At 48.4% G+C, this 57,671-nt stretch carries 58 protein-coding genes (2 of these 58 only partly in view); 17 read left to right on the forward strand and 41 right to left on the reverse strand.

Features of this window, described 5'->3' with window-relative positions:
• From LG219_RS02835 to LG219_RS02890, 12 genes are all read right to left on the reverse strand, one after another.
• On the reverse strand, window positions 1-538 hold the 5' portion of the coding sequence (locus LG219_RS02835; protein ID WP_226763028.1) for an O-succinylhomoserine sulfhydrylase. The gene continues 635 nt to the left of window position 1, outside the view; the window shows 538 of its 1,173 coding nt (coding positions 1-538); it begins with the start codon at window positions 536-538; the stop codon falls past the left edge of the window.
• Window positions 539-628: 90 nt separating this feature from the next.
• The gene (gene purF, locus LG219_RS02840) at window positions 629-2,173 is read right to left on the reverse strand and encodes an amidophosphoribosyltransferase (protein WP_226763029.1); all 1,545 of its coding nucleotides are present in this window, start codon (window positions 2,171-2,173) and stop codon (window positions 629-631) included.
• A gap of 37 nt (window positions 2,174-2,210) precedes the next feature.
• Window positions 2,211-2,702, reverse strand: coding sequence for a CvpA family protein (locus tag LG219_RS02845; RefSeq protein ID WP_226763030.1), 492 nt, complete (start codon window positions 2,700-2,702; stop codon window positions 2,211-2,213).
• Complete coding sequence (locus LG219_RS02850; RefSeq protein WP_226763031.1) at window positions 2,699-3,499, reverse strand: SPOR domain-containing protein; 801 nt, start codon at window positions 3,497-3,499, stop codon at window positions 2,699-2,701. The genes LG219_RS02845 and LG219_RS02850 overlap by 4 nt, the downstream gene beginning before the upstream one ends.
• Window positions 3,499-4,785, reverse strand: a complete 1,287-nt coding sequence (folC, locus tag LG219_RS02855; protein ID WP_226763032.1) for a bifunctional tetrahydrofolate synthase/dihydrofolate synthase — start codon at window positions 4,783-4,785, stop codon at window positions 3,499-3,501. The genes LG219_RS02850 and folC overlap by 1 nt, the downstream gene beginning before the upstream one ends.
• Window positions 4,786-5,652, reverse strand: coding sequence for an acetyl-CoA carboxylase, carboxyltransferase subunit beta (gene accD, locus LG219_RS02860; RefSeq protein WP_226763033.1), 867 nt, complete (start codon window positions 5,650-5,652; stop codon window positions 4,786-4,788).
• Between the two features lie 21 nt (window positions 5,653-5,673).
• Window positions 5,674-6,477 (reverse strand): tryptophan synthase subunit alpha, encoded by an 804-nt coding sequence (gene trpA / locus LG219_RS02865; RefSeq protein WP_226763034.1) that lies wholly within the window; start codon window positions 6,475-6,477, stop codon window positions 5,674-5,676.
• Between the two features lie 61 nt (window positions 6,478-6,538).
• Window positions 6,539-7,744, reverse strand: coding sequence for a tryptophan synthase subunit beta (trpB, locus tag LG219_RS02870; RefSeq protein ID WP_226763035.1), 1,206 nt, complete (start codon window positions 7,742-7,744; stop codon window positions 6,539-6,541).
• A gap of 32 nt (window positions 7,745-7,776) precedes the next feature.
• Window positions 7,777-8,394: a phosphoribosylanthranilate isomerase gene (locus LG219_RS02875; RefSeq protein WP_226763036.1), complete on the reverse strand. Its 618-nt coding sequence runs from the start codon at window positions 8,392-8,394 to the stop codon at window positions 7,777-7,779.
• A gap of 19 nt (window positions 8,395-8,413) precedes the next feature.
• Window positions 8,414-9,250 (reverse strand): tRNA pseudouridine(38-40) synthase TruA, encoded by an 837-nt coding sequence (gene truA, locus LG219_RS02880; protein ID WP_226763037.1) that lies wholly within the window; start codon window positions 9,248-9,250, stop codon window positions 8,414-8,416.
• Window positions 9,196-9,789, reverse strand: a complete 594-nt coding sequence (locus tag LG219_RS02885; RefSeq protein ID WP_226763038.1) for a hypothetical protein — start codon at window positions 9,787-9,789, stop codon at window positions 9,196-9,198. The genes truA and LG219_RS02885 overlap by 55 nt, the downstream gene beginning before the upstream one ends.
• 59 nt (window positions 9,790-9,848) lie before the next feature.
• Window positions 9,849-12,719, reverse strand: a complete 2,871-nt coding sequence (locus tag LG219_RS02890) for a motility hub landmark protein FimV (protein WP_226763039.1) — start codon at window positions 12,717-12,719, stop codon at window positions 9,849-9,851.
• A gap of 1,130 nt (window positions 12,720-13,849) precedes the next feature.
• Between LG219_RS02890 and fdxA the strand changes: the two genes are divergently transcribed.
• The 5 genes from fdxA to rplI all read left to right on the forward strand — a co-directional run bounded on the left by fdxA (window position 13,850) and on the right by rplI (window position 15,683).
• The gene (gene fdxA / locus LG219_RS02895) at window positions 13,850-14,173 is read left to right on the forward strand and encodes a ferredoxin FdxA (protein WP_226763040.1); all 324 of its coding nucleotides are present in this window, start codon (window positions 13,850-13,852) and stop codon (window positions 14,171-14,173) included.
• Between the two features lie 118 nt (window positions 14,174-14,291).
• On the forward strand, window positions 14,292-14,657 hold the full coding sequence (gene rpsF, locus LG219_RS02900) for a 30S ribosomal protein S6 (RefSeq protein WP_173533902.1): 366 nt from the start codon (window positions 14,292-14,294) through the stop codon (window positions 14,655-14,657).
• A 10-nt stretch (window positions 14,658-14,667) separates the two neighbouring features.
• The gene (priB, locus tag LG219_RS02905; RefSeq protein ID WP_226763041.1) at window positions 14,668-14,973 is read left to right on the forward strand and encodes a primosomal replication protein N; all 306 of its coding nucleotides are present in this window, start codon (window positions 14,668-14,670) and stop codon (window positions 14,971-14,973) included.
• 9 nt (window positions 14,974-14,982) lie between these two features.
• Window positions 14,983-15,210 (forward strand): 30S ribosomal protein S18, encoded by a 228-nt coding sequence (gene rpsR, locus LG219_RS02910; RefSeq protein WP_027467578.1) that lies wholly within the window; start codon window positions 14,983-14,985, stop codon window positions 15,208-15,210.
• 20 nt (window positions 15,211-15,230) lie between these two features.
• On the forward strand, window positions 15,231-15,683 hold the full coding sequence (gene rplI, locus LG219_RS02915; protein ID WP_226763042.1) for a 50S ribosomal protein L9: 453 nt from the start codon (window positions 15,231-15,233) through the stop codon (window positions 15,681-15,683).
• Between the two features lie 51 nt (window positions 15,684-15,734).
• Here the strand turns inward: rplI and tcdA are convergent, their stop codons facing one another.
• Window positions 15,735-16,514, reverse strand: a complete 780-nt coding sequence (tcdA, locus tag LG219_RS02920) for a tRNA cyclic N6-threonylcarbamoyladenosine(37) synthase TcdA (RefSeq protein WP_250647135.1) — start codon at window positions 16,512-16,514, stop codon at window positions 15,735-15,737.
• Between the two features lie 106 nt (window positions 16,515-16,620).
• The gene (phaR, locus tag LG219_RS02925; RefSeq protein WP_226763043.1) at window positions 16,621-17,283 is read right to left on the reverse strand and encodes a polyhydroxyalkanoate synthesis repressor PhaR; all 663 of its coding nucleotides are present in this window, start codon (window positions 17,281-17,283) and stop codon (window positions 16,621-16,623) included.
• 199 nt (window positions 17,284-17,482) lie between these two features.
• Between phaR and LG219_RS02930 the strand changes: the two genes are divergently transcribed.
• Complete coding sequence (locus LG219_RS02930; protein ID WP_226763044.1) at window positions 17,483-18,052, forward strand: phasin family protein; 570 nt, start codon at window positions 17,483-17,485, stop codon at window positions 18,050-18,052.
• 79 nt (window positions 18,053-18,131) lie between these two features.
• Here LG219_RS02930 and pnp read toward each other — a convergent pair whose 3' ends face one another.
• From pnp to rimP, 7 genes are all read right to left on the reverse strand, one after another.
• On the reverse strand, window positions 18,132-20,285 hold the full coding sequence (gene pnp, locus LG219_RS02935) for a polyribonucleotide nucleotidyltransferase (RefSeq protein ID WP_226763045.1): 2,154 nt from the start codon (window positions 20,283-20,285) through the stop codon (window positions 18,132-18,134).
• Between the two features lie 219 nt (window positions 20,286-20,504).
• Window positions 20,505-20,774 carry a 30S ribosomal protein S15 gene (gene rpsO, locus LG219_RS02940; protein WP_173533895.1) on the reverse strand — a complete coding sequence of 90 codons (270 nt, stop codon included), beginning with the start codon at window positions 20,772-20,774 and terminating at the stop codon, window positions 20,505-20,507.
• Window positions 20,775-20,856: 82 nt separating this feature from the next.
• On the reverse strand, window positions 20,857-21,768 hold the full coding sequence (truB, locus tag LG219_RS02945; protein WP_226763046.1) for a tRNA pseudouridine(55) synthase TruB: 912 nt from the start codon (window positions 21,766-21,768) through the stop codon (window positions 20,857-20,859).
• Complete coding sequence (gene rbfA / locus LG219_RS02950; protein WP_226763047.1) at window positions 21,755-22,138, reverse strand: 30S ribosome-binding factor RbfA; 384 nt, start codon at window positions 22,136-22,138, stop codon at window positions 21,755-21,757. Before rbfA ends, truB begins: the two co-directional genes overlap by 14 nt.
• A 152-nt stretch (window positions 22,139-22,290) precedes the next feature.
• A complete protein-coding gene (gene infB, locus LG219_RS02955; protein ID WP_226763048.1) occupies window positions 22,291-25,032 on the reverse strand; it encodes a translation initiation factor IF-2 in 2,742 nt (913 codons plus the stop codon).
• A gap of 18 nt (window positions 25,033-25,050) precedes the next feature.
• On the reverse strand, window positions 25,051-26,523 hold the full coding sequence (gene nusA / locus LG219_RS02960; RefSeq protein WP_226763049.1) for a transcription termination factor NusA: 1,473 nt from the start codon (window positions 26,521-26,523) through the stop codon (window positions 25,051-25,053).
• Between the two features lie 64 nt (window positions 26,524-26,587).
• Window positions 26,588-27,022, reverse strand: coding sequence for a ribosome maturation factor RimP (rimP, locus tag LG219_RS02965; RefSeq protein WP_226763050.1), 435 nt, complete (start codon window positions 27,020-27,022; stop codon window positions 26,588-26,590).
• A gap of 196 nt (window positions 27,023-27,218) precedes the next feature.
• Here rimP and LG219_RS02970 point away from each other — a divergent pair, with 196 nt between their 5' ends.
• The 3 genes from LG219_RS02970 to LG219_RS02980 are packed head-to-tail and all read left to right on the forward strand — an operon-like array spanning window position 27,219 to window position 30,443.
• Window positions 27,219-28,877, forward strand: coding sequence for an AMP-binding protein (locus tag LG219_RS02970; RefSeq protein ID WP_226763051.1), 1,659 nt, complete (start codon window positions 27,219-27,221; stop codon window positions 28,875-28,877).
• A gap of 18 nt (window positions 28,878-28,895) precedes the next feature.
• Window positions 28,896-30,041, forward strand: coding sequence for a PilT/PilU family type 4a pilus ATPase (locus tag LG219_RS02975; protein WP_226763052.1), 1,146 nt, complete (start codon window positions 28,896-28,898; stop codon window positions 30,039-30,041).
• A gap of 54 nt (window positions 30,042-30,095) precedes the next feature.
• Window positions 30,096-30,443, forward strand: a complete 348-nt coding sequence (locus LG219_RS02980; protein WP_226763201.1) for an ArsC family reductase — start codon at window positions 30,096-30,098, stop codon at window positions 30,441-30,443.
• A gap of 57 nt (window positions 30,444-30,500) precedes the next feature.
• Here LG219_RS02980 and LG219_RS02985 read toward each other — a convergent pair whose 3' ends face one another.
• The 6 genes from LG219_RS02985 to LG219_RS03010 all read right to left on the reverse strand — a co-directional run bounded on the left by LG219_RS02985 (window position 30,501) and on the right by LG219_RS03010 (window position 38,404).
• Window positions 30,501-30,683, reverse strand: a complete 183-nt coding sequence (locus LG219_RS02985) for a hypothetical protein (protein ID WP_226763053.1) — start codon at window positions 30,681-30,683, stop codon at window positions 30,501-30,503.
• Window positions 30,680-31,855 (reverse strand): DUF3322 domain-containing protein, encoded by a 1,176-nt coding sequence (locus LG219_RS15500; protein WP_226763054.1) that lies wholly within the window; start codon window positions 31,853-31,855, stop codon window positions 30,680-30,682. The genes LG219_RS02985 and LG219_RS15500 overlap by 4 nt, the downstream gene beginning before the upstream one ends.
• A 97-nt stretch (window positions 31,856-31,952) precedes the next feature.
• Entirely contained in the window at window positions 31,953-35,321 is a 3,369-nt protein-coding gene (locus tag LG219_RS02995; RefSeq protein ID WP_226763055.1) for an ATP-binding protein, read from the reverse strand.
• Complete coding sequence (locus LG219_RS03000) at window positions 35,314-35,934, reverse strand: DUF4194 domain-containing protein (protein WP_226763056.1); 621 nt, start codon at window positions 35,932-35,934, stop codon at window positions 35,314-35,316. Before LG219_RS03000 ends, LG219_RS02995 begins: the two co-directional genes overlap by 8 nt.
• A gap of 29 nt (window positions 35,935-35,963) precedes the next feature.
• Window positions 35,964-37,412 (reverse strand): DUF3375 domain-containing protein, encoded by a 1,449-nt coding sequence (locus LG219_RS03005; RefSeq protein ID WP_226763057.1) that lies wholly within the window; start codon window positions 37,410-37,412, stop codon window positions 35,964-35,966.
• Window positions 37,413-37,621: 209 nt separating this feature from the next.
• On the reverse strand, window positions 37,622-38,404 hold the full coding sequence (locus tag LG219_RS03010) for an inositol monophosphatase family protein (protein WP_173533886.1): 783 nt from the start codon (window positions 38,402-38,404) through the stop codon (window positions 37,622-37,624).
• A gap of 98 nt (window positions 38,405-38,502) precedes the next feature.
• Here LG219_RS03010 and LG219_RS03015 point away from each other — a divergent pair, with 98 nt between their 5' ends.
• Window positions 38,503-39,258, forward strand: coding sequence for an RNA methyltransferase (locus LG219_RS03015; RefSeq protein WP_226763058.1), 756 nt, complete (start codon window positions 38,503-38,505; stop codon window positions 39,256-39,258).
• Between the two features lie 95 nt (window positions 39,259-39,353).
• On the opposite strand, the gene LG219_RS03020 is transcribed toward LG219_RS03015, so the two are convergent.
• Window positions 39,354-39,710, reverse strand: coding sequence for a carboxymuconolactone decarboxylase family protein (locus LG219_RS03020; protein WP_226763059.1), 357 nt, complete (start codon window positions 39,708-39,710; stop codon window positions 39,354-39,356).
• 53 nt (window positions 39,711-39,763) lie between these two features.
• Window positions 39,764-40,339: a dCTP deaminase gene (gene dcd, locus LG219_RS03025; RefSeq protein ID WP_173533884.1), complete on the reverse strand. Its 576-nt coding sequence runs from the start codon at window positions 40,337-40,339 to the stop codon at window positions 39,764-39,766.
• Between the two features lie 235 nt (window positions 40,340-40,574).
• On the opposite strand from dcd, the gene LG219_RS03030 reads away from it, so the two are divergent.
• The gene (locus tag LG219_RS03030; RefSeq protein ID WP_226763060.1) at window positions 40,575-41,036 is read left to right on the forward strand and encodes a peroxiredoxin; all 462 of its coding nucleotides are present in this window, start codon (window positions 40,575-40,577) and stop codon (window positions 41,034-41,036) included.
• A gap of 103 nt (window positions 41,037-41,139) precedes the next feature.
• Entirely contained in the window at window positions 41,140-42,549 is a 1,410-nt protein-coding gene (locus tag LG219_RS03035; RefSeq protein ID WP_226763061.1) for a PhoH family protein, read from the forward strand.
• Between the two features lie 79 nt (window positions 42,550-42,628).
• Here LG219_RS03035 and leuB read toward each other — a convergent pair whose 3' ends face one another.
• The 5 genes from leuB to leuC form a co-directional block, all read right to left on the reverse strand.
• Window positions 42,629-43,693, reverse strand: coding sequence for a 3-isopropylmalate dehydrogenase (gene leuB, locus LG219_RS03040; protein WP_226763062.1), 1,065 nt, complete (start codon window positions 43,691-43,693; stop codon window positions 42,629-42,631).
• A gap of 82 nt (window positions 43,694-43,775) precedes the next feature.
• Window positions 43,776-44,507 carry a glucosamine-6-phosphate deaminase gene (gene nagB / locus LG219_RS03045; RefSeq protein WP_226763063.1) on the reverse strand — a complete coding sequence of 244 codons (732 nt, stop codon included), beginning with the start codon at window positions 44,505-44,507 and terminating at the stop codon, window positions 43,776-43,778.
• A gap of 251 nt (window positions 44,508-44,758) precedes the next feature.
• Window positions 44,759-45,397: a 3-isopropylmalate dehydratase small subunit gene (gene leuD / locus LG219_RS03050; protein ID WP_226763064.1), complete on the reverse strand. Its 639-nt coding sequence runs from the start codon at window positions 45,395-45,397 to the stop codon at window positions 44,759-44,761.
• Window positions 45,394-45,519 carry an entericidin A/B family lipoprotein gene (locus tag LG219_RS03055; RefSeq protein WP_226763065.1) on the reverse strand — a complete coding sequence of 42 codons (126 nt, stop codon included), beginning with the start codon at window positions 45,517-45,519 and terminating at the stop codon, window positions 45,394-45,396. The genes leuD and LG219_RS03055 overlap by 4 nt, the downstream gene beginning before the upstream one ends.
• A gap of 6 nt (window positions 45,520-45,525) precedes the next feature.
• Complete coding sequence (gene leuC, locus LG219_RS03060; protein ID WP_226763066.1) at window positions 45,526-46,941, reverse strand: 3-isopropylmalate dehydratase large subunit; 1,416 nt, start codon at window positions 46,939-46,941, stop codon at window positions 45,526-45,528.
• A 609-nt stretch (window positions 46,942-47,550) separates the two neighbouring features.
• Between leuC and LG219_RS03065 the strand changes: the two genes are divergently transcribed.
• Window positions 47,551-47,841: a helix-turn-helix domain-containing protein gene (locus LG219_RS03065; RefSeq protein WP_226763067.1), complete on the forward strand. Its 291-nt coding sequence runs from the start codon at window positions 47,551-47,553 to the stop codon at window positions 47,839-47,841.
• Here LG219_RS03065 and LG219_RS03070 read toward each other — a convergent pair.
• Entirely contained in the window at window positions 47,838-48,707 is an 870-nt protein-coding gene (locus LG219_RS03070; RefSeq protein ID WP_226763068.1) for a radical SAM protein, read from the reverse strand. The genes LG219_RS03065 and LG219_RS03070 overlap by 4 nt on opposite strands.
• A complete protein-coding gene (locus LG219_RS03075) occupies window positions 48,697-49,152 on the reverse strand; it encodes a universal stress protein (RefSeq protein WP_226763069.1) in 456 nt (151 codons plus the stop codon). Before LG219_RS03075 ends, LG219_RS03070 begins: the two co-directional genes overlap by 11 nt.
• A 108-nt stretch (window positions 49,153-49,260) precedes the next feature.
• Between LG219_RS03075 and LG219_RS03080 the strand changes: the two genes are divergently transcribed.
• From LG219_RS03080 to LG219_RS03090, 3 genes are all read left to right on the forward strand, one after another.
• Window positions 49,261-49,695, forward strand: coding sequence for an acyl-CoA thioesterase (locus LG219_RS03080; protein ID WP_226763070.1), 435 nt, complete (start codon window positions 49,261-49,263; stop codon window positions 49,693-49,695).
• 2 nt (window positions 49,696-49,697) lie between these two features.
• Window positions 49,698-50,111: a tellurite resistance TerB family protein gene (locus tag LG219_RS03085; RefSeq protein WP_226763071.1), complete on the forward strand. Its 414-nt coding sequence runs from the start codon at window positions 49,698-49,700 to the stop codon at window positions 50,109-50,111.
• A 191-nt stretch (window positions 50,112-50,302) separates the two neighbouring features.
• On the forward strand, window positions 50,303-50,791 hold the full coding sequence (locus LG219_RS03090) for a DNA-deoxyinosine glycosylase (protein ID WP_226763072.1): 489 nt from the start codon (window positions 50,303-50,305) through the stop codon (window positions 50,789-50,791).
• On the opposite strand, the gene LG219_RS03095 is transcribed toward LG219_RS03090, so the two are convergent.
• Complete coding sequence (locus LG219_RS03095; protein WP_226763073.1) at window positions 50,788-52,473, reverse strand: ABC1 kinase family protein; 1,686 nt, start codon at window positions 52,471-52,473, stop codon at window positions 50,788-50,790. The genes LG219_RS03090 and LG219_RS03095 overlap by 4 nt on opposite strands.
• A 93-nt stretch (window positions 52,474-52,566) precedes the next feature.
• On the opposite strand from LG219_RS03095, the gene LG219_RS03100 reads away from it, so the two are divergent.
• Window positions 52,567-53,520: an NlpC/P60 family protein gene (locus tag LG219_RS03100; RefSeq protein WP_226763074.1), complete on the forward strand. Its 954-nt coding sequence runs from the start codon at window positions 52,567-52,569 to the stop codon at window positions 53,518-53,520.
• 57 nt (window positions 53,521-53,577) lie between these two features.
• On the opposite strand, the gene astE is transcribed toward LG219_RS03100, so the two are convergent.
• The 4 genes from astE to astA form a co-directional block, all read right to left on the reverse strand.
• The gene (gene astE / locus LG219_RS03105; RefSeq protein WP_226763075.1) at window positions 53,578-54,582 is read right to left on the reverse strand and encodes a succinylglutamate desuccinylase; all 1,005 of its coding nucleotides are present in this window, start codon (window positions 54,580-54,582) and stop codon (window positions 53,578-53,580) included.
• A gap of 72 nt (window positions 54,583-54,654) precedes the next feature.
• A complete protein-coding gene (gene astB, locus LG219_RS03110; protein WP_226763076.1) occupies window positions 54,655-56,010 on the reverse strand; it encodes an N-succinylarginine dihydrolase in 1,356 nt (451 codons plus the stop codon).
• Window positions 56,007-57,464 (reverse strand): succinylglutamate-semialdehyde dehydrogenase, encoded by a 1,458-nt coding sequence (gene astD, locus LG219_RS03115; RefSeq protein ID WP_226763077.1) that lies wholly within the window; start codon window positions 57,462-57,464, stop codon window positions 56,007-56,009. The genes astB and astD overlap by 4 nt, the downstream gene beginning before the upstream one ends.
• Window positions 57,465-57,474: 10 nt before the next feature.
• Window positions 57,475-57,671: the 3' end of an arginine N-succinyltransferase gene (gene astA, locus LG219_RS03120; protein WP_226763078.1), read on the reverse strand. Its footprint extends 826 nt past the window's final position; the window shows 197 of its 1,023 coding nt (coding positions 827-1,023); its start codon lies beyond the right edge, outside the window; the stop codon is at window positions 57,475-57,477.

The raw sequence follows: 57,671 nt of genomic DNA on the forward strand, positions 1-57,671 counted from the left end.
GCGCGCCATGCCGATGCGCAATTTCGGCAATCGCCGCAATATCAGCAATCTCAGTCAGTGGATTATTGGGGGTTTCTAAAAAGAACAACTTGGTATTGGTTTGCGCGGCAGCTTCCCACGCGCTTAAATCCGTTTGCGCGGCATAGCTCACCGTCACGCCGAATTTAGCCAAATAAGTATTGAATAATTGAATGGTTGCGCCAAATAAGCCGCTAGACGCCACGATATGATCGCCCGACTTCAGATGGGCCATGCACAAAGCCAAAATCGCACTCATTCCAGAAGCCGTAGCCACCGCACGCTCACCACACTCCAAGGCGGCCAAACGCTGCTCAAAGGCCGCCACTGTCGGATTAGTGAAACGCGAATAAATATACCCCGGCATTTGACCAGTAAACTTCAGCGCAGCTTCTTCGGCTGAGCCCACCACAAAACTAGAAGTCAGATATAAAGCATCGGAATGCTCACCAAACTCAGAGCGCATCGTTCCGGCGCGAACGGCTAATGTTTCGGGGTGAAGATCATTTAAATTCAGCATGATGATTGACTTAATCCAATAAAACGAGCCAATAAAAACGACCCAATAAAAACGGGAGCCATCGCTCCCGTTTTTATTGGGTGCGTGCAATTAAATTAAATTTTGCTCTGCAACACCAATATTCATATCCAAAATACGGCTATCGGCATCACCATCAGCCGCCTTGGTCGACAATGGCGAAATTCGTTTTGCCTCTAATTCATCCAAATAGGCATCGGTAATATCGCCAGTAATGTATTTACCATCAAAGCAGGAGGTTTCAAAGTCGGTAATTTTGCCGCCACTGGCATCGGTACAGGCTTGAATCAACGCATCCAGTTCTTGGTAAATCACCACATCCGCACCGATTTCTTGGGCAATTTGCACGGCATCACGATCAGTCGCAATCAACTCAGCACGCGTTGGCATATCAATGCCATACACATGTGGAAACTTAACCGGTGGCGCAGCCGAAGCCAAATAGACTTTATTCGCGCCGACATCACGCACCATTTGCACGATTTCTTTTGACGTCGTTCCACGCACAATCGAATCATCCACCAGCAAAACATTCTTGCCGCGGAACTCAACCGCAATTGGGTTCAGCTTTTGGCGCACTGATTTTTTGCGACTCGCCTGCCCCGGCATAATAAAAGTACGGCCGATATAGCGGTTTTTCATGAAGCCTTCACGATACGGCAAGCCCAAAGCATCCGCTAGTTGCAACGCTGCATCACGGCTGGTGTCCGGAATCGGGATCACCACATCAATATCCAGAGCGGGGACTAGCTTACGTACTTTGTCGGCCAGTTGTTCGCCCATTTTCAAGCGAGACTCATGCACCGAAATGCCATCAATCACCGAGTCCGGCCGGGCAAAGTAAACATGCTCAAAAATGCACGGCACCAATACCGGATTAGGATGACATTGGCGGCTAGACAATTGGCCATCAAAAGTCACATAAATCGCTTCGCCCGGCGCAACGTCACGCATAAACTTAAAGCCCAGCACATCCAGCGCCACCGACTCACTGGCCACAATGTACTCCATGCCTTCTGGCGTTTCGTGGCAACCTAAAGACAGCGGACGAATACCATGTGGATCACGAAATGCCACCATGCCAAAGCCGGCGATAATCGCGACTACCGCATACGCACCTTTGACTCGCTTATGCACCGCAGTAATCGCATCAAATACAGTATCAGCATCCAGTTGCGGCCCAGACACACGGCGCGACAATTCATGTGCAAACACATTGCACAGCGCTTCCGAATCCGAATTGGTATTAATGTGCCGCAGATCAGTGCGGTACATATCTTCTTTTAGCTGCTTATCGTTGGTCAGATTACCGTTATGCGCCAATACAATCCCAAAAGGACTGTTGACGTAAAACGGCTGTGCTTCGGCCAAGCTCGAAGCCGAACCCGCAGTTGGATAGCGAACGTGGCCGATGCCGACATTCCCCATTAAAGAACGCATATTGCGCGTGCGAAACACGTCGCGAACCAGGCCTTGGCCTTTATGCATATGAAGCACTTGCTGTTCAGCAGTGACAATACCGGCAGCATCTTGCCCACGGTGCTGCAGAACCAGCAGCCCGTCGTACAACATTTGATTTACCGGAGTTTTAGCGACCACACCTACAATGCCACACATTGGTCAAGATTCCTTGCGTCTACAACACATTAAAAAATCATTCGAAATTAATTCGACTAGCAAAAGCAAGCGGCAGCCATGGTTTTACCACGAAGGCACTTTGCTCAAATAAGGGACTAAACATTGCATTTCGCCACATCGGCTCTTTGGGCAAACTGGTCAAGCCGGCCAGCATCACCAAAGTCAGCATCAATAAAAACCCACGCATCACCCCAAAACCCGCACCCAAAACCCGATCAATCGGCTTAAATCCGGTGGCTTTTACAAATTGGTTCAGAGTGATTCGTACGATGGCAGAAAACAACCACGTCACAAAAAACAGCGCAATAAAGGCCGCCAAATAACGTATTGCATCAGTTGGAATACTTTCTGGCATCCAGAGCGCGACCATCGTTGCGTAATGCATCGCAATCCAAAAAGCGAAAATCCAAGCCAACAAAGCCAATAATTCTTGCGTTAAGCCACGCATCACAGACAGCAAAATAGACAGCCCGACGATGGTCAAAGCAATATAGTCAAACGCGGTCATGGCGCGGCCTTAGCCACCAAAGAGCCCGATACACCCATATCACGCATGATTTTCAACCATGCTTTGGCTTTCGCCTCATCCTCAGTCGGGCCCACTCGAACACGAGTTAGCGCGCCCTTACTGGTATTAATTTGCTCGCTGCTGACACGAACACCCGCCGATTTCAGTTTCGCCACCATTTGCGCGGCTTTATCAGCATCGGCATAAGCGCCAACCTGAATAAAATAGGTCTTTTTATCTAGTTTTTTTTCTGTCGGCAGCGAATGACTGGTTTTCCCCGACAAGATGGCCGCAGGATCAGCCTCAATGGCCGCAGCAACTTCTGGTTTTTTCTCTGGCAACGGCTTTTTAACCACCGGTTTGGGCGTTGCTTTAATCACGACGGGTGACGGTGGCGTCGTCAGCACCGGCGATACACTGGGTGCCGGTGTGGCTACGGGGGTTGCGTTTGGTGTTGGTGTCGGTACCGCCGCATCAACTGCGACTTGATGATTGACTAATTTGCCAGGTAAAGTCACCGCAGCCACTTGCGAGGCGTCCAATTGCGGCAAGGCAGCCTCAGTAACCACCGCTGAAGCAGGTAGCGCATTGAGCGGTGCGGTTTGCACAATCGACGAGAGCGCCGGCGCACTGGAGATGATTTCAACCGGATGATTGTCGATTAAATTTTTTGGTGGCTCACCATCTAACACCGTCCACAAAAAAATCAAGGCAAACACCACCAAGGCGATCGCCCCGACCAAACGCCGACGAGCGCGTTTTCTCAGTTGCTGCAGTTCATCACTCACATTTGCCATTACTTTGCTTGCCCACGCGCCACCATGACCTCAGCCACGGTAAAGAAAGATCCAAAGACCAAGATTCTATCAGCTTCAAGCGCACTCTTGCAGGCCGATTGATAGGCATCAGCGACAGCATCATACGTTTGAATTTGTGCTTGCGGATCAATTTGTAAAATAATCTTAGCCAAAGTGCCTGCTGGCGTAGCGCGTGATAAATCAGGCGCGGCCAAATACCAACAATCAACCCGATCAGCCAAAATACGCACCACGCCAACCATGTCTTTATCTTGCATCATGCCCAGCACGGCATGCGTTTTAGGGTGAAAACTCATACTATCTAAGCATGATTTTAACACTAAGGCGGCATGGGGGTTATGCGCTACATCCAGCACCACCGTTGGCCTACCGGGCAATACCTGAAAACGTGCTGGCCATTCAACTTCAAGCAAACCGCGCTTAATATCGCCCAACGTCACGGGCAATTGCGTGTGACACTCGTCCAAGACCGCCAACGCCAAACACGCATTATTTAATTGATATTGCCCCCGCAGCGCCGGTAAAGGCAAAGCATGGCGACGCAGCCCATTACGATGCCACCACGACCATTGCTGCCCTTCAATTTGCATTTGATAGCCAAAGTCGCGACCAATTAATCCGAGATCGGCGCCGATTTCTGCTGCGACATCCAGCAATGTCTGCGGCGGCTGAGGATCTGCGCATAACGCAGGCAAGCCTGAACGGTAGATGCCCGCCTTTTCCAACGCGATTTTTTCACGGGTGTCTCCCAAATAACTTTGATGATCAATGCCAACACTCACCACGGCAGCAACGGTTGGCTCAAAAATATTAACCGCGTCTAGCCGACCGCCCAATCCTACTTCCATAATCGCCACATCAACGTCTTGCGCAATAAATTGATGCATCGCAGCCAAGGTGCCGAATTCAAAGTAAGAGAGACTCGTACTACCGCGCGCAGATTCAATGGCACGAAAACTTGCCACAATCTCATCATCAGCGACCGGTTGACCATTAATCGCAATCCGCTCGTTGTAATGCAAGAGATGCGGTGAGGTATAAGTCCCCACCTTGTACCCAGCAATCACCAGTATCTGCGTCAACATCGCGCAGACTGAGCCCTTGCCATTGGTACCCCCTATGGTTAACACCGGAAACCGTGGCTGCAAGCGCATTTGATCTCGCACTTGTGTCACACGGCCCAGCCCCATATCAATGGCCACAGGATGCAAGGATTCCAAATAGCTTAACCATGTCGGTAAGTCATCTGCATTAAAAACTGCCATTTAATTCGCCGCAGGTTGACGGTTAAGTAAGGTAATCACATCCGCCAAGCGTTGACGCAATTCGCGGCGATCAACAATCATGTCAATCGCGCCTTTTTCTAGCAAAAATTCAGAGCGCTGAAAGCCTTCTGGCAAAGTCTCACGTACCGTTTGCTCGATCACACGCGGACCAGCAAAACCAATCAAAGCACCAGGTTCCGCCATAACTACATCGCCCAAAAAGGCAAACGAGGCGGAAACACCACCCATGGTTGGATCGGTCAACAAAGAAATAAACGGCAGTTTTTTATCGGCTAATTTGGTCAAAATGGCGCTGGTTTTCGCCATTTGCATCAATGAGCTCAAACCTTCTTGCATTCGAGCGCCGCCGGATGCGGATACGCAGATAAAAGGCATGTCATTTTCAATCGCCGCTTTCACACCACGAACAAAACGCTCCCCCACCACCGAGCCCATTGAGCCACCAATAAACTTAAATTCAAACGCAGCGACCACCACCGGCACGGTCAAAATGGACCCCTGCATGACGACCATCGCATCATCTTCACCAGTTGCAGCTTGCGCGGCGATCAAGCGATCCGGATAGCGTTTGCCATCTTTAAATTTTAAGATATCAACCGGTTTTACTTCTGCACCAATTTCAAACCGCCCCTCCGTATCGAGCAACTGATTCAGTCGCGCACGGGCAGGCACTGCATTATGAAAACCGCATTTAGGACAGACTTCTAAATTATTGGCTAGATCAGTGCGATATAACACGGCATTACACGCATTACATTTACTCCACAAACCCTCAGGCACCGCCGATTTGCTCGCTGTGGTGCGGCTTTGAATTTTCGGCGGTAATAATTTTTGCAACCAACTCATTGAAACACTCCTTAAACCTACTTAGCGACGCGCGCCATCCATTGCAATACGTACTTCAGACAAAAACGCACGCAAACGCTCAGCCAAACCCGCTTCGCCTAATTCAACTTCTTGAACCAACCGTGAACCAATCACCACCGCATCTGCAATCTGTGCCACAGCTTGCGCAGTGAGGGCGTCACGAATACCAAAACCCACCCCAATAGGGATAGAGATAAATTGTTTTAATACCGCCAGCTTCGCGGCGACATCCGCTACATCTAAGTTGGCCGAGCCGGTCACGCCTTTGAGCGAGACATAATACACATAACCGCTGGCCAATTCGGCCACCGCTTTCATCCGCGACGCTGGCGTGGTGGGTGCCAGCAAGAAAATCGGATCCAGCCCCCGCGCTTTAAATATTTTGGCCGACTCTAATGCCTCTTCAGGCGGCATATCTACGGTTAAAACACCGTCAACCCCAGCCTCAACGGCCGCTTGCGCAAACACATCATACCCCATGGCTTCAACCGGATTGGCATAGCCCATCAGCACGACAGGCGTTGTGGTATTGTCTTGGCGAAAATCGGCGACCAACTCAAGCACGCGCCGTAAAGACACTTTATGCAAGAGTGCACGCTCTGAGGCGCGCTGAATGACAGGACCATCGGCCATCGGGTCAGAAAAAGGCACACCCAGTTCAATCACATCGGCGCCGCCATCGACTAAGGCGTGCATTAATTCAACGGTCACCTCTGGGCGTGGGTCGCCAGCGGTAATAAATGGAATCAGCGCAGATCGATTCTGCGCCGCCAATTGTTGCATTACACTTTGAATACGAGACATAGGTATCTTTACCGCTTCATTGATTGACAATAGCTGGCGAGATATACCCCGCCAAACAAATTTACAGTTGAATGCCGCTCATTTTAGCAATCGTCGGAATATCTTTATCGCCACGCCCCGAGAGATTCACTAAAAGCACCTCATCTTTGCGCATGGTTTTGGCCATTTTCGCAGCTTGCGCCAAGGCATGACTCGACTCTAAAGCAGGGATAATCCCCTCGTAACGGCACAAATCATGAAACGCCGCCAATGCTTCATCATCATTAATCGCAACATATTCGGCGCGACCGATATCTTTTAAATGACTATGCTCAGGCCCAACGCCTGGATAATCCAAACCCGCAGAAATCGAATGCGTTTCACTAATCTGGCCATCGACATCTTGCATTAGATATGAGCGCTGCCCATGCAACACGCCATTTTTTGCATTCGATGTCAGTGGTGCAGCATGCCGTCCCGTTTCCACACCATCGCCGCCCGCTTCAACACCAATTAAGCGTACATTCGGCACATCAATGTAGGGATAAAAAATACCAATCGCATTCGAGCCTCCGCCCACACAAGCCAAAACTGCGTCAGGCTGACGGCCAATCATTTCTTGCATTTGTACTTTGCATTCTTCGCCGATCACCACTTGAAAATCACGCACCAATTGCGGATAAGGATGCGGGCCCGCAGCCGTGCCAATGATGTAATACGTCGAATCGACATTAGTCACCCAATCGCGCATCGCTTCATTCATTGCGTCTTTTAAGGTTTTGGTTCCCGATGTAACAGGCACTACCGTCGCACCCAGCAATTTCATTCGATATACGTTCGGCGCTTGGCGAACCACGTCTTCTGCGCCCATATACACCACGCATTCCATGCCATAACGTGCCGCCACCGTTGCCGATGCGACGCCATGTTGGCCGGCACCCGTTTCAGCAATCACGCGTTTTTTACCCATGCGTTTGGCCAACAAAGCCTGACCAATGGTGTTATTGACCTTGTGCGCACCGGTATGGTTTAAATCTTCGCGTTTTAAGTAAATTTGTGCGCCACCTAATGCACTCGACCAGCGTTTCGCATGATAAACCGGGCTCGGCCGGCCCACGTAGTGCTTTAGCACATAGCGATATTCATCCATAAAAGCCGGGTCTTTGATGGCTTTTTCAAACTCAATACGCAGCTCATCTAAAGCTGGCATCAAGGTTTCAGCGACATAAATGCCACCATGAGGACCAAAGTGACCACGGACATCGGGCTGCTGATAAATTTCGCTCATGACTCTCTCACATAAACTTTAAAGCAGATTAATTAAATAACGGCGCGAACAAATGACTCAACCAAAACTAAATCTTTAATACCCTTACACTGCTCCACACCACTAGACACATCCACCGCCCAAGGCTGCACGCAGGCAATCGCAGCAGCGACATTCTCTGGGTGCAAACCGCCTGACAAGATCAATGGCAACGGCCACTCATTCGGTAAGGCTTGCCAATCAAAACTTTCACCAGTGCCACCAGGAACGCCATCCACCCAAGCATCAAGTAAAATGCCCCGACACAAAGGAGAAACAAAACTCGCCGCGTATTCTAACAAATTTATGCCCGGTTTTACCCTCAGTGCTTTGATAAATGGACGACCAAACTGCGAACAAAAAGCCAGATCTTCATCGCCATGAAATTGCAGCAAGTCTAGCGGTACTTTTTCTAACACCGCGCTGACATTCTCTACCGACGCATTCACAAACAGCCCAACAGAAGCAACAAAGACGGGCAATGCCGCAACGATTTCAGCCGCCAGCGCGACCGAAACATGCCGCGGGCTTGGCGGATAAAATACCAAACCGATGGCGTCAGCCCCCAATAGCGCCACCTGACGTGCCGTAGCTGCATCGCGCAATCCGCAAATTTTTATTCGAGTTCGCATCAGAAACCCTTATAGCTAATTAAATTAATCCGTAGCGATACTCTGGCAAAGAGATCAATTCGAACTCAGGAGGATAGCTCACACCCGTTAAATAAAGACCGTCTGGCATAAACGTGGGGGGCGCGGAAGTTCTATTTTTTTGCGCCAATAACCAGCCCATCCACTCCGCTGAAGCCTTACCTTTACCAACGTGCAATAACGCACCCATGATATTGCGGACCATGTGATGCAAAAATGCGGTCGCAGAAAAATCAACGCATAGCATGTTGCCATGCTCGGTAATTTGAATTTTTTGCAATTGCTTGATTGGAGAGAGCGCCTGACATTCGGCAGCACGAAAACTACTAAAATCATGTTCGCCTAACAACAACTGCGCGGCAACACGCATCTGGGCGACATCAAGGTCGTAATGCACCCAACCGACCCGTCCAGCTTGCAAACTCGGGCGTATGGGGTGACGCAACAAGAGATAGCGGTAATGGCGTGCGGTCGCGACAAATCGAGCATGAAAATGCTGCGGCACTTCTTGCGCCCAAAGCACCGAAATCCCTGCGGGTAAAAAACTATTTACGCCTCGCACCCATGCGGTAATCGGGCGCGGTGCGTCACTGTCAAAATGGGCGATTTGCCGAGTAGCATGGACGCCAGCATCGGTACGTCCTGCCGCATGCATCCGAACTGGATGCCCAGCCATCCTACCAATTGCGCGTTCCATCTCGCCTTGGATTGTGTCCATCTGAGGCTGCACCTGCCAACCACTAAAATCACGACCATCGTATTCAATCGCTAAGGCAAATCGTTTCAACGCCAAAACCCACCCATCCCCAAAAAAATAGAATATACAATCAGCGCACATTGTCCAAACAGCAGACTCAATTGCAGTCGATTGATCGGAATATACGACAACACTAAGGCGTGATCTACCGGAGGTTGCGGCTGCAAAATCAGCGCCAATAAAGCCTTGAATCCCAATTTGGACTCCAGTAAGGACTCAGCCACCTGCAATGTTAAAGCAAAACGAACCGCAAATCGCGCTCGTACATTAGAAAAGTACTGCAAAGGAGATAAAAACAGGTAAAAAGAGGAGAAAACCTCGTTACTAGTCAGTCTTTTAAGTAGAATTTGCAAGCTAGCGGCAACAACTAGCAACCTCCCAACTTGATCAAACCCCAACCTTAAGCCAACATCCGTAGGCGATAACACCCCCAACCAAATATAGCGCCCAGGTGTACTCCAGCCATAGATCAGCACGGTAGCGAGTAAGAGCCACTTTAATTTTGACAAACTCCGTAGCAATCGTTGCCGAGCATACTGCGCAGCAACGAGCACGACGACTAAGGCCAAAGCCCAAAGATAATGGCGCTCAAGCCATGGCAGCAACAAGAGCAACCACAACCAAAGCGCCAAAAAATTCACCGGATGTAAATTCAGAATTAATTCCAGAGGCTAACCGTTTACAAATCAGCCAGAAGCGACTGCGCTAAGCCCTGCTGCTGCACATTTCCTTCTTGCAATGCCTCTTGCAGGATTTCTCGAGCGCCCTCAACATCCCCCATATCAATATACGCGCGAGCTAAGTCAATTTTTGTTTGTACTGGATCATCCGCAGAGAAGTCCATTTCACTTGAGGTCGCCGCCTCATCCAAGCTCAGACTAATATCATCCAAAGCGATATCTTCAGACCGGTTCAAATTAAGTTGCTCGTCAGCAGATGCCGTTTCTAACTCTGAACCGACCGGCACTGCCAAATCAAAATTGAAATCCAAACTCATATCATTGGCCGACTCAGCCGCCCCCACTTCTGAAATATGTTCAGAAAGCGGCTCAGGAAGATCTAACTCAGGCAGACTTTCCTCAGGCAAAGCCAAATCAAAAGTTGATGTCGGCGAGCTTAAATCAGCATCCAAATCCAAAGCGTTCGCCAAGGCGTCAAAATTTGATAAATCGAACTCGGCATCGGTATCCGCACCTACCTCTGCATCAAGTGAACCACCAAAATCAAATTCAGCCAATTCATCAAGATCAGACAGCGCCGCCGCCATTGAAGCGTCATCTACAGGCAAACCCATCGGCAAATCCAGCACCATCATTTCGCCCGCCAGCGGCAACTCGCCCTCACCCACAGTTGATGCAATCGATATCGCTTCCGCTTCCGCTTCCGCTTCCGCTTCCGCCTCATCCATACCCGCATCAGTCTTTAGAGGCGCTAACGTTGCGCTGGCAGCAAGATCAAAAGACAAGTCCTCAGCAAAATCAACATCCGCCCCTGGCAAGCTGTCAGTAGACTCAGACGCCAAACTAGGCTCATCAACAGGCAAATCGAGATCTGGCCCCTGCGATTGAGAAAAATCAGCTTCGGCTAAGTCAACTGACGGCGACTCTAAATCCAATTCAAAATCTAAGTCGTGGTTGACCGCTTCGGTCGTCGCGGCGACCGCCGCCCCCCCCATAACAATGGCAGCGACAGCCCGAGTATCAATCACTTCACTTTGCTGATACAACGGATTTTCTGGATCGATTTCGTGCCCTGTTTGCGCTACTCGTTCCCAATGCTCACCTTTGCCACCCAGCATGGCGAACAACGCAGAGGCATGCTCTTCGTAAGAGATTAAGTCTTTTCTAGCAGCATAAATATCCAGCAATTTCATCCGAATTTCATGCCGAGATGGGTCTTTATTTAACGCGTCTTTTAAAATCTCTTCTGCCTGCGCGTCTCGCCCATACGCCATATACACTTCAGCCTCGGCAATCGGATCAACTTCATCAGTGTCAATCGTCCCCAAGCCTTGCCGACTAAAATCAGTTAGGAACGAGTTTTCAGTGGATTGGGTGCTAATCACACCGCCGCCGGTACTTCCCAACACCGTATTGGCCTTTAAGTCTCCGCCGGTAATGATGCTATCTTCAAACACATTAGGACGCTGACGTCGTCGTACCATCCACAGTCCACCAACACCCAACAAAACGGCTAAAGCGCCTCCGCCCAATGCCAGCGGATTTTCAAACAAACTCCCAATAAAGCCGGTTTCCTCAGGTACATCGGCCACAACTTCAACGCGTTTTTTGGTTTTTACCGCTGGCGCGCTAGCAACACGACTCGCCACAACCGCACTCGCCACCGTCGGCAGTGCGGCGACCTCAACTTGCGAAGAGACTGAAGCCACTGGAGCCGCAGCAACGGCCTCTGCGCTAGCAGTTACACCGCTGGCTTTTGCCTTCATCGCAACCAAACGTTCCATATCATTGACGTTTTTTTGCAATTCTGCGACGCGCTGATTCGCTTCATTCAGCGCTTTTTGTCGTGCTGCGACTTCCTCCTCTAAAGCCTGCAGCTTAGCCAAATCGCCTGATTTTTTCGCTAAATCCACCGCTTTAGATAACTTCAAAACATCTTTATTTTTATCAACAGCACCTGCGCCTTGATCTTCAAGCTGCGTCGCAATTTTACCGCCAGCAGATTGAGCCACTAAATCTCGCGCAGAAGATTTTGCGGCAAGATCACCCAGCTTACTCCGGTACTCATTCCAATTTTCAGCCTGCACTTTGACTTCTTTGCTGGCCTGTTGAGCGCTGAGTGCTTGCATTTCTGCGACTGGCGGCAATCGTAAAATTTTGCCTCGTTTGAGCCGATTCATATTGCCATCAAAAGCATCTGGATTGTTACGGTACAAACCAACCAGCACCTGATCCAAACTCACGCCACTGGGCTGTACGGCCCTCGCCACGCCCGATAGCGTATCGCCACCTTTGGTTTTATACGACGCTTCAGCATCACGCGCTTCGGCCGAAGACTCGGTCGATCGCACCCTCTCATTTAAAGACGCAGACTGGACTTGATTCGGTTTCGACGATTTGATCACACCCGAACTACGCACGCCAGGCAAAGCACTCGCCGCAAACTTAGTCGATGCCGTCGGCGAATAACCAGCCGGATCAATCAAAGCGGTGTACTCTCGCTGAATACGACCGGACGCCCAATTAAGTTCCAACAAAAAATCAAGGTACGGCTCAGAAATTGCCTGCGATGACTTCACTGCAACATAGTGCTGACCATTACCTCGCTTCTCAATATTAAAACGCAAGCCCAAAGCCCCTGATGGGTAAGTAATTTGCGCATTCGAAAAAGCCTCCGGCGAAGCCAAGCTCACCACGAGTGAATCGGCCTCTCCGGGTAACACAGAAACCAAATCGATCTCTCCACGAAAAGGCTGCCCCAAGCCGGATAAAACATTCAGTCGACCCAAACCCGCTGCGTTAGCAAACCAAGGTAAAGCAGCCATCGTCACGGCCAATACGCATGTTTTAAATCGTGGCGTTTTAAGCACAAGCAATCTCCCAATCGCGATCATACTAAATTTTACTTCATTCTTATCTTGATTATATTCAACCAATAACAAACACGAATCAAGCACAAAACTTTCAAATTAAGACAGCGTAATTCAATAGCTATCGTATTACTGCAAATTATTTACAAAAACTTTCTCGATAATACTAACAATTCAATCTAGAGCAGAATTTTATATTCATTTTTTTGTTCGAGCGTAACAGACACGCTACGTTTTTTTGGTATTTTCGCCCAATTCCAAGTAAAAATAGCCCAAAATCATAAAGGGTTTAAATCCTGCATTGCAATTTGATGAGCGGCAGCCACCCAACAAAACCAAGACATCACCATAATTTGTAAAGTCTCTTTTGCTGTTTACAGGTCCTGCACTTTATTTTGCTGACGCAGCGCTTTAACACAAATTATCCCCGCAGATAGAGTAATATCGACAGAGTGAACGCTCAACCAAGCAACCCCAGCTGCATTGCATTAGACGGATTTAAATTCAGCAGTTCGAACCACGCATCACGTGCATTACCGCCAAATTCGCATTAATCGGCGGCAGCGATGGGCCGATTACGTCCAGCAATCGGCCGCACAGAACAAAAATCGCGAATATCCACACCTAAATATTGCGTTGCCACCCTTGCAGCTCAGCCAGCAACAAGTTTATGTCAGGCTTATTGTCATACACCAAGAGTCTGATACGCTCCTTTTTGCACATCAAGCCAATACAATACTCAGTTAAAAAAGACCTTCAATACCACGCACTTTCTTAGCAACACAATACTGGGTATATGCCACCAGATCTTATTTAATAAGAGCTTTCTAGCTATACCATGCATTATATAACCTAAATGATGCAAAATTAGATGCTCGCCATTTAAAGCGCAAACTCCAGACACAGACCAACCTTATCGGGTCTCAGCAATAAATTCGGCCTACACCCACCCCACCTAGAACAGTCCGCCGCCCACATGCCGAAAGCATGTCAGGTGCAAACTGCCGCGCATCTGGCGCAATAGCGAACTCCGAACAATCGCTTTGACAAAAGCCCATGACTCAGCAACCAAGACAACAGTCTGCTAACATAGTGTCATTTTTTACAATCGACACAAAAAAGGACAAGCGATGACTTACGTTGTGACCGATGCCTGTGTGAAATGCAAATACACAGATTGCGTTGATGTTTGCCCAGTAGACTGCTTTCGTGAAGGCCCAAACTTTCTCGTCATTGATCCAGATGAATGTATCGATTGCACGCTTTGCGTTGCAGAATGCCCTGTCGAGGCGATTTATGCAGAAGACGACGTGCCGGCACAGATGCATGACTTCATCGCACTCAATGCAGAACTCGCAAAAACGTGGCCAGCCATCATTGAGAAAAAAGAACCACTAGATGATCATGCAGCATGGGCCAACGTCAGTGGGAAAATCGACAAAATTGAACGTTAATAGCAATTAGCGCCACGTAAAACTTGCCTTTTCAAAAAAAAAAGCCTATTATCTATGGTTCTACAACCTTGCCTAACCGTGGTCGCTAGCGGTAGGCTGTAACCCGTAAGGAGACTTCATGCGACATTATGAAATCGTATTTATCGTACACCCTGATCAAAGCGAACAAGTTCCAGCAATGATCGAGCGCTACAAAGCCTTGATTACTGCAGGTGCAGGCTCAATTCACCGTCTTGAAGACTGGGGCCGTCGTCAATTGGCTTACCCAATCCAAAAGATTCACAAAGCTCATTATGTAATGATGAATATCGAGTGCAGCCAAGCAACTTTGGATGAAATCGAACACGCATTCAAATTCAATGATGCAGTTTTACGTCACTTGACACTAAAAACTGATGTTGCCGCAACCGAAGCTTCACCAATGATGAAAGAAGAAAAATCTAAATCATTGTCACAAGCTGCCGGCGAAGGCCTAGCCGCTTAATTCGGCTAAATTGAACTTACGAAACCGAGTACTAATCGAAGGTTTTTTGGTTAGCGATTCATGTTTACGTAGCACACCTGCAGGTATTCCTGTGATTGAGGGGCGAATACTCCATCAATCATTACAAATACAGCTTGGCAGTGCACGTAATATTGAATGTGAAATTCCTTTTTTAGCTCTGGGTGAGATCGCGCAAGCAATTGCCAAACTAGCCCCAGAACAAAAGCTAAAATGCAAGGGGTTTCTCGCAGCTAAAAGCCAACGCTTTCGTCATGCTCTGGTTTTGCATATTGATGCATTTGAACTTTTGAATTGAGGAAATCTCATGTCTCGCAATCTTTTCAAGCGGAAGAAATTCTGCCGCTTCTCTGCCGAAGGCATTTTGCACGTTGATTATAAAGACGTTGCCTTGCTTAAAGACTTTATCTCTGAAAACGGCAAGATCATTCCTGCACGTATCACGGGCACTAAAGCCAAATACCAACGTCAATTGTCGACCGCCATCAAATTGGCTCGCTTTTTGGCTTTGTTGCCGTACACTGACCAACACTAATCGAGCAAGGAGAACTTAACATGCAAATTATCCTACTCGAAAAAGTAGCAAACCTAGGTACATTGGGCGACGTGGTTAAAGTGAAAGACGGTTACGCACGTAACTTCTTGATCCCACAAGGCAAAGCAAAACGCGCAAATGCAGCTAACTTAGCCGAATTTGAAGCCCGTCGTGCTGAGCTAGAAGCAAAACAAGCAGAAATCTTGACTCAAGCACAAGCTCGTGCAGCTCAGCTAGAAGGCGCAAGCTTCACTATCGGCCAAAAAGCCGGTGTTGATGGTCGCTTATTCGGTTCAGTAACGACTCAAGATATCGCCGATGCAATCACTGCAACGGGCATCGAAATCAAGAAATTTGAAGTGCGTTTACCAGAAGGCCCATTCAAGGCCATCGGTGAATACGAAGTGGCACTTGCATTACACCACGACGTTATCAGCACAGTTAAATTAGTTGTTGTTGGTGAAGCTGCTTAATTAACCTCAACAATACGATACTAAAAAGCCATGGTTAACCATGGCTTTTTTTTATTTGGCCAAACCTTTCAACACCCTAGAAACAGCCACCAAACCAAAGGTCGCAGTTACGGTCATTACCGCACCAAAGCCGCCCTCACAATCCAAACGAACACCCTCACCCGCCTGAGGCTTAATAGCACACACCGAACCATCGGCTTGCGGATACACCAATTGCTCCGTTGAATACACACACTCAATTCCGAATTTTTTTCCCTGTTTCGGAAACTGATAATCACGACGCAATAAACTCCGGACCTTGGACGCCAATGGATCTTGCAGTGTCCGGCTTAAATCATCCACTTTAACTTGAGTTGGATCAATTTGACCACCCGCCCCACCAACAGTAATCAGCTTGACTTTATTTCGCCGACACCATGCAATTAAAGCCGCCTTAGTTTTAACACTATCAATACAATCAACAACATACTCAAACTTCCCCGCCAAATACTCCGTAAAATTCTCTGGCGAAATAAAATCCTCAATCTGGACAATTTCCATTTCTGGATTAATTGCCAACATTCGCTCAGCCAGAACGGCAACCTTCATTCGCCCAAACTCACCACTTAAAGCGGGCAACTGCCGATTAGTATTGGAAATACAAACATCATCCAAATCAATCAAAGTAACCTGCCCAACACCCGAACGCGCCAAGGCTTCCGCCGCCCAAGAACCAACCCCCCCAACACCAATCACACAGACTCGAGCAGAATTAAACCTCATCAACCCATTAGCACCATACAAACGCGCAATACCAGCAAATCGCCGAAGATACAATTCCGACATGGCCATAATACATTTCCTCAAAACAAAGCAGCCCCACACGGGGCTGCATTTAAACGTCAATGATTTTTACCTTAAACTTTTCTATACAATGGGCATTTACACCCAAGCAATCTCATGACTTCGGCACTGATTTACGACGAACAACTGCCTTTTTAATTGCCTCAGCCGCCGTCACCGCAGGCTCCACTACCTCAGGCGGAGCCGTTGGCTGCAAATCATCCACATCTGCACGCTGAGGACCGCCAGGCATACCAAAACCTGTAAAAAGATTTTTTGCACGATCTTGTAATTGCTGCTGCATATCAACAAACATCGTTGTACTACTTTCCAAATAATTTCCCATCATATTTTGTATCGCAGGGCCTTGGAACTTCATAAATTCCCCCCACAGATTATGATTACTAAACAACGGATTATCCGCCAATGTCGTTGATTTGGCTTGCTCTTGTAATCGTCCCTGCATTTCAGCAAATAGCTGCATGTTTTTTTCTAGGTAATTCCCCATCAAGCCCTGCATTGCATGACCATAAAAACGGATGATTTGCGTCAGAACATCATAAGAAAACATAGGCATACCACCCGCCTCTTCCTCCAAAATAATTTGAAGCAAAACACTACGCGTTAAATCCTCATTCGTCTTCGCGTCAGCAATGGAAATATCCGTCCCATCTAGCACCAACTGTTTAACATCCGCTAGCGTGATATAGCTACTGGTATGGGTATCGTACAAACGACGATTTGGATACTTCTTAATGACACGCTTTTCGACACTCATTGACTCAATCCTCGATAAATTGAACTACTCACCACATCAACAGAGAATAGCCCTGTGCAGAGACTCGCGCAACATGCTGCACCGCACAAAATTATATTGACAACAATAAAAAGCTCTTCCAAAATGAATACGTATTGTGCACTGCAGCAATTGCCAGATTGCGTCTGGTTTAGACCGTCACCACTCAGGAGAATTTAGCATGACAACAGCACAGCAACAACTAAACGACTTTGCGACCGAACAACTGGAAACAGTATTGCGTTTCGCACGCATTTCAATTGACACCGCCGATCGCCTTGTCCAGCTACAAATTGAAACCGCAAAAAACAGCCTTGAAGAAAGTGCGCGTAATGTAAAACAATTTAGCACATTTAAAGATGCTCAAACCGCATTTTCTAGCCAACAAAAACTATCCGAAACGGCGATCGAACAATCACTCGCTTACGGCAAAAATTTATATGAAATTGCGTCTCAAGCCCAAACCGAATTCAGCAAATTAATTGATGAGCGCAGCGTGTTTTTCAATAAAAATGTTGTATCCGGCCTAGATCGCTTTGTTAAGTCAGCACCTGCAGGTACCGATGTTGCCGTAGCTGCTGTTAAATCAACAGTACAAGCCACTGCTGCCGCAGTAGACAGCATGACTAAAGCCGCCAAACAAGTGGCCGACTTCGCCGACGCATCAGTAAAAGCGGCATCAACAGCCACGGCGGATGCGGTCAAAACCGCAGGCAAAAAAACCAATAATGCCGGCTCTACAACCCAATAGGCCATACAAATAGCAAACAAACAAACGGGCACTTTAAAGTGCCCGTTTTTATTTATTGATACAACTTACACGCCGAACTTTACTCTGGCGTTGATTGGGTCACGACTTCCACCACAGCAGGCGCCGCAGCAACAGCCTCATCATTTAGAACGGCTTTAATCGACAAACGAATACGGCCTTTTTCATCTTGCTCGATGACTTTAACACGAACGATCTCGCCTTCTTTTAGGTAGTCGCCCACGTTATTGATACGCTCATTCGCGATTTGGCTAATGTGCACCAAGCCATCTTTACCTGGCATGATTGAAACGATAGCACCGACGTTTTTATCCAAGATCTTAACCACTGGACCTTCGTAGATACGACCAATCTCAACTTCAGCAGTGATTTCTTCGATGCGACGACGCGCTTCAGCGGCGCCTTCTGCCGAAACAGAAGCAATCGTGATCGTACCATCTTCAGTAATGTCGATTTGCGTGCCAGTTTCTTCAGTCAAAGCACGAATCACTGAACCACCCTTACCAATCACATCACGGATTTTTTCTGGGTTGATTTTCATCGTGTAAAGACGTGGTGCGTGCTCGCTGACTTCTTCACGTGCACCATCGAGTGCGCCTTTCATGATGCCGATAATGTGAACACGACCCTCTTTAGCTTGGTCGAGCGCAACACGCATGATTTCTTTGGTGATACCAGTAATCTTGATGTCCATTTGCAGTGCAGTGATACCATTTTCAGTACCCGCAACTTTAAAGTCCATATCGCCGAGATGATCTTCGTCGCCCAAAATATCCGATAGAACCGCAAAGGCATTACCTTCTTTAATCAAACCCATTGCGATACCCGCAACATGGTTTTTCATCGGCACACCCGCATCCATCAAAGCCAACGAACCACCGCAAACCGAAGCCATTGAAGACGAACCGTTTGATTCAGTAATTTCAGAGACCACACGCATCGAGTACGCAAAATCTTCTTTCGCAGGCAGCATCGCAATCAAAGCACGCTTAGCTAAGCGACCGTGACCAATTTCACGACGTTTTGGCACACCAACGCGGCCAGTTTCGCCAGTCGAGTACGGAGGGAAGTTGTAATGCAGCATGAAGCTGTCAGTGTAGCCACCATGCAATGCATCGATTTTTTGCTCGTCAAGCTTGGTACCCAAAGTAGCCGCAACAATCGCTTGAGTTTCACCACGAGTAAACAATACCGAGCCATGCGCGCGTGGCAATACACCCGTGCGGATCGAGATTGGGCGCACAGTGCGCGTATCACGACCATCGATACGAGGCTCACCGGCCAAAATTTGACCGCGAACAATCTCGCCTTCCAAACCTTTAAAGATACCCTTGATTTCATTGGCCGCCAAAGTGCCCGTTTCTTCAGTAATCAACGCATCTTTAACTAAAGCCCAAGTTTCATTGATTTTTTGCGTACGAGCTTGTTTTTGACGTAGTTTGAAGCCTTGTGCCAAGCCTTCAGCAGCGATAGCACGTACTTGCGCGATCAAAGCTTCGTTAGCAACAGGGGCAGTCCAGTCAAACAACTCTGGATTCACTTCATCCGCCAATTCATTGATCGCGTTGATTGCCACTTGCATTTGCTCGTGACCGAACACAACCGCGCCCAACATAATACTTTCAGACAATTCGCTAGCTTCAGACTCAACCATCAATACAGCCTGGCTAGTGCCCGCTACGACCAAGTCCATTTGGCTGTCTTTCATTTCAGACATCGCAGGACACAAGACGTACTCACCGTTGATGTAACCCACGCGCGCAGCGCCAATTGGACCATCAAAAGGCACGCCAGATAAAGTCAAGGCAGCAGAAGCGCCGATCATTGCGGCAATATCAGAATCAACTTCAGGGTTAATCGACATCACCGTCGCAATAATTTGGATGTCGTTAAAGAAACCTTCTGGAAACAGGGGACGAATCGGACGATCAATCAAACGGCTCGTCAGTACTTCTTTCTCAGATGGCTTACCTTCGCGTTTGAAGAAACCACCAGGGATTTTACCGGCTGCATACGTGCGCTCTTGGTAATCCACGGTCAGCGGGAAAAAATCTTGGCCCGGTTTAACCGAGCGAGCTGCAACGACAGTCACCAATACCGAAGTACCATCGATATCAACCATCACAGCGCCGGTCGCTTGGCGTGCAATTTCACCCGTTTCGATGGTGACGGTATTTTTGCCAAAAGCAAAAGATTTACTGATTTTATTGAACACTCGTTGTCCTTTTCACAATGTTTGCCAACGATCTTGGCGAGAGAAACTTCCGCTGCGATGGGATCGACGGCTACTTTTAGCCTGCACATCGCCGATTCCGGCACAACCTTAACTCTACTCTGCAGCCGGAATCGCTATTGGGCAGAATAAAGCTTTAACACTTAAAGCGCATAAAGAAAAAAGTCGCAATCGGTTGACTGCGACTTTTGTCGTTAGGTCTTACTTACGTAGACCCAATGCAGCGATCAAGCTGCGATAGCTATCGTTGTTAGTGCGTTTGAGGTAATCCAACAAACGACGACGACGAGAAACCATAGCCAAAAGACCACGACGCGAGTGATGATCTTTCTTGTGTGTTTTAAAATGTTCAGTCAAATCATTGATACGAGCAGTCAACAAAGCAACTTGAACTTCAGAAGAACCAGTATCGCCTTCCGCATGTTGGAATTTTTTTACTAATTCAGCTTTTTGAGCAACAGAAACAGACATTCAACTTCTCCAAAAAACCATCTAACGATGATTAGACAAGCATAGATTGAGTCATACAACCCATTCCAGCTCCATTAACCCCCTACCCCACATGGGTAGAAAGCAGTCGTTTGGGTCGCAGCACGCCATCAGCGCCCACTTCACCCAAACCGATAAACACAGGATTATCCGACTTTTCGCTAAATCCGTAAAGTCTTAACTCACCCTGCGGTGGATTGATTAAATCTAAAATCGCCATCCCATTGCGCATTAATCCAGTTTGCTGCGCATTAAGCACCACACAAGGCAACTCGATAATTAATTGTTCAGCAGGCAGCAGCGCCGTCTCACGCTGCAGCATATCCATCGCAATATATTCATCCAAGGTAATAGCATCTTCTAACTTAAAACCACCCGTCAAAGTTCGCCGCAATCCCGACAGATAAGCACCACAACCCAGAGCATTACCGATATCTTCGGCCAACACACGGATATAGGTTCCTTTTGAGCACAGCACATCGACAACCAAAACGGGTGCCTCATAGGAAACTACCGTAATTTCATAAATCGTAATTGGCCGAGATTTTCGCTCTAGCACAACCCCCTCTCGGGCATATTCATACAGCGCCTTGCCCGCTACTTTGAGCGCCGAATACATCGGAGGGATTTGCTCTATCGGGCCTGTGAACTGAGTCAAAACCGGTAAAATATTCGCCAAATCAGCAGGTGCCTCACCCGTCTCGCTAATTTCACCTTCACCATCGAGCGTTGTTGACATCTGGCCAAAGCGTATCGTCGCCCGATAACCCTTATCAGCATCGAGCATACGCTGAGCAAATTTAGTGGCTTCTCCAAAACACAGCGGCAACAAGCCGGTGGCAAAAGGATCTAGGACACCGGTATGCCCACCTTTTTCTGCCTGCAATAGCCAACGACATTTCAGCAAAGCGCCATTACTCGAAAACCCAAACGGCTTGTCCAGCAATAAAACACCATCAATTTTACGCTTGGCCATCTTCTTCTGGCGCTTTCGGCAATGCATTTGCCTGATCAATTTTTTGCGTTAAATTCATTCCGTACTCAATAGATTCATCATATTCAAAATGCAATTCAGGCATTTTGTACAAAGAAAATCCGCGCGCGATTTGCGCACGTAAAAAGCCCTTAGTTCCTTCAAGCAAACGAGCGATCTCTGGGCGGTGGCTCGCATCACCCAAAAAAGTGTAAAAGACTTTGGCATGCGAATAATCACGTGAAACCTCAACATCGGTCACGGTAATCAACGAAGCCAACGGATGATCTAACTCAGCACGAATCACCGTTGCCAAATCACGTTGAATTTGCTGAGCAACACGGTCAGCACGAGTAAATTGTTTATTAGCCATAGTCTCTGTGAGGAGGACGGTGCGAGGAGTGAGGTGAACGACCTCTCAGCACCTAGTTAATTTAAAGCAAAAAAGCGCAAGCACCACTTTGGGCTTGCGCTATTGTGTCGGAGTGAGAACACCTCACACCTCACTCCGAACACCTCATATCATTACAGCGTACGAGCGATCTCTACCACTTCGAAGACTTCTAATTGGTCGCCCAATTGGATATCGTTGAAGTTTTTCAGTTGCAAACCACACTCGAAACCTGCTTTCACTTCTTTTGCTTCATCTTTAAAGCGTTTTAGGTTTTCCAGTTCGCCTTGATGGATAACCAAGTTGTTACGCAAGACACGAACACCCGCCGTACGCTTAACCACACCTTCCATCACCAAGCAACCTGCAATCGTACCCACTTTGGATACAGCAAAGACCTGACGAATTTCAACCAAACCAATGATCGACTCACGGCGCTCTGGCGCCAACATGCCCGACAAGGCCGCCTTCACATCATCCACGGCATCATAAATGATGTTGTAGTAACGTAAATCAACACCTTCAGCCTCAGCCAATTTACGCGCAGCTGCATCAGCACGGGTATTAAAGCCGATAATAACAGCCTTAGAAGCTAGCGCCAGATTCACATCCGACTCAGAAATCCCACCCACAGCGCTGTGCAAGATTTGTACCCGCACTTCGCTAGTAGATAGTTTCTGCAAGCTTTGTGACAAGGCCTCTGAAGACCCCTGCACGTCGGCCTTAATGATGATTGGCAAGTTTTGCACATTGCCTTCAGCCATCTGAGCAAACATATTTTCGAGCTTAGACGCTTGTTGACGAGCAAATTTCACATCACGGTACTTGCCTTGGCGGAACATGGCAATTTCGCGAGCTTTTTTCTCATCAGCCAAGACCATGGCATCAACACCTGCAGATGGCACCTCCGACAAACCGAGAATTTCTACCGGCATTGAAGGACCAGCCTCATTAATCGGCTTACCATTTTCATCGAGCATGGCACGAATACGACCATAAACTTGACCCGCTAATACCGTATCGCCTTTACGCAAAGTACCCGACTGAACCAACATCGATGCCACCGGACCACGACCTTTGTCTAGGCGAGCTTCGATGATAATCCCTTTAGCAGGACCATCCACCGGCGCCGTCAACTCCAGCACTTCAGCTTGCAACAGAATCGCATCTAGTAACTCATCAATCCCTAAGCCTTTTTTGGCAGAGACATGGATAAATTGAGTATCACCACCCCAATCTTCCGGCACGACTTCTTGCGCTACCATTTCTTGGCGAATACGTTCAAAGTTGGCTTCTGGCTTATCAATTTTATTGACGGCGACGACGATAGGTACACCGGCGGCTTTTGCATGATGAATCGCTTCAATCGTTTGCGGCATCACGCCGTCATCGGCAGCAACCACCAACACGACGATATCCGTCAATTGAGCACCACGGGCACGCATTGAAGTAAATGCTTCGTGACCCGGAGTATCAAGGAAGGTAATCATTCCCTTGCCCGTTTCAACGTGATACGCACCAATATGCTGAGTAATACCACCGGCCTCACCAGACGCCACTTTGGCGCGGCGAATATAATCAAGCAACGAGGTTTTACCATGATCAACGTGACCCATGACCGTTACAACTGGCGCACGCGGCGTTGATACATGATCCGTTTTAGCCTCTTCATCCAAATAAATATCTGGATCATCCAGCTTCGCAGCAACAGGGGTATGGCCCATTTCTTCAACAATAATCATTGCTGTTTCTTGGTCTAGCACCTGGTTAATGGTGACCATCATGCCCATTTTCATCAAGGCCTTAACCACTTCAACACCCTTAACCGCCATTTTGTGCGCTAAGTCGGCCACTGAAATCGTCTCGGGCACATCCACTTCACGCGCTACTGGCTCAGTCGGTGCCACAAACGCATGGGCATTATCCGCCTGCTGTTGTGCGTGATTCTTCTTGCCGCCTTTTTTAGACTTCCAATCATTCCCAGCATCGCCACCACGCGTTTTGATGCCTTTTTTCTGACGACCATCATTCCAGCCGCCTTTTTCATCTTTCTTTGGTGCTGCGCCTGCCGGTTTTTTATCTGCAGGTTTTGCTGCCACAGCCGCTGCCGGCGCGGCTTTTTCTGGCGCATGAATCGGCGTTTCTTTCGGACGACGGAAATCAACACGTGCGCCAACACGTGGCGCTTCATGACCTGGTTTGATGTGCGGTTTCACCGCTGGCTTGGCCGCTTCAGCAGCTTTAGCTGGCACTTTTTCCGTGTGCTTGGCTGACTGCTGTACTTGTGGTTTAACCGCAGGCGCAGGTGCCGCAGCCGGTGTCACCGCTACCTCAGCCACGGGTGCAACAGGAGCCACCATTTCGGCAGGCTTTTGATTGCGATTTTGCTTGGCTTGCATTTCGGCCGCTTGGCGAGCATACAACTCATTTTGGCGGCTCGCTTCCGCTTCACGACGTTGGCGCTGAGCCTCATCAATCACCGATACTGGCGCAGCAACAGGAGCCGCGACTTTAGGTGCAACCGGTGCTGGTGCCGCCACTGGAGCAGGCACTACAACTGGCGCTGGCACTTCAGGCGCTGCAGATGTTTCAACAACGCGCTTTTTACGCACTTCAACTTGAATCGTTTTTGACTTGCCAGTGGCGTCAGTTTTACGAATTTCAGTTGTTTCTTTGCGGGCCAATGTCACTTTAGGCTTATCACCTGCTTGACCATGTTTTTGCTTCAAATGACCTAGCAATAACTGCTTATCATCCGAGCTCAAAACGTCATCGGCATTGTTTTTGTTCACGCCAGCTGCTTTCAATTGTTCGATAAGCTCTTGTGTTGGCATTTTTAATTCGGCAGCAAACTGGCTGACTTTGGGTTCACTCATTGATTACTCTCCCGCGCCTTAGGCGAACAAATGTTCGCGCGCTTTCATGATCAGTTGTTTAGCGGTTTCTGCGTCGATACCAGTCATTTCGGTTAATTCATCGACCGCCAAATCTGCTAGATCGTCACGGGTATGTATATCGTTCTCGGCCAATACTGTAGCCAATTCCGAGGTCATACCCTCCAGCGTCTTCAGGTCTTCGGACTGATGCTCAAGCTTTTCCTCGCGCGCAATAGCTTGAGTTAACAAGGCATCACGAGCACGAGAGCGCAGTTCGTTTACGGTTTCTTCATCAAACGCTTCGATTTCCAGCATTTCATTCAGTGGCACATAGGCCACCTCTTCCAATGTATTGAAGCCTTCTTGTACCAAGACATCCGCTACATCTTCATCAATATCCAACGCTTGAATAAACAAAGCGCGAATCTTAGTGAATTCTTCTTCGTGTTTTTGCTCTGCTTCGTCAACGGTCATGATATTGAGCTTCCAACCGGTCAACTCTGCCGCCAACTTCACATTTTGACCACCACGACCAATGGCCATCGCCAAATTATCTTCATCAACCACGACATCCATACTGTGGGTGTCTTCGTCCAAAATAATTGAGCTGACTTCAGCAGGTGACAAGGCATTAATCGCAAACTGGGCCGCATCCGCTGACCATAAAACAATATCAACACGCTCACCGGCCAATTCATTACTGACCGCATTAACCCGCGTACCACGCACACCGATACAAGTACCTTGTGGATCAACCCGCTGATCATTCGATTTAACGGCAATCTTGGCGCGCATCCCAGGATCACGTGCTACACCTTTGAGCTCGATCAAATTATTTTCAATCTCAGGCACTTCAAGTTCAAACAATTTTGCCATAAATTCTGGCGCAATCCGCGACAAGACCAATTGCGGGCCACGGCCATTGCGATCAATACGCAATAAAAACGCTTTAACACGATCACCAACGCGCAAATTTTCTTTTGGAATCATCTGATCGCGCGGCAAAATAGCTTCAAGCTTACCGAGCTCAAGAATGGCATTGCCACGCTCAATGCGTTTAATGCTACCTGAAACGATATGTTCACGACGCTGCAAAAAATCATTCAAATTTTGTTCGCGCTCTGCGTCGCGAATTTTTTGCAAAATTACTTGTTTAGCCGCTTGAGCACCAATACGACCAAACTCAATCGGATCTAACTCAACTTCCCATACATCACCCACCGACAAATCGGCACTGTAATCTGGGGCATCAGTAATCGCGATTTGACGCGATGGTTCTTCGTGGTCGTTATCTTCAACCACATCCCATACGCGAAAACTACGGTACGCACCGGTGTGACGGTCAATCGAAACGCGAATCTCGACTTCTTCTTCGTAACGTTTTTTTGTTGCAGAAGCGAGCGCTAATTCAAGCGCACCAAACACAACTTCTTTTTCCACGTTTTTTTCGTGCGCAAGTGCTTCGACCAGCACTAGAATTTCACGATTCATAAATTAGTCCTCCGGCATAGAACAAAAGCCAAATTAACAGTATTTGCCAAATGGGTGGCGCAATTTAAAACTGAGGTTCGATCCGAACGCGATCAATCGACGTCAAGGGGAGTTTTAATTCCTCGCCCGCCACATCAATCACCACCTGATCTTCCACCAAACCTAATAACTTGCCGATTAGATTTCGGCGACGATCAGGCAAAGGCAACCGTAGTTTTACCTTGACCATCTCTCCGGCAAATCGCTCAAAATCCGCCGGTTTTTTTATGAGGCGATCCAATCCCGGTGAAGACACCTCGAGGCGCTCATGGGGGATATTTTCAACCATAAACAAACGCAACAAGTGATTGCTCACTGCCACGCAGTCATCAATGGTTACGCCGCCGTCTTTGTCGATAAAAATACGCAACAGGCCTTTTTCGCCCATTTCAAAATCGACTAATTCGTACCCTAAACCCGGCAAGGTATTGTCCAACACAGATTGCAGATTGGCCGCCATACTCTTCTTCTCAAAACTACAAACAAAAAATGGGCTGCAATTCCTGCGCGCCCATTTGAAAGCACTCCCGTCGTTTTTTACGGGATTTTCCTGATTCTAACAGAAAAGATAAGCTGGCGAAATACTCCTCACACAAAGATGCACTTGTCTCACCGGTGCCTTTGCCCATAGAGTAAGGCCATAACGGAGACAAACAATGACAAAGCCTTGGCTAGCCAGCTATCAAGCCGGTGTTCCACACAGCGTAAACTTGAATGAATTTGCGGCAATTCCCGATGTAATGCAGCAAAGTGTACTCAAATATCGGGATCGTCCCGCCTTTATTAACATGGGAAAATCGATCACCTATGGCGAGTTAGAGCAACTTACCGTCCACTTTGCAACGTATCTACAACAAACATTGAAACTACCATTTGGCGCTCGTATCGCCGTCATGATGCCTAATTTACTGCAATATCCAGTCGCAATTTTTGGCATTTTACGCGCAGGATATGTCGTTGTTAACGTCAACCCACTCTATACACCGCGTGAATTACAACACCAATTGAATGATTCCGGTGCTGAAACTATTTTAATTTTGGCCAATTTTGCCCACACCCTTGAAAAAATCATTGGCAATACGGCGATCAAAACAACCATCGTGACTGAATTGGGCGACCTCTTGGGCTTCCCAAAAGGATTCATCGTCAACAACGTTGTCCGCTACGTAAAAAAAATGGTTCCCAGCTATACCCTGCCTGGGCATACCACTTTCAATAAAGCCATCAAACAAGGTCAGAGCAATACCCTACAAACCGTTCCACTGAGCCATGATGACATCGCTTTTTTGCAATACACTGGCGGCACCACCGGCGTAGCCAAAGGCGCTATGCTGACCCATGGCAATATCGTGGCCAATATGCAGCAAGCTCACGCATGGATTAGCCCTGTTGTCACCGAAGGGCAAGAAATGATTGTCACGGCACTCCCGCTGTACCATATTTTCTCACTGACCGCCAACTGCATGGTATTTAGTAAAATTGGCGCCACTAATCTACTGATTACCAACCCACGCGACATTCCTGATTTCATCAAAACACTGGCGCAATATCCAGTCACCTGCATTACTGGCGTCAATACGCTATTTAATGCCTTACTTAACAATCCAGATTTTGCCAAACTTAACTTTAGCAACTGGAAACTCGCCCTCGGTGGCGGTATGGCAGTGCAACACGCCGTTGCAGACAAATGGCAAAAAACCACCAAAGTCCCCTTGATTGAGGCCTACGGCCTAACGGAAACCTCACCAGCGGCCATGATGAACCCCATGAACACCATGGAATTTAATGGCATGATTGGCCTACCCATCCCAATGACGGACGCCGTTATTCGTGACGATGCCGGCCTAGAGGTCCCTGTGGGCGAGCGTGGCGAGCTATTTATCCGTGGCCCTCAAGTCATGAAAGGTTATTGGCAACGCCCTGAGGACACCGCCGACATCTTGGGCGCGGACGGCTTTTTGGCCACCGGCGATATCGCCGTCATGAAACCCAGTGGGTTTTTCCAGATCGTCGACCGCAAAAAAGACATGATTTTGGTTTCGGGCTTTAACGTTTACCCCAATGAAGTCGAAGACGTCGTTGCCAACCACCCCGGCGTACTCGAAGTCGCCTGCATTGGCGTTGCAGACGAAAAAACCGGCGAAGCCATCAAGCTGGTCATTGTCAAAAAAGACCCTGATTTGACGCGGGAAGAAATCATTGCGTTTTGCCGTGGACAGCTGACTAATTACAAAGTGCCGCGAATTATTGCATTTACCGATAGCTTACCTAAATCAAATGTAGGTAAAATTTTACGCCGCGAACTGCGCGATTAATCAACCAAGGGTTTCAAGATGAATTTATTGCCGTTTTTTAAGCTAATGGCTGAACGTAGCGCATCCGATCTGTTTTTAGCTGCCGATTCGGCGATTGTGATTAAGATTCAAGGGCTCTGCCACCCGGTGAACAATCAGGTGCTGAGCGCCGAACACGTCAAGCAACTGGCTTATCAACTGATGGGCGAGGCCCGAGTCGCGATTTTTGAGCGTGAACTCGAGATGAATTTTGCCTACCCAGTCACTGGCGTAGGCAATTTTCGGGTTAATGTATTTAAAAGCCGTGGCACCGTCGCCCTTGTTGCCCGCTTTATTAAACCCAAAGCCGATACGCTCGAAGAGCTATTTATGCCGGAGGTACTTAAATCGCTCATCATGGAAAAGCGCGGCATTATTTTAGTCGTGGGCGCAACGGGATCAGGCAAATCGTCCACCGTTTCGGCCATGCTGGAATATCGCAACGAACATCACAGCGGGCACATCCTCACCATGGAAGACCCGATCGAATTCATCTACAGCCATAAAAAATCACTGGTTAATCAACGCGAGGTGGGGACCGATACCCACAGTTATGACGATGCACTGCGCAACGCCATGCGTGAAGCACCCAATGTATTAATGATCGGTGAAATCCGCGATCAAGCGACGATGACTTACGCCATGCAATACGCGCAAGCCGGTCATTTATGCATTTCTACATTGCATGCCAACAATAGCTATCACTCTTTAAGCCGGATCGTTAATTTCTACCCACAAGAAGCACGAGAGTCGTTGCTCTACGATTTATCCACCTCATTGCGGGCGATTGTTTCGCAGCGTTTGGTGCGCTGCAAAGACAGCGGCAAACTCAAACCGGCCGTCGAAGTCATGCTCAACACCAATCGAATTGCCGAACTGATTAAAAACGGCGAACTCTCTGAAATCAAAGAAGCGATGGAACAATCTTTATCCGAAGGATCGCAAACCTTTGAGCAATCGCTGTATCGCATGTATCGCAATCATGAAATCGAGCTAGACGAAGCACTACGCAACGCCGATTCGGCCAGTAACCTCTCATGGATGGTCAATAACGCGCAATCCGTACAAGAACAAGAAGCCAGCAAAAAAGCACCCAGCAACCCTGCAGACGAGCCGGATTTGAGCTTTGATATTTCATTACACTAAGCGCAGCACTTCAACAACAAGGTCGCTGCGGCGGCCTTTTTCTATGGAAAAAAAATCATGAAACTGTACGGCATTCCAAACTGCGACACGGTAAAAAAAGCCCGGGTTTGGCTCACTGAAAATAATTTTGACTACGAATGGTATGACTTTAAAAAAAACGTTTTAAACCCAGCACTGATTGAATCTTGGATCGCCAATTGTGGCTGGGAAGTGCTAGTCAATCGCCAAGGCACCACTTGGCGCAAACTGGATGAGGCCAGCAAAGCGAGCCTAGTCGACGCCGCCAGCGCCACCGCCCTAATGCTCGCCAATCCATCGCTCATCAAGCGACCGGTGCTCGATTACAAGGGAAAAATTAGCGTTGGTTTTAAACCAGAAACCTACAGTGCGCTACTTCTATAATAGGTATATCAACACAAGGCATAACCAATATACCGTAGATCTATATACCCATAATAACTACTTGGACTCGACTTCGATTTTATTTAACTGATCGACGGCCTGCTGCTCAATCACACTGGCCACAGCGTGCGCTTTTTGCAAAGCCTCACGCTGTGGCTCGGCGATCGTCACGTTGGGCGCAGGCTGACTAGGGCTACAACCGACCAACAAAACCACACCCCATCCGATGATTTTTTTCATGTTTCTTCCTTCAAAGTAAAACCATCACCCAGCTCGGCCAATGCCGCCAGCAAATCCGCATAGGCGATTTTTTCTTGTTCCAAGCGCACATTGGCCCCGAGTGTCTCATCACGCAATAAATTAAACACCTTCGTTTCTGCAGCGTCTAAACGCGGCAAGTCATGCCGCACCGGCACCGGCTCATGCCCCCACAGCGCTTGATACCTAAACAAGGTCGGCTCATTCATCAGCAATGAGCGCACACTGGGAAAACGAAGCCGTAACTGATCTAAAATCGCAAAGCCATGACTGTCAATATCGCCCCAATAATACAGCGCCTTCTGCTGCAGCCAACGCGCATCAGCCAACATCTCAAAACCATAACCCGCGCCCAAAATCACCGCACTGCGTGCCAACGCCGGAAAAGCCAAAAAATTAATTTCATTTTCCGTAATAAACACATAATCCACATCCAACTCGAGTGCGGCAAACGCCGCCGCAGTAAGCATTACATCTTGCTCAAACAGCGTGCCACTGGGTACACGGTAACGCACGCGCAACGGTTTATCTAAAAAACCATACCGCTGACAAAAACCCGCCACGCCATGCGCCGAATCATCAATCACCGCCGGCGACAACTGCAAATCAAACAGCTCAGCCAATACAGCACGATGCGCTTCAATCAACTTGCTATGAACCCCCGGCAAATCCATCTGCCGCAGATAAATCTGCGGCCGTGGATGCAAATCCAGCCAAGCCACAATCGAGAGTAACTGCGGCCAATCTGCGACCAACGCCAGCGCCTTCAATGGTCGTTTATGCAACCACGGCCGCAATGTTAATGGTGTGATCGCCAATATACTTTGAAACCGCCCAGCATCCGGTGCCTTACCAATCAGCGCCAAAGCATCCGCCTGCGAATCAATCCAAACCGCCACGGGCACTTGATTACTACCGATCACCCGATGCTGCACATCGCGCATTTCGACTCGGATCTTTCTTACTGCATGCCAATGGGCAATCCAATCTTGCACCGCAGCAAATGCCGTCGATAGTTCGCTACTACTGGGCGATTTAAGGGCAATACGCAAGGGAAACAGCGACTCGCGACTGACGATGGCCGCCAAAATAGCACCTTTATCCCACATTTTTTGCAGCTGATTTTTAATCTCGCGCTCACCAGTCCACGCCACAAACGCACCTCAATCAATGACAAATTCATTATCGACAAGCAACGAACTGCACCGCAAATACCACCAGACTGCATTCGCGCTCATGCGCAAACCGGCGCTAGACTTCAGTTTTTTGCCGCACTTTTTCGGCGTGATACGCCGAAATACTCAAATTTCTCAATTTGGACGATTTACCGTCGTCGTTATGCACAAAACCAACGCTAGCGACAAATGGCTCGATGATATGAATTTTTTGTAGCGGCGTGACAATCAACAACTGTAAGTTCAGCTGCTTAAATAAGCTCAGACCATACTGCGCCGACTCATCCGAGCCGCGACCAAACGCCTCGTCAATCACCACAAAGCGGAACGAGCGCGAACGAACGGCACCCCATTCCAGTCCAAATTGATACGCCAAACTCGCCGCCAAAATCGTATACGCCAGCTTTTCTTTCTGCCCACCGGATTTACCGCCAGAATCAGAATAATGCTCATGCTCGCTATCATCTTCGCGCCAACGCTCGCTCGCAGAAAACACAAACCAATTTCGCACATCACTGACTTTGCTCATCCAGCGTTTATCGAGCTCGACCACCCCTTCTCGGCCACGAAAACGGTCGATAATTTGCTTCACTTTATTAAATTGTTGCTCCGAATACTGCACATCATTGGACCCAGTCAGCGCACCCTCGGTACAGGCTCGCAACTCGGCCTGAAAATCACGCACATCGGCATCGGGCGTCAGCGCCGCTTCGAGCACAATATAACGGCCTTCGTTGTAATTAATTTGCGTTAACGATTGATTGATAAAACTGATTTTTTCTTTAATCGTTTCGCGCTCACGCGCCAATTGCGACTGGAAATTGGCCACTTCACGGATGGTGTTTTCATTGAGCAAACTCTTAAACCTTGCCTCAAAACGCGGCAAATCGTCAGCATTTAATTGGGCCAACATCTGCCGATACTCATCCGCTGCCGCGACATTGGCATCCACCTCATCGGTGTCCAGCGGAAATTCGGTTTTATACGCGCTCATCATCTTGATGATTTTGTCTGACAATCGACGACCTTTAGCGTCCTCAGTATCAATTTTAGCCTGCAAGCACTGGCGTAAATCTTGTTCGCGCTGATCGCAAGACTCGACCGACAAAACATGCTCTGGCAGGGTATTGATGCGTAGGGCTTCTAAATCAACGAATAGTGACTGATACCCTACGTAATTATCGGAATCAAAAATCAGCTGCAGATCCGCCAACATCCGCTGCGCGCTGCTGATTTTTTCTTCCACGCTGCCTAATTCTTTATTTTTTAAGCTCAAGCGGGTTTCAGTATCGCCAATCTCAACCTGTAGGGTTTTCACGCGCTCGCTCAGTAAGCGGATCACATCCGAAGCCCCTTCCAACGCGCTTAATTGCTCACTCAGGATGGCAATTTGGCTCGCCAACTCTCGCCAATCGAGTAAAGTAAAATCGCGATATTCTGCCAGCTTTGACAGCGCATCCAGTTGTGTTTTGAGTGTTTTTTGCTCGCTCTGTAGCGCACTTATTTTGCGCCCCAAGTCAATCATTCGGGCTTCACGTGTCGCTTGCTGGCCGGCTAAAGCGGTGATTTTGGCCGCATTACGCCAGCCCAACACAAAACGGCTGGCATCATCCAGCCGAAAACGGTCATCTTTTTCATGCCGCTCGCCCGATGATTTGATTTGCCCGGCACGGGTCATGGCCCGCGTCTCGCGCTTAAATTGCGCTTGCGTCGCACAGCAGGCCACGTCAAAACGTTGTGCAACTTCGCGCTCTAACCAATCGTACAATGCCGAGTCAGGCTTAAGCGCCAATTTTTTGACCAAAGAATCAGCATGCAGCACGGGCATTTCACGCCGTGCGGATGGCCGCGCACGAAAATACACCAAACGCCCACGCAGCGATGTGCGCTCAACCCACGCCGCGACTTGGCTGTAGTAAATCTCCGGCACCAATAAAGACAGGCCAAAACTACGTAACATCCGCTCGATCGCGCCCTCCCAATCTTTGTCTTCTTCGCGAACTTGTATCAATTCACCTGCAAAGGGTATCTCGCTCTCCGCAATACCCAGAGCCGTGCACAGCGACATACGTAAAGAAATTTGTTGCGAATCAATATTGCTGCGCCGCACTTTTAAGCTATCGATTTCATCACATAATTTTTGATGTTCTTTCTTTTGCTCAGCCAACTTAAAGCCGGTTTCAATCAAATCATTTTGCACTAAATCTTCACGCTGTTGCGCCACAGCAGCCAAGGCCAACCAGGCCTGTTGCTGTGCCAAAAACGCAGCCGCAGTTTCAACCCGTGTGCCGTTAACGCACTGCGCCAACTCGACATACCGCTGTTCGCGATTAAAACGCGCCGTTTTTTCTGCGTCTTTAAGCCGAATTTCATCGCTCAAACTGGCGATTCGATCACCACCGCGATCGGCAATATTGCGCTGCAAGGCACGCTCGTCGCTGTATTGCGACTCTTTTTGTGCGCTCAACTTTTGGATTTGCTGCTGCGCGCGCTGCAGCTCCAACTGCAAAGCAGCACTGCGCTTTGTCAACAAATCGGCTTTCAGCTGCGCAAAATACGCTTTCAGCGCCTCGCGATAACCCCGTGTTTGCTCAACATCGGCGACAATTTCAGCGTATCGGTCACAATCGGCCACCATGGGCTTTAGACGCTCAACTTGCCGCTTCGCTTTGCAAACCGATGCATGCGCCCGGCTTAAATCCTCAAAGTGATGAATCAAGGCACTAATTCGTGGCGCAACATCAAACGGCTCGAGCATATGGTTACGAACAAAATCAGTCAGATTACCGACCGATTTCATGGATACGGTTTGATGAAACAACGCCAGCGCCTGCTCGTTTTCAATGCCAAAACGCCGCCGAAACGCACTACAGTACGGCGGGAATGTGTCAAACAACTCGCCCCCCGTTTGCCGCAAGCGTTTGCGCAACTGATTAATATCATGACCAAAGCCAGAAAAATCACGCGTTATTGTCAAGTCCTGATCGGCAACCAGAAAAAAACGCGCAGGTTGTTGCGCGTCTTTCAGCCAAAACACTTGTGCTAAGGTGACGGTTTGATCATAACCGGCATTATAAAAAACGCCTAAAACCACCGAATACGCACTCGCATCGCGCAGCGCCACCGCTTTGGCGACTCCCGTACCTTCATTACGCTCGGACTTATAATGTCCGAGCACATACGAGCGCAAAGAACGCTCCTTACTATCGGCCCCCGCCGCTTTATTGTAAGCAATACGCTGCGCAGGAACCAATAAGGTGGTGAGCGCGTCGACCAAGGTAGATTTACCCGAGCCAATATCGCCGGTCAGCAGCGCATTGTGTCCACCCAGCTGCAGCTGCCAAACCTGATCGGTAAATGTCCCCCAGTTGTAGACTTCTAAGCGCTGCAAACGAAAACCCGATAGGGCATCGTCGCCAATAAAATCTAAATTCGCCTCATTCATCGGCATGCCCTTCTAATTGCTGACGATAAACCGCCAAGCGCGCATCAAATTCAGCTAGCCATTGCGCATCGATAAAGGCTTTCAAGATTCGCCGTACTTCATACATTTGCGCTTGATCTGGCTGGGCGCGCGGCAAAATGCGAACAAAGTCCAATTCGGCAATGCGCTTTAAATGCGTTTCAACTTGATCAATCAATTTGGTGTCGTGACTGCCGACAGGTAAAAACACACGAATCAGCTCGACAATCTGATCCCGGGATAATATCAGCCGTGTTTCCCCGCCGCCCGCATCCGATTCGGCGAGTTTTTTGCGTAGCAGTGCCAACAGCAGACTCACCGGAAACGACAACGGCCGCCGAGCGATCAAGCGCGCCAGTTTGGCATCATCGTCATCCTCAGCGACGCGTGAACGTAAAAACGCATACCCTTCGGCCTCATCGAGCACCAGCTCTAAGCCCAATACCGCAATATAATCACGTACCGCAGCGACCATACGCTGCAAATCAGCCCACAGTAGCGCATCTTGCTCTTGATACAACACCCCTTTGAGCAACACGATCAGCAGCTTAGATAATTGATTGTTGCCACCATCCATCACGATCTGTTCTTGCATTTTTCCTTACGCCTTAAAAATAACCACCGTTAACGCACAAAAATCACGCTCGGCAGTCGCACTTGTTTGCCGCTGCCATCCAAAGCACGCCACACTAATACATCGTAAGTTGATTCATCGATGAGGCTTTTGGGATCATCTGCGGCCAATTGCAAATACGAGACCAATTCTGCCAAACCTTGTTCTAATGGATAGCTGGTGAGCAAGGCATGCAAAGTAATTTGTGACGTTGTTTGCAAAGCCAGGCGCACATTACGGCTTAAACGCGCTTTGTCGATCACAAATTGACCAAATAGCGCGCCGGCGTCGATGTCTTCTGCGCCCGCCAACAATTGCACCGGATTCAACCGCATTTTCAACGCAGGACGATATAAAGGTCGCTCCATCGCCAGTGTGATACTGGCGGCGGTTTCGGCCACCAACATCACCTCGCCAATCGGCGGAGCATCGCGCACCGCTAAAGCGTGACGCTCAATACTTTGTAAGATGTCCATAATTCGCCGGTTCTCTAAATAGGCTTGGTCATCCAAAAATCGGCGTAATTGCTGCGAAAGTTGCGCAACGGTGCGCTGGGTATATTCCCCTGCTTCGAGCCAATCATAATGAATGCGCCGCGTTCGCACATCGGGCTTGAGCGGATGGATAGACGGCAATTGCAGCACTTTATCCAGCATTTGCGTCAATTCATCTTGCCGCGATTGCGACATCATTAAATCCCAGAACGCGCGAAAACTTTTACCTTGATCAGAGTCGGCAATCAGATCGCGCTCGCCCATAATTTCTTCGAGCAGCGCGCCCTTACTACCATCCCACAATGCAATTCGCTCGCGCACGCGACGATCAAGGTCACGAAAGTTATGCTCAACCTCACGAAAATCAGCTAATAATTCACGCGCCAAGTGGGAAAACTGCTGGAAACGATCGCGAATTGACGTGTCGTCAAGTAATGGAATATCACCGCGCTGAATCCGGACGATTTCTCGATCCAGCGCCGCACGCTGTTTATATAACTCAGCCAGCCGTGCTTTAGGATCTGTTTCGGCGCCGTCGCAGATTTGTTTCAGCAAATCAAACAAGGTCAACAACCGTGACTCTGTGCCGACAAAAGTACGCGCAGTCAGCCCCACTAACCAAGCAATCACTTTTTCGGTGGCTGGCATTAAATCAAAATGCGGCTCGTCCGAGCCTGCTGGATAAAACTTACGTAACCACCCCGCATCATTGGCCGCCCAATCATTTAAATAAGCTTGCGCTGACTTAGGGTAAGCATCACGTCCCAAAACTTCACGCAGGGCATACAGTTCATCGTCGAGCATCTCGAGCAAATCTGGCTGCGAAATCGAGCGCACATTGGGCAATACAAACGCACGCTGCAAAAAGCTAACCATCAAGGGCGCGTTCACTGCCACCAAAAGACGCCACGCAGGGTGCGAGCGGCGTAAAGACTCCAATGTGGCATGATCAAGTTTCAAGGACATTCACTCAGTTTAGTTAAACGAGGGTATTTTAATCTAATCAGCGAATGATATGGGCTATACGCAAATACCCATAGCAAAACGGGCCCTCCTAAGAGAACCCGTTTTCGATTTGGCAATCGCCTAAATACCTGTGCCAGTGTGTTATCCCCACAACCGGTCGCCATCGATATAACCAGGCGAGTCGGAGAGCCATAAACACTGGATCTAATTTATTTTAAATGACCACGAATCAACGATAACATTTGGCCAAATACGCGGGGCGTACCGCACAATACGTCTCCAGAAACGAGGAATTTTTCTTCGCCATTGAGATCGGTCACCAAGCCACCGGCTTCTTGCACCAGCAAAGTACCCGCAGCGATATCAACGAGTTTCAAATCAAACTCAAAGAAACCATCAAAACGGCCGCAAGCTACGTAAGCCAAGTCAAGCGCAGCAGCGCCCGGACGGCGCACGCCAGCGGCTTTTTGTGCCATATCGCGGAAAATATTCAGGTAGTTTTCTAAATTATTGAATTTGGTATACGGAAAGCCAGTGCCAACCAATGCATCTGACAATTCACGTACTTTAGAAACGCGGATACGGCGATCATTCAAGAATGCGCCAACGCCACGAGTCGCCGTGAACAAATCGTTACGATTTGGGTCGTAAACCACGGCTTGCGTGATCACGCCTTTGTGCTCAAGCGCAATAGAAATGGCGTATTGTGGGAAGCCATGCAAGAAATTTGTAGTACCATCAAGCGGATCGATAATCCAAACGTATTCAGAGTTACCGCGACTACCCGACTCCTCTGCTAAAATCGCGTGATTGGGATACGCCTCTAAAATAGTATCAATAATGGCTTGTTCTGCTGCACGATCAACCTCAGAAACAAAATCATTATGACCTTTTTTTTCTGGGGTAATTAAGTCTAAATTATTCGACGCACGTTGAATAACGGTGGCGGCGCGACGCGCAGCGCGCACCGCAGTGTTCAGCATTGGATGCATGACTTCTCACTATTAAAAAAGATCAGATATATTAAGGACGCATTCTACCCGTCTCGCGCAAAAGTATAAACCCGATTATGAATAAAGAATCAAATCAAATGAATGAAACTGCTTGCTTATCCAACATCCGTGTTGTTTTATCGCACACCAGCCACCCCGGAAATATTGGTTCAACGGCCCGCGCCATGAAAACCATGGGCTTAACCCAACTCTATTTAATTAACCCCAAAGAGTTCCCATCTGAAGTGGCCGATGCGCTTGCCTCGAGTGCGCGCGACATTTTGGCCAATGCCAAAGTGGTCACGTCGATGACCGAAGCGCTGGAAGGTACAACCTTACAAGTGGCAATGACCGCCCGCCGTCGCGAGCTATCGCAACCACTACAAACCCCGCGCCAACTCACCCCTGAACTCGTCCAAGCGGCCAGAACTGGCGCTTCTGTGGCACTGGTCTTTGGCGCAGAAACCAGTGGACTAACCATTGCCGAGCTCGAACAATGCAACCGCCGCGTGACGATTCCAACTAACCCTGATTATTCCAGTTTGAATCTATCGCAAGCGGTGCAAATCTTGGCGTATGAATTGCGCACAGCCTGTTTTGATGAAGGCTACGACGACATTCGCTACCTAGAAGAGAATCGAGAGCGCGCCCCACATCAAGCGGTTGAGCTGTTTTTTGAGCATTTCGAAGAAGTATTACTCACGATAGGTTTCTTGAAACCCAATGCGCCAAAACGGCTGATGCCGCGCTTACGTCGTTTATTTGTACGCGCCCAAATGGAGCGTGAAGAACTCGACATCATGCGCGGCATTTTGCGGGCGGCGAGTGAATTTAAAACGAGCACCAAAGATTAATCTTTGTCGTGTTATCAATGCATAAAAAAACACGATCCATCTCAATGGATCGTGTTTTTTTACATCGAGTGCACGAGGGTATTGCTCTGCATACTTTATATTGCGGAATTTTGACCGCCATACTCTTCAAAAGCAAGTAAAGCTTCAGCCCCTGTCATCACACTAGGGCCACCGCCCATATAAATCGCCACTTGCAGCATTTCCATAAATTCAGCGCGCGTTACACCGAGCTTGACGCACGCTTGGGCATGAAAACCCAAGCAACCTTGGCAACGCGCCGCAATGGCAATACTCATCGCCATTAACTCTTTGTGCTTTTTACTTAAGGCGCCCTCAGTATGCGTCGCCTTCGCTGTCTGCATAAAACCCTGTTGCGTTTCGGGGATTTCTTTAGCAAATTCACGGAGTTTTCCGCTGATGTCTTGCACCAACTGTTTATAGCTATGACTCATCGATGACGCCTTGATTCAAGATAAAAATTCGCCTTAAGCTCGCCCGACACAAATCAGGTGCGTGGCAACGTCACGCCAACCTGCCCTTGATACTTCCCTTGGCGATCACCGTAGCTGGTTTCGCACACATCATCGGCATCGGCTTCAAAGAACAACACTTGCGCCACACCTTCATTAGCGTAAATCTTGGCTGGCAATGGCGTGGTGTTAGAAAATTCTAACGTCACATAGCCTTCCCATTCCGGCTCAAATGGCGTCACATTCACAATAATGCCGCAGCGTGCATAGGTCGATTTACCCAAGCAAATGGTCAGTGCATTGCGTGGAATACGGAAATATTCCACCGTCCGCGCCAGCGCAAATGAGTTTGGCGGAATAATGCAATAGCCCTTGCCTGACACATCAACAAAGCTACCTTCGTCAAAATTCTTTGGATCAACAATCGTTGAGTTGATGTTGGTAAACACTTTAAACTCATCCGCACAGCGAATATCGTAGCCATAGCTTGAAGTGCCGTACGATACGATGCGCTCGCCATTCACTTCTTTCACCTGACCTGGAACAAACGGCTCGATCATGCCGTGTTCTTGTGCCATTTTGCGTATCCATTTATCCGACTTAATGCTCATAGTGTGTACTCATTGTAATTGGTGCAGGTTTGTCACAGCCCTGTCATTCAGATGTGACCATTATTAGCCGTATTGTAACGTTATTCAGCGGCACCGCTAAGGGCTTGTACTCAGCAATGCGACTTAATTGCGCCACTTCGGCATTTTTTGTATTTTGCACTCACAAACCTTGCTCAAATACCTGAGATTGCCGACAATAAAGTAAGCATCATCCATCAACCCTGCGGAGTAATTCATGAGTTTAAGCCCTTGCCCAACCCTCACACTGACGGGGACTGGCAATGTCGTATTTGATACTGCAAACCTAAGCAATCAGCGCTTCGTATTGTTTTTCTACCCCAAAGATAGCACCCCCGGCTGCACCACCGAAACCAGCGATTTTCGAGATTTATACCCACAATTTTTAGTTGCCAATTGCGCTATTTTTGGCCTAAGTCGTGACAGCCTAAAAAGCCACGAAAACTTCAAAGCCAAATTAGCCCTGCCTTTTGAGCTGATTTCCGATCCCGATGAAATCGCTTGCGAGGCATTTGGCGTCATGAAACTCAAAAACATGTATGGCAAGCAAGTTCGCGGCATTGAACGCAGTACGTTTGTGATTCAAAACGGCCAGATCATTCAAGAATGGCGCGGCGTAAAAGTCCCCAACCATGCGGCGCAAGTTTTGGCTGTTGTGCAAAGCCTGCCCTCACCGTAATACCAGCAGCGGCCTTATGGCCGCTTTTTTTCAACCCACGTAACACGACTAAGCGCTCTAACACTCATCCTCAAACACAGTCTCACACGATCAGGAGTGCATCATGGCCGCCCGTAAACGTAAAGCCCCCAGTGACAGCAAACTCTTTGTACTAGATACCAATGTGTTGATGCATGACCCCACCTCGATTTTCCGCTTTCAAGAGCATGATGTCTTTGTCCCGATGATGACGCTTGAAGAACTGGATTCCAACAAAAAAGGCTTAACCGAGGTCGCCCGAAATGCTCGGCAAGCCAGTCGTTTTATGGAAGAGCTCGTCGCGGGGATGGAACACAATTTGCATGAGGGTGTTTCACTGACTGCCACCAGCAAAGAGCAAGCCACGGGTCGCTTATTTTTACAAACCGAGGCCATTACCAGCGTCTTACCGGCACAATTACCGATGGGTAAAGCTGACAATCAAATTTTAGGCGTCGTGCACCATCTGCAGCAGATGTACCCCAATCGACAAGTCATCTTGGTGTCCAAAGACATCAATATGCGCATCAAAGCCCGCACCTTAGGGCTAGCAACAGAAGATTACTTTAACGACAAAGTCCTCGAAGACACTGACCTGCTTTACAACGGCATGCGCGAAATTGATCAGCCATTTTGGGAGCGCAACAGCAAAGATTTACAAAGCTGGCAAGAAGGCAATCGCAGTTACTGGAAAATCAAAGGTCCTGATGTTGTCGACCTGTATGTCAACCAGCTGCTATTTCAATCGGGTGAAACGCCGATGCAGGCGCGAGTGATTAGCATCGAAGGTAAAACCGCAGTCCTCGAAAGCCTAAAAGATTATGGCCACAGCAAAAATGCCATTTGGGGTATTGCCGCGCGTAATCGAGAACAAAACTTTGCATTAAACTTATTAATGAATCCCGATATTGATTTTATTTCTCTACTCGGACAAGCCGGCACCGGGAAAACCTTACTCACGCTGGCTGCAGGCTTAGCACAAACCCTTGAGTCCAAAATCTACACCGAAATCATCATGACCCGCGTAACGGTACCGGTCGGTGAAGACATTGGTTTTTTACCCGGCACCGAAGAAGAAAAGATGATGCCGTGGATGGGGGCGCTTGAGGACAATCTGGACGTACTGAACCAAACCGACGCCGAAGCGGGCGACTGGGGGCGCGCAGCAACCCGCGATTTAATTCGCTCACGCATCAAAGTGAAATCACTTAACTTTATGCGTGGCCGAACTTTCCTTAAAAAATTCCTCATCATCGACGAGGCACAAAATCTAACTTCAAAACAAATGAAGACCCTAATCACCCGCGCGGGGCCCGGCACCAAAGTGATTTGCCTTGGCAATATTAGCCAAATTGATACGCCCTACCTCACCGAAGGCTCGTCAGGCTTAACCTTTGTTGTTGATCGCTTTAAAGGCTGGGGCCACTCAGGGCACATCACCTTAACCCGAGGCGAACGCTCACGCTTGGCCGATTACGCAGCAGAAATGCTCTAGTTAGACATATTGATCCGCAATAAAAAGCCCCATCGCAATCTGCGGCGGGGCTTTTTATTAACCGACAAACTATTACAAATTACAAAGCAGCCACAACCGCATCACCCATTGCTGAGCAAGAAACGCGTGTGGTACCTACCTCAAAAATATCGCCAGTACGCAGGCCTTGCGCCAACACCTTTTTAACTGCATTTTCGACGCGCTGCGCCGCTGCTTCATTGTTAAATGTATAACGCAGCATCATTGCCACCGACAAAATTGTCGCCAATGGATTCGCCACGTCTTTGCCCGCGATATCCGGCGCCGAGCCATGGCTTGGCTCGTACAAGCCTTTATTGTTGGCATCCAGCGATGCGCTTGGCAACATCCCAATCGAGCCGGTTAACATCGAGGCTTCATCCGACAAAATATCACCAAAAATATTGCCGGTGACGATTACGTCAAATTGCTTCGGTGCTTTAACCAATTGCATCGCTGCGTTATCAACCAGCATATGGCTGAGCTCAACGTCAGGATATTCTTTGGCCATATCACTGATGATTTCTTTCCAGAATTCAGTCGTTTCCAGCACATTGGCTTTATCGACTGAGCACAATTTTTTACCGCGTTTTTGCGCCGCTTGAAACGCGACATGACCAATGCGGCGAATTTCGCTTTCAGCGTACAGCATGGTGTTAAAGCCTTCACGCTCACCGGACTCATTTACGCGAATACCGCGTGGCTGGCCAAAATAAATATCGCCGGTCAATTCACGCACAATCAAAATATCCAAACCCGAAACGATTTCAGGCTTTAAGGTCGACGCATTGGCCAGCTCTGGATACAAAATGGCTGGGCGCAAATTGGCAAATAGATTTAGGTCTTTGCGAATCGCCAGCAAACCGCGCTCTGGGCGTAATGGACGATCCAATGTGTCGTATTGCGGGCCGCCCACCGCGCCAAGCAAGATCGCATCGGCTTCACGCGCTAATTTTTGCGTAAACTCTGGATAAGGTGAACCGTATTGATCATAAGCGGCACCGCCCAGAGGCGCTTCTTGTAATTCCAAATCTAAGCCATCATTTTTTAAAACAGTGAGCACTTTTTTAGCTTGCGCTACGATTTCTGGGCCAATGCCATCGCCGGGTAGGATCAATACTTTCATGCTGTTCTCGCGGTATTTTGTTTTTAATTTTTAAACGTAGAAAAAGAGGGGCTAGCCCCTCTTTTTAATTCATTCGAAACAATTAATACGATACTTTGTAGTTCACATCGCAGTCGGTCATGACAATGACGCGTGGGTGCGTTTGCAACAAAGATGCAGGCACTTGCGTGGTGATAGGACCATTGAGTGTGCGATCTAAGATCTCAGCCTTCTCTTGGCCTTTAACGACCAACAAAATCACTTTAGCTTGCATAATCGAGCCCATACCCATCGTTACTGCTTGGGTTGGCACTTCATCGATATGGTTAAAGAAACGCTTATTGGCTTCGCGCGTTTCTTCTTTTAAAGTGACTTGATAAGTACCGCGTGACAATTGGCTATCTGGCTCATTAAAACCAATATGGCCATTACCACCGATACCCAATAATTGCAGATCAACTGGACCTTGTTCAAACATCATTTTGTCATACAAACGACATTCAGCATCAATATCAGCCGCATTGCCATCAGGCACATGTGTGTTAGCAACTTGAATATCAATGTGATCAAACAAATTACGCTGCATGAAATTGCGATAACTTTCTTGATGCGTGACTGGCAAACCAACATACTCATCCAAGTTAAATGTTTTTGCTTGCGCAAAGCTCACTAAGCCTGATTGATAGGTTTTAACGATTTCTTGATACAAACCCACTGGCGTTCCGCCAGTGGCCATACCCAATACTGCATTTGGTTTTGCACGCACCATGGCAATAATTAGATCTGCTGCTGCACGATCTAAATCGCTTTGATTTTTAAATTTATGCAAGATCATTGATTTTCTTTCCAAAATTAATTTTGACTCTAAAAGGATACGATAAAATTCGAATAACAATATTGATTCAGTCTAAAAAAATACCGATCAACAAGCCCGAATTAAATATTGCGTAATATTGCGTTTACGACTAACTCATCATGACACGGCAGGCCGCTGACCAGATCGACCTGACAGTCGATACCGCAGTCGAAATTCATTACCCATTCCGATAACGCGCGCAAAATCATCGACGCGCCACAGTTCAATATTTATTTAACAAACAGCCAAGGCTGCGCCGCTTGATGCTGAGCTTCAAACGCTTTAATTTTGTCGCTATGGGCCAATGTCAGGCCAATTTCATCCAAGCCATTGAGCAAACAATGCTTACGATGCTCGGTCACATCAAACGCAAACACCTCGCCGCTTGGCGTCGTAATGGTTTGCTCAGCCAAGTCGATTTTTAAGCGGTAACCTTCAGTTTTGGCTTCAGCAAATAATTGATCAATCACGGCTGCTGGCTGCACAATCGGCAACAAACCATTTTTAAAGCAATTATTAAAGAAAATATCGGCAAAACTAGGCGCGATCAGCGCACAGAAACCAAAATCTTCAATTGCCCACGGCGCGTGTTCGCGCGAAGAACCGCAGCCAAAATTATCGCGCGCCAACAGCACTTGCGCGCCTTGGTTACGCGGCAAGTTCAATTCAAACTCAGGATTGAGCTTGCGCTGACTATTATCCATCCCCGGCTCGCCGTGATCGAGATAACGCCATTCATCAAACAGATTGGGCCCAAAGCCTGAGCGTTTGATTGATTTCAAAAATTGCTTAGGGATGATCGCGTCGGTATCGACGTTGGCTCGGTCCATCGCACACACCAAGCCATCCAAAGAGATAAATGCCTTCATTTTGTCGCTGCCTGATCTATTTCATTACCGACTTTTTTCAAGTCTTTACCAAAGCCTGCCATCGTATTGCAGCCCGTTAACAGCAGCAGTGCGACGACCAGAACGGAAAATAATTTCATCATTATTCCTTAGGCGAAAGTGCGAATGTCAACAAAATGACCCGCAATCGCCGCCGCCGCCGCCATCTCTGGACTGACCAAATGCGTGCGTCCGCCCTGCCCTTGACGACCTTCAAAGTTACGATTTGACGTTGACGCGCAACGCTCGCCTGATTCCAAACGGTCAGCATTCATCGCCAAACACATCGAACAACCCGGCTCACGCCACTCAAAACCGGCGGCGATAAAGATTTTGTCCAGCCCTTCAGCTTCGGCTTGCGCTTTGACCAAACCAGAGCCTGGCACAATCAGCACCAGTTTCACGCTATCGGCTTTCTTCTTGCCGGCAACGACACCCGCCGCCGCACGTAAGTCTTCGATCCGGCTATTGGTACAGGAACCGATAAATACTTTATCAATTTTAATATCAGTAAGGGGGGTATTGGCCGCCAAGCCCATATACTGCAAGGCTCGTGCGTAACTACCCTGCTTAGTGGCATCAGCTTGCACCGCAGGGTCTGGCACACAGCCAGATACGCCCAGTACTTGCTCAGGCGACGTGCCCCACGTGATTTGTGGCTCAATATCTGCTGCTTGCAACACAACGGTGGCGTCAAACACCGCGTCGTCGTCAGAAACAAGGTTTTTCCAATTGGCAACCGCCGCATCCCATTGCTCAGCCGTTGGCGCAAAAGGGCGACCTTTGAGGTAATCAACGGTTTTTTGGTCGCACGCCACCATCCCAGCGCGAGCGCCCGCTTCAATCGCCATATTGCACAGCGTCATGCGGCCTTCGATCGACAAGGCACGAATCGCTTCGCCACCAAACTCAATCGCAAAACCCGTGCCACCCGCAGTGCCAATTTTGCCAATAATCGCCAAAGCGACGTCTTTGGCGGTCACGCCACGACCGACTTGGCCGTCAACACGCACCAACATGGCTTTGGATTTTTTTGCGACCAGCGTTTGCGTAGCGAGCACATGCTCGACTTCCGACGTACCAATACCGTGCGCTAACGCCGCAAATGCGCCATGCGTCGACGTATGGCTATCACCACAGACCACGGTCATGCCCGGCAGCGTCGCGCCATTTTCTGGGCCAACAACGTGCACAATACCTTGGCGTAAATCTTTAAATGGGAAATAAGCCAACGCGCCATATTCTTTAATATTGGCGTCAAGCGTTTCGACCTGTAAGCGAGAAATCGGATCTTGAATCCCTTTTTCCCATTCATTGGTGGGCGTATTGTGATCGGCGGTGGCAACAACCGATGAGTTGCGCCACGGCAAGCGGCTTGCCAATTTCAAGCCTTCAAAAGCTTGCGGGCTCGTCACTTCATGCACCAAATGACGATCAATATAGATTAAGCAAGTACCGTCGGCTTCTTCGTGCACAACGTGGGACTGCCAAAGTTTGTCGTAGAGCGTTTGAGCCATAACAATCATCGCAAAAGAGACTATCGGGGAACTCCCGAAGTTAGCACAGAAGGCATATTGCGACAAGCCGCAATACCCTATTTACCCAACGTTCAATCTTGCTAACAAGGCAGGTTTGAGTCATTTCAAGCCAATCAACCCAGCTAAAAACTGACAGCGCATCGAAAGACTAATTTAACAAAGAACAAACAAGGCGCGCGCAGACAAATTACGCCGAAAACACGAACCCGTTCAAACAGCAAAAAAAACCAGCTTATTCACGACAGATCCGCTATTTTTGTAAGATTTACACAACAGAATGCATCAAAACAGAATGAACACTCGGCACGTCGGCGGAGCAAACACACATTGCATTTAGATTTTTCGCCTAAATCAAGACAAGCAAAGTAGACCGTATTGCTCACAAGCGCATGCGCCATCGATCAGTCAGAGCAATACATCACCCACTTGATGAAATTCCTGCAATTCACAAATCAATCTATCTGCATAACAAAAATAATCGTTTTACGCGAGTAAATAAGACACCATTAATCATATGGAATAGTGCCGTGTTTCTCACTTTGATGACTTATATGATGAAAGAAAATCTAATCATCATGCAATACAAAGGATTCAAACATGACCAAGAAATTCAGCCCGCGCGATATCCGTAAACAATTGGGCATGAACCAGCAAGACTTCTGGAGTCAAATTGGCGTAACGCAAAGTGGTGGCTCACGCTACGAAAGTGGCCGCAACATGCCCAAACCTGTTGCCGAACTACTGCGTGTGGTGCACATCGAAGGCATTGATCTGGCCAAGCTGCGCAAAGAAGAAATTCAAGTATTAGAACTTTTACGCAGCGAACGACCTGAGCTGATGGATGAGTTACTACAAAAAGCACAACAAAATGAAGTAGCAAGCCACTAAGCAGCCAACTTAACGGGCAAGCCCAAAGACATAATTCGTTCAGCGAAGCACTGCATCCACGCCATGGGTGCAGCGCTTAACTGCGGCGCCTCAGCCTGCATCGAAGTACGCGCAATCCCATAGAGCAACACCCCTTTTAGCTTCACACCCGCCTCTATTTGCTGCGCCAAAAACGTTAAATAGGCCTGCAACTCGGCCTCCGTGGGCAACTGCCCATCCACAGCAAACATGCACGTCTGAATCCATGTTGGGCACAAAGCAGCCGCTTGCGCCAAACGGCGCGTGATTTGCTGCCGATTTAAACGAATTTGATTAACCCATTCAAAACCATCCTGCGGCGCACGATCCACCTTAAACCAAACCTCACCTTGCAATGACGCCATTTTTTCAAGCGCAAACTGCACGTGGGCTTTATCGAGCTGACTGCCGTTGGTAATTAATACCACTTTAATTTGTCCACGCAGCGCAAAGCGATCCAATGCGCGCTCAACAATGGCCACACATTCAGCAAACTGCGCAGAAGTCGTCGGCTCACCATTGCCAGAAAATGCGATGTCATTGAGTCGGCGCACACCGTCTGGTACCGCTCGAGTCATAAAATCGCCGTTGACAATCTCTGCCAGCATCAAATCCAACTCCGACTCCAATTGCGGCAACGCAATCTCTGGTGCAGAGCCTCTTTGTAAATCAGGGACTTGGCAATACACACAACGCCAATTACAGGCGTTGTTTGGATTTAAATTAATCCCGACCGAAACCCCACCAGCACGGCGTGACACCACCGGATAAACATACGTTAAACCCGCAATATCTCGCCGATGGTCATTCACCTGTAGCGGTGCTATCCATTGTGTTTTAAGCGACATGCTCAGGCGCTCTCACCAATAAAACCGGCGTTGTAGCATGCCGAAGTACGCCCTCAGCCACACTACCCAGCAACAGATGCGTCAAGCCACCATAACCATGCGTACCCATCACGAGCAATTCGGCATGCCATTTTTCACCCTCATCGACAATCGTGCGGGCAATCTGTCCACCCCAAATTTCAAGCAAACTCACTTCAACCGTTAAGCCGAGCTCTCGCAACTCTTCGGCTCTTGAATCCAGTAAGGCCTGTCCACCAAGTCGCAGCGACGCCTGTAATTGCGGCACATCCAAAAACTCATTGGCACTCCAAGCAAACTGCGCAAGGTCAATCACATGAATCAGCCGAAGTACCGCCCGTTGCTCTCCAGCAAGGCGCTTGGCTTCTTGTAGTGCCGCAGCACTGGTATCACTGTGATCGACGGGCACTAAGATACGTTGATACATAGGGCAAACTCCTCCAAAATAACGACTTTAGCCTTACAAGGTAAAGCTTATTGCAGCAATGCGCTGACACGCTTAAACTCAAAGCAAGATCAATGCTTAAAACTAACTATGCCACGAATTAAACTCGACTTACCAGAGTGCAATCTATTTCAGTGCAATATTACGGTTCGAATCACCGATATTAACTATGGTCAGCATTTAGCACATGATGCCTTACTGGGTTTACTGCACGAAGCTAGGCTGCAATGGCTTGCCCACCTTGGTTATCGCAGTGAAGTTGACATCGGTGGCGCAGGTTTAATTTTAAGTGATGTCGCCGTTATTTTTTTACACGAAGCCTTTTATGGTGACGTGTTGCAGATTCGCCTTGGGATTGACGAAATCAGTCAAACTCGGTTTGAACTTTATTATGATGTCAGCACCCAAACACATCCCATTGCTAAAGCAAAAACAACCATGGCCTGTTTTAGCTATACCGAACGAAAAATCACCGCCCTGCCCGTCCTTTTTCGGCAGGCGATAAAAAGCCAGGAGCAACAATAGAAATGAAAAAGTACCCCAGCAATAGCCCAGAAGCCATGGCACGAATCTTAGTCATGCAAATGATGTGTGACGGCAGCTTTGATCCAGAAGAAATCGAAGAACTAGAGCATTTACGCGCGTATGAAATTCTTGGCATTACCCGCAAAGGCTTTATCCAAGTACTACAAGCTTACTGCGCCGACATCAGCGATGAAGCCGATGAAAACGGTCAAATTCGCTTAATTGACAAGCAACGCATTGACGACCTACTTGAAACCATTGATGAGCCACAAAAACGCCTGCAATTGGCTGCGCTGGCACTGGATATTGCCAAATCAGACCAAGAAATTTGCGATGCTGAACTGGCCGTATTTAGCCGCATGCTGAAAAAATGGCACTTATCGCTAGATGATTTAGCCCTTGCTTTTGGCAACTAAATACATCCTCTGAGCTCAACGCAACACGCCTCTGAGCTCGACCGGATTGCATCGACCCAACGCCTTCGCTCATTGACGATCAGAAGAAGGCGTTGGCTAGGTAAGTCGATCACGAGAATCAAAACCACTGCAGCACTGCGCCCAAAAAGCAATATTCAAAGCGCTACCGACCTTAAGCATCAACGCCCCCAATGCAAAAAGCCAGCTTTAATGCCGTTTTTGACCCACACTGCCGGCTATTGATACTCGGCAGTTTACCTGGCGACGCCTCCCTGACTGCAGGGCATTACTACGCCCATCCAAGAAATGCATTTTGGCCCATCATCAGCCAGCTCATTGACGTCGACTTAACACAGCGCCCCTTTGCTGAACGCTACACCCTGATTAAGCAGCACGGCATTGCACTCTGGGATGTGGTGCAACAAGCGAGCCGTGTTGGCAGCCTAGATACGGCGATTCAAGCACCGCAATTGAACTCACTACATACTTGGTGCACTGAGCTCGATCAATTGCAGATTGTTGCCTTTAACGGCCAAACTGCCGCCAAATATGGCAGCAAGCTTATACCTGGGTATATAAAGCAAGTCGTTTTACCATCAAGTAGTCCGGCATATACCCTGAGTTTTAACCAAAAATGTCATACTTGGCTCACTGAGCTTGCGCCCCACTTAAAAACCTAACGCTCATCTTTACCTGACGCCCAAATCGCAAACATCAGCCACATGGCATTCACCAAAGCCACAATAAAACCCAAAAACCCCAACAGTGGCATACCAAATAAAGTCGGGCCGGTTTTAATCGTCATTGCAATCGACGAACCAATAATCAAGGCACCAGTCACAATCCCCATCGTTAAACGATTGGCACTTTTAGCCAGTAAACTGCCAAAACGATCCAAGCGTTTTAAATCCAAATCGACCTTCAAACTCCCCCGTCTCGCTTGTTTGATCAATTTACCAATATCACTGGGCAAACCGGACAACACACTCAAGGCTTCAAACACATTATCTTTGCCGGTTTTAAGCCAAGCGGTTGGACTCAATCGCTCAAAAATGACCTCTTTCACAAAAGGCGCTAGATGCGGCACCATTTTAAAATCCGGATCAAGCTGACGCCCCAAGCCTTCCAAAGTAATGAGCGCCTTAAACAGCAGCGTCAAGTCCGAAGGCAATGTAATTTCATGGTCACGCATAATGACGGCAACGTCGTTGAGCATATGCCCAAAAGGAACGTCTTTTAATGGCAGATTTTCGTAATTAAACATAAAATCGGCAATATCACTGGCCAACTGAGTTTCATCAACCAACGTGTCGCCCGTCCACTCCAACAACACATTCAAAATACCGTGTTCATCCCGTTGAGATAATGCCGCCAATAAATCGACGATTTGATCGCGTCGCGGCCGTGGCAATCGCCCCACCATGCCAAAGTCTAAAAAGGCAATGCGGTTACCCGGCAAATACTTCACATTCCCCGGATGCGGGTCCGCATGAAAATAGCCATCAATCAGCACCATTTTAAGCACCGCATCTGCGCCACGTGCCGCCAATACGGTTCGATCCATACCCGCAGCATCGACCGCAGCTAAATCATTACCCGCAATACCGCCAATATAACTTTGCACATTCAAGCTCTCGCCTGTCCATTGCCACCAAATGCGCGGAATTTCAATATCGTCATGCCCAGCAAAATTTTGTACGAAACGCTCTAAATTGCGCGCTTCGGTCGACAAATTAAGCTCTCGACGAATTGACTTGGCAAATTCATCGACAATGCGCACCGGCTGATAGCGACGTAAATCAGGAAATTCAAATTCAGCCAAACTGGCGACATGCCGCAAAATACGTAAATCTGCCTCAATTTTGGCGATAATCCCGGGGCGACGGATTTTTAATACAACCTCAGTACCATCTTGCAATTGCGCTCGATGCACTTGGGCAATCGATGCCGACCCGACCGGAATAGGATCTAAAGCTTTAAAAATCACATACGGATCATCGCCTAATAATTGCTGTAACTCGGGCAATAAAACGGCGAAATCCAAAGGCGGTACTTCACTTTGTAATTTTTCAAATTCAGCAATCCAATCTGGGGTAAACATATCCACCCGAGTGGCCAAAACCTGCCCCAATTTGATGAATGTCGGCCCCAATTGCTCTAATGCTTTTCGCACCCGTACTGCAGGTTCTAACAACTCAACTTCATGCTCGCCGGGTAAATGCAAAGCATCACTAGCGCGTTCTATGCCTTTGTTCAAGCCTAATTTTTGCACCAAATTGCCAAGACCATAACGAATTAAAATCGCTACAATCTCCCTCACTCGAGGTAAATCTCTAACAACAGTGAACGTTTCTTTCAGCATTAAGTCTTATTTCCTTAAATCAAACCAATAAAATTCGGAATTTTTCAATTTTATGCTTTACAGCCCGATTGCACATCCGTACAGTTCCTGCCCATGAAATGGATCATCATTCTAACCACACTTTTAAGCTTGAGCGCGCAATCTGTCTATGCCGACGAGGAAATGCCGATTGGCGAAGTTGCGACCCCAAGTAGCTGGGCCAGCAAGCCTAGCGGCAATTCGGCGAGTAGAGCGAAGCGCAACAAAAAACCCACTGACAAACAGACAGAAAAACAAGCTGACTATACACCGGCTCAAGATTTACTTTTATCGGCAATGAGCTTAATTGGCGTGAAATACACTTGGGGCGGCAATACGCCTGAGTCTGGGCTCGATTGCAGTGGATTTATTCGTTATGTTTTTCAGAATTCGATGAATTTAACCTTGCCGCGCACGGCTTTTGAAATGGCGCAAAAAGGCAAAACCATTGATAAGTCAGAATTAAAACCGGGCGATTTGGTTTTTTTCAACACCTTAGGACGCACTTTCTCTCACGTTGGCATTTATCTGGGCGACAATCGATTTATTCATTCACCCCGTGCAGGGCGCAGCGTGGAAGTGGCCAATATGGGCATTAACTATTGGACCACGCGCTTTACCGGTGCGCGTCGAATCGCCGATACTGGCAATACCGACGGCTTAAACGTCAACGCCATGCTCGCCGCTAGCAGCAATGAAAACAAACGCAGCGCCGTAGCAACGACCGCAGTCAGCAGTGGCAGCAAGCGAGTGTGTAAAAAAGTCGTGACCGGCAAAGGTAAAAATAAAAAAACTGTGACGCAATGCGCAACGGTTAGCAGCAAGCCAAGCACGGCACAGGTTCGCACGACAAAAGCACAAAAAAGCACGGTTGCCAGTCGAAAACCCAGCAGCAAAAAAGTGACCGCAACGAAAAAAGCAACCTCGGCAAAAAAAACCACCAGCAAACCGGCCACTAAAACACCGACTAAAACCGTGACTAAAACCAGTACGGCCAAACCAAAAACAAGCAGTCAAAACAAAAAATAATTCATTTCGCCCATAAAAAAGCCATTCAAAACGAATGGCTTTTTTATTTTTTGGCGTTTATGCGTCAAAATCTTTAGCAGGCACAATCACCAAGCCCGCTCGCAAACCCGGCGGCACATCGGGATTCGGGAAAATAATCCGCGCGTCAGCTTCTTCAACAATAAATTGCTCACCCTGATCTTCCGCCAAAATCAAACCTTGCGCTAAAGGCGTGAAATTATCGGTTTTTGCATCAATGGCAAATTTAAAATCATTGGTTTTTTTAATCACTTCACGCGAAACACGGAATACTTGCACCTGTTCCGGCACGAGATCTGGCGTAGGTAATTCGCCTTGAATTAATTGCTGTAAATAGCTCGCCATTTTAGATAAATCAATCTGCTGATTTTCACCAAATGGACGCGCACTCCCCAGTTCGATGGTAAATGCCGCAGCATTACAATGCCGGCTGGAAAAAAACGAAAAGGTACTCGATACCGTCGATTGCAATAACACCGTATCCACGCCCGCCAATGACAAACGCGCGATTTCAACCGTAGAAAAGGTATTGCCCGGTTTAGGTAGCGGATAAATTGCAAATTTTTCAATCAAAGAGCCATGAATTGCGGTATGTAAATCGTAATGAAAGCGTGGTTTTTTGGCTGCTGCATTAGCTTGAAAAAACCGCATCACATGCATTTCGAGCATGGCGGCGCGTCTTTTTTCAATGCCATCTTCTACTTCGGGCGTACGAGAAAAGAGTCGATTCATGTCTTCTTCAACAAACCGACAACCAGATCGCAAAGCCGCCACATTGCCAAAAATAAACAGCACCCGCGCGCGCACCTTAATCGCCCCCAACATGATTTGCTCAATCAATTGATCGACCAATTCAACCGGCGCAGTCTCATTGCCGTGAATGCCGCAAGAAATAACCAGATCCAACGCCGTGTTATCGATGTCTTGCGGTTCGAATCGAATCACGCCCTCATCCATGACCTGGACGCCAGCCCCAGTTGGCAAGCAGTACGGCAAGGCGATGGCGGTATTTCCTGATAATGTTTCTTGTAAAAAACGACTCATTTGCACTTAACCCAAGGGAAATCGATAATGGTGAGCTAATTTTAGCAGGATCAGCCCATGACACGGGCGTTCTTAAACATCCACGCCTTGCATCTGAAACGGATAAATCGAGCCTAATTGCAAAATCTGCGTCAATTCATCCAATGCGCTACGCACTTCAATTAAAAAATCCGGGTCAAGTAAATCAGCTTCGACTAAACGATCACGATAGTGCCGCGCAACCCACTGCGTCAGCCGTGCATACAGCGCGTCGTTCATCCATACACCCGTATTGACCGCGTTGGCCTCAGCGTCGTTTAAAGCCACTCGTAAGCGCAAACAAGCGGGGCCGCCGCCATTTTGCATACTTTGCTTTAAGTCATACACCAGTAACTCGTTAATCGGGCCACCATCAGCTTGCAATGCTTGCAAATAAGCCCAGACCGCAGGCGTATTGCGACATTCTTCGGGAATGACCAAACGCTGACTACCATCGGATTTGGCCAGCAATTGGCTATTAAACAAATACGACTTCACCGCGTCAGCCACGCTCACAACATGGCGCGGCACTTCAATAATGTGTAGTTGCCCCGCCATTTTGGCCGTTAACTCGGCATACACTTGCTCAGCAGCTAAAAACGCATCTTGATGACAAAACAATACGTTTTGATTGCCCACCGCAATCACATCATTATGAAATACCCCAGCATCAATCACCGCAGGGTTTTGCTGTGCCAACACCGTGTGACTAGCGGCTAAACCATGCCGACGAATCACCGCCTCGCTCGCTTCTCGAGTTTGTCTGGCCGGATAGCGCTGCGGCGCAATTGCGCCGCCCCAATGCTGACGGCCATAGACAAAAAACTCGACCCCTTGATCGGCATAGTCATGACACAGCCGAGTATGATTGGCCGCACCTTCATCCCCCAAAGCTGCAAGCATCGGCAACGCATCGTGCACCATAAAATGCTGCGAATCAGCAAAAATGCTTTTTAGCGTGCGGGCGGTTTGTTTGTGCTCGATGGCACGGTGAAATTTATTTTGTAAATTCGCCACCGTAAAATGCACTCGACCATCTTGCGTATCGGCTGATGGACTGACCGTCGCGGCATTGGCGGTCCACATCGAAGACGCAGAGCTCAATGAAGATAAAAATCCCGAAGGGGTATTGCCCATCGCAGCAATGATTTCGGCGTCGCTACCCGCATACCCCAGATCGCGCAGCATCCACAACGCCGGCCGTTCTTGCGGCGGCAATACGCCTTGGCGATAGCCTAAATCGGCCAAGGCCTTCATCTTGGCTAAGCCCTGCAATGCCGCTTCGCGGGGATTGGCCACTTGATTGGCATTGCCCGTTGACGCCACATTGCCAAACGAGTGACCACCGTAATGGTGTGTTGGCCCCACCAAACCATCAAAATTGGCTTCAAATGCCCGTACTGAACTCATAAACTCATCCCCACCGGCAACTGAGCGGGTAATTGCAATTGCTCGGCTTCAATCGAGGCCACCGGATAGGCGCAATAATCGGCGGCATAATACGCACTGGCGCGATGATTGCCCGACGCGCCAATACCACCAAATGGCGCGGCACTGGATGCGCCGGTCAGCGGCTTATTCCAATTCACAATCCCTGCGCGCGAAGCACGCCAAAAATACTCATATTGCGAGCGCGAGTCAGACAATAAACCCGCGGCCAGACCAAATTGCGTGCGATTGGCCAGCACCAGCGCTTGATCAAAATCGGTATAACGCTGCACTTGCAGCAATGGACCAAAATATTCTTCATCCGGTAGATCAGCCAAACCGGTCACATCCAAAATGCCTGGCGACAATAAGGCGGTATTGGGAATCAGTCGCTGCATGGCCAATAAAGTGTGCGCGCCTTGAGCTTGCAAACGCTGCTGCGCCGCCAGCATGGCATCGGCCGCCGCCAGTGAAATCACCGCACCCATAAAGGGCTGGGCTGGCGCATCCCAAGTACCGACTTGTAAAGCAGCGGTCACCGTAATCAAGCGCGCAATAAACGCATCACCCCACGCACCAACCGGCAATAGCAAACGCCGCGCGCAAGTACAACGTTGCCCCGCAGAAATAAACGCCGATTGAATCACATGGTGGATTGCCGCATCAACGTCACTGACTTCCTCCACCACCAAAGGATTATTGCCGCCCATTTCTAGCGCCAAAATCTTATGTGGCGCACCGGCAAATTGGCGATGCAAGGCATAACCAGTATTTGCACTGCCGGTAAAGTACAAACCATCTAAATCGGCATTGGCAGCCAGAGTAACGCCCGTTTCACGCCCGCCTTGCACCACATTCAGCACCCCTGCTGGCAAACCGGCAGCAATCCATAACTCAGCGGTTTTTTGCGCAGTCATCGGCGCCAATTCAGACGGTTTAAATACCACGCAATTGCCTGCCAGCAACGCCGGCACAATGTGGCCATTGGGTAAATGGCCGGGGAAATTATACGGACCAAATACCGCGACTACACCATGCGGCCGATGGCGTAACACGGCTTGCGCATCGCCTTGCTGCGCCTCTTTATAGCCGGTTCGCTCCTCGTAACTTTTGATCGAAATCTCGATTTTATTGACCATGGTTGCCACTTCGGTCAACGCTTCCCAACGCGGTTTGCCCGTTTCAATGCCAATCACATCGGCCAAACTGGCTTGATTGGCTTTTAATAGCTCAGCAAAATTGCGAATCAACGCCGCGCGTTCCGCAAACTGCAAATCACGCCAAGCAATAAACGCGGCACGAGCGGCACAAACCGCCTCCTTCACGTCATCTTCATTGGCAGCTGCACCTTGCCAAACAATGTCTTGTGTCACTGGATTACGCGAAGAAAAAACCTCACCACGGCCAGACAGCCAATGCCCATGAATTAATTGCATACTTTTTCCTTTAAACCTTTGCGGACAAAGGCACAGCACGAACAGTCGCGTCATGCGTTAAATTTAAGCGTTTTAATACTTCGCTAGTCAGCGGCAAGACGCCATCTTGGGGCAAAGACACCGCTAAAGTGACTCTAAAATCAGTCAAGCTTCGATTGCTCACTAACCAGACTGAGCCATCCACCGGCTCGGTAGCGACGGCCAAAA

This window comes from Deefgea salmonis (assembly GCF_020531905.1).
GTDB classification, from domain to species: Bacteria; Pseudomonadota; Gammaproteobacteria; order Burkholderiales; family Chitinibacteraceae; genus Deefgea; species Deefgea salmonis.

Bases quoted from the DNA above. Each gene is read 5' to 3' on its own strand.
- purF (WP_226763029.1), bottom strand. From the start codon at position 2,173: ATGTGTGGCATTGTAGGTGTGGTCGCTAAAACTCCGGTAAATCAAATG.
- LG219_RS02845 (WP_226763030.1), bottom strand. From the start codon at position 2,702: ATGACCGCGTTTGACTATATTGCTTTGACCATCGTCGGGCTGTCTATT.
- LG219_RS02850 (WP_226763031.1), bottom strand. From the start codon at position 3,499: ATGGCAAATGTGAGTGATGAACTGCAGCAACTGAGAAAACGCGCTCGT.
- folC (WP_226763032.1), bottom strand. From the start codon at position 4,785: ATGGCAGTTTTTAATGCAGATGACTTACCGACATGGTTAAGCTATTTG.
- accD (WP_226763033.1), bottom strand. From the start codon at position 5,652: ATGAGTTGGTTGCAAAAATTATTACCGCCGAAAATTCAAAGCCGCACC.
- trpA (WP_226763034.1), bottom strand. From the start codon at position 6,477: ATGTCTCGTATTCAAAGTGTAATGCAACAATTGGCGGCGCAGAATCGA.
- trpB (WP_226763035.1), bottom strand. From the start codon at position 7,744: ATGAGCGAAATTTATCAGCAGCCCGATGTCCGTGGTCACTTTGGTCCT.
- LG219_RS02875 (WP_226763036.1), bottom strand. From the start codon at position 8,394: ATGCGAACTCGAATAAAAATTTGCGGATTGCGCGATGCAGCTACGGCA.
- truA (WP_226763037.1), bottom strand. From the start codon at position 9,250: ATGTGCGCTGATTGTATATTCTATTTTTTTGGGGATGGGTGGGTTTTG.
- fdxA (WP_226763040.1), top strand. From the start codon at position 13,850: ATGACTTACGTTGTGACCGATGCCTGTGTGAAATGCAAATACACAGAT.
- rpsF (WP_173533902.1), top strand. From the start codon at position 14,292: ATGCGACATTATGAAATCGTATTTATCGTACACCCTGATCAAAGCGAA.
- rpsR (WP_027467578.1), top strand. From the start codon at position 14,983: ATGTCTCGCAATCTTTTCAAGCGGAAGAAATTCTGCCGCTTCTCTGCC.
- rplI (WP_226763042.1), top strand. From the start codon at position 15,231: ATGCAAATTATCCTACTCGAAAAAGTAGCAAACCTAGGTACATTGGGC.
- tcdA (WP_250647135.1), bottom strand. From the start codon at position 16,514: ATGGCCATGTCGGAATTGTATCTTCGGCGATTTGCTGGTATTGCGCGT.
- phaR (WP_226763043.1), bottom strand. From the start codon at position 17,283: ATGAGTGTCGAAAAGCGTGTCATTAAGAAGTATCCAAATCGTCGTTTG.
- LG219_RS02930 (WP_226763044.1), top strand. From the start codon at position 17,483: ATGACAACAGCACAGCAACAACTAAACGACTTTGCGACCGAACAACTG.
- rpsO (WP_173533895.1), bottom strand. From the start codon at position 20,774: ATGTCTGTTTCTGTTGCTCAAAAAGCTGAATTAGTAAAAAAATTCCAA.
- truB (WP_226763046.1), bottom strand. From the start codon at position 21,768: ATGGCCAAGCGTAAAATTGATGGTGTTTTATTGCTGGACAAGCCGTTT.
- rbfA (WP_226763047.1), bottom strand. From the start codon at position 22,138: ATGGCTAATAAACAATTTACTCGTGCTGACCGTGTTGCTCAGCAAATT.
- infB (WP_226763048.1), bottom strand. From the start codon at position 25,032: ATGAGTGAACCCAAAGTCAGCCAGTTTGCTGCCGAATTAAAAATGCCA.
- nusA (WP_226763049.1), bottom strand. From the start codon at position 26,523: ATGAATCGTGAAATTCTAGTGCTGGTCGAAGCACTTGCGCACGAAAAA.
- rimP (WP_226763050.1), bottom strand. From the start codon at position 27,022: ATGGCGGCCAATCTGCAATCTGTGTTGGACAATACCTTGCCGGGTTTA.
- LG219_RS02970 (WP_226763051.1), top strand. From the start codon at position 27,219: ATGACAAAGCCTTGGCTAGCCAGCTATCAAGCCGGTGTTCCACACAGC.
- LG219_RS02975 (WP_226763052.1), top strand. From the start codon at position 28,896: ATGAATTTATTGCCGTTTTTTAAGCTAATGGCTGAACGTAGCGCATCC.
- LG219_RS02985 (WP_226763053.1), bottom strand. From the start codon at position 30,683: ATGAAAAAAATCATCGGATGGGGTGTGGTTTTGTTGGTCGGTTGTAGC.
- LG219_RS02995 (WP_226763055.1), bottom strand. From the start codon at position 35,321: ATGAATGAGGCGAATTTAGATTTTATTGGCGACGATGCCCTATCGGGT.
- LG219_RS03000 (WP_226763056.1), bottom strand. From the start codon at position 35,934: ATGCAAGAACAGATCGTGATGGATGGTGGCAACAATCAATTATCTAAG.
- LG219_RS03005 (WP_226763057.1), bottom strand. From the start codon at position 37,412: ATGTCCTTGAAACTTGATCATGCCACATTGGAGTCTTTACGCCGCTCG.
- LG219_RS03010 (WP_173533886.1), bottom strand. From the start codon at position 38,404: ATGCATCCAATGCTGAACACTGCGGTGCGCGCTGCGCGTCGCGCCGCC.
- LG219_RS03015 (WP_226763058.1), top strand. From the start codon at position 38,503: ATGAATGAAACTGCTTGCTTATCCAACATCCGTGTTGTTTTATCGCAC.
- LG219_RS03020 (WP_226763059.1), bottom strand. From the start codon at position 39,710: ATGAGTCATAGCTATAAACAGTTGGTGCAAGACATCAGCGGAAAACTC.
- dcd (WP_173533884.1), bottom strand. From the start codon at position 40,339: ATGAGCATTAAGTCGGATAAATGGATACGCAAAATGGCACAAGAACAC.
- LG219_RS03030 (WP_226763060.1), top strand. From the start codon at position 40,575: ATGAGTTTAAGCCCTTGCCCAACCCTCACACTGACGGGGACTGGCAAT.
- LG219_RS03035 (WP_226763061.1), top strand. From the start codon at position 41,140: ATGGCCGCCCGTAAACGTAAAGCCCCCAGTGACAGCAAACTCTTTGTA.
- leuB (WP_226763062.1), bottom strand. From the start codon at position 43,693: ATGAAAGTATTGATCCTACCCGGCGATGGCATTGGCCCAGAAATCGTA.
- nagB (WP_226763063.1), bottom strand. From the start codon at position 44,507: ATGATCTTGCATAAATTTAAAAATCAAAGCGATTTAGATCGTGCAGCA.
- leuD (WP_226763064.1), bottom strand. From the start codon at position 45,397: ATGAAGGCATTTATCTCTTTGGATGGCTTGGTGTGTGCGATGGACCGA.
- LG219_RS03055 (WP_226763065.1), bottom strand. From the start codon at position 45,519: ATGATGAAATTATTTTCCGTTCTGGTCGTCGCACTGCTGCTGTTAACG.
- leuC (WP_226763066.1), bottom strand. From the start codon at position 46,941: ATGATTGTTATGGCTCAAACGCTCTACGACAAACTTTGGCAGTCCCAC.
- LG219_RS03065 (WP_226763067.1), top strand. From the start codon at position 47,551: ATGACCAAGAAATTCAGCCCGCGCGATATCCGTAAACAATTGGGCATG.
- LG219_RS03070 (WP_226763068.1), bottom strand. From the start codon at position 48,707: ATGTCGCTTAAAACACAATGGATAGCACCGCTACAGGTGAATGACCAT.
- LG219_RS03075 (WP_226763069.1), bottom strand. From the start codon at position 49,152: ATGTATCAACGTATCTTAGTGCCCGTCGATCACAGTGATACCAGTGCT.
- LG219_RS03080 (WP_226763070.1), top strand. From the start codon at position 49,261: ATGCCACGAATTAAACTCGACTTACCAGAGTGCAATCTATTTCAGTGC.
- LG219_RS03085 (WP_226763071.1), top strand. From the start codon at position 49,698: ATGAAAAAGTACCCCAGCAATAGCCCAGAAGCCATGGCACGAATCTTA.
- LG219_RS03090 (WP_226763072.1), top strand. From the start codon at position 50,303: ATGCAAAAAGCCAGCTTTAATGCCGTTTTTGACCCACACTGCCGGCTA.
- LG219_RS03095 (WP_226763073.1), bottom strand. From the start codon at position 52,473: ATGCTGAAAGAAACGTTCACTGTTGTTAGAGATTTACCTCGAGTGAGG.
- LG219_RS03100 (WP_226763074.1), top strand. From the start codon at position 52,567: ATGAAATGGATCATCATTCTAACCACACTTTTAAGCTTGAGCGCGCAA.
- astE (WP_226763075.1), bottom strand. From the start codon at position 54,582: ATGAGTCGTTTTTTACAAGAAACATTATCAGGAAATACCGCCATCGCC.
- astB (WP_226763076.1), bottom strand. From the start codon at position 56,010: ATGAGTTCAGTACGGGCATTTGAAGCCAATTTTGATGGTTTGGTGGGG.
- astD (WP_226763077.1), bottom strand. From the start codon at position 57,464: ATGCAATTAATTCATGGGCATTGGCTGTCTGGCCGTGGTGAGGTTTTT.